The organism is Allobosea sp. Root381 (assembly GCF_001429395.1).
GTDB lineage: Bacteria > Pseudomonadota > Alphaproteobacteria > Rhizobiales > Beijerinckiaceae > Allobosea.
Genome location: NZ_LMJT01000017.1, coordinates 1 through 57,671, shown reverse-complemented (window position 1 = coordinate 57,671; position 57,671 = coordinate 1). Strand labels below are relative to the sequence as shown.

General features: G+C 65.6%; 35 protein-coding genes and 2 pseudogenes (1 of these 37 running past the window's edge). 24 read left to right on the top strand and 13 right to left on the bottom strand.

What is annotated here, in order from left to right:
- The 6 genes in view from ASE63_RS15580 to larB are tightly spaced (at most 47 nt apart) and all read left to right on the top strand, a layout consistent with a single transcriptional unit that may run on beyond the window.
- A protein-coding gene (locus ASE63_RS15580) for a tripartite tricarboxylate transporter TctB family protein (RefSeq protein WP_056802874.1) crosses the window boundary here: on the top strand, window positions 1–141 show its 3' portion. 330 nt of this gene lie to the left of the window's left edge; 141 of the gene's 471 nt are visible here — the last part of the coding sequence; its start codon lies off the left edge, out of view; its stop codon occupies window positions 139–141.
- A 13-nt stretch (window positions 142–154) separates the two neighbouring features.
- Window positions 155–1,654, top strand: coding sequence for a tripartite tricarboxylate transporter permease (locus tag ASE63_RS15575; RefSeq protein WP_056802872.1), 1,500 nt, complete (start codon window positions 155–157; stop codon window positions 1,652–1,654).
- Window positions 1,655–1,701: 47 nt separating this feature from the next.
- Window positions 1,702–3,024 carry a lactate racemase domain-containing protein gene (locus ASE63_RS15570; RefSeq protein WP_056802868.1) on the top strand — a complete coding sequence of 441 codons (1,323 nt, stop codon included), beginning with the start codon at window positions 1,702–1,704 and terminating at the stop codon, window positions 3,022–3,024.
- Window positions 3,025–3,035: 11 nt separating this feature from the next.
- Window positions 3,036–4,364 carry a LarC family nickel insertion protein gene (locus ASE63_RS15565; protein ID WP_082609987.1) on the top strand — a complete coding sequence of 443 codons (1,329 nt, stop codon included), beginning with the start codon at window positions 3,036–3,038 and terminating at the stop codon, window positions 4,362–4,364.
- The gene (locus ASE63_RS15560) at window positions 4,364–5,167 is read left to right on the top strand and encodes a hypothetical protein (RefSeq protein ID WP_056802865.1); all 804 of its coding nucleotides are present in this window, start codon (window positions 4,364–4,366) and stop codon (window positions 5,165–5,167) included. Before ASE63_RS15565 ends, ASE63_RS15560 begins: the two co-directional genes overlap by 1 nt.
- Window positions 5,164–5,877, top strand: a complete 714-nt coding sequence (larB, locus tag ASE63_RS15555; protein WP_056802862.1) for a nickel pincer cofactor biosynthesis protein LarB — start codon at window positions 5,164–5,166, stop codon at window positions 5,875–5,877. The genes ASE63_RS15560 and larB overlap by 4 nt, the downstream gene beginning before the upstream one ends.
- Window positions 5,878–5,947: 70 nt before the next feature.
- Here larB and ASE63_RS15550 read toward each other — a convergent pair whose 3' ends face one another.
- The 4 genes from ASE63_RS15550 to ASE63_RS27760 all read right to left on the bottom strand — a co-directional run bounded on the left by ASE63_RS15550 (window position 5,948) and on the right by ASE63_RS27760 (window position 9,820).
- Window positions 5,948–6,340 carry a hypothetical protein gene (locus ASE63_RS15550; protein WP_056802858.1) on the bottom strand — a complete coding sequence of 131 codons (393 nt, stop codon included), beginning with the start codon at window positions 6,338–6,340 and terminating at the stop codon, window positions 5,948–5,950.
- Window positions 6,341–6,474: 134 nt separating this feature from the next.
- Window positions 6,475–7,554 (bottom strand): response regulator, encoded by a 1,080-nt coding sequence (locus ASE63_RS26630; protein ID WP_156410395.1) that lies wholly within the window; start codon window positions 7,552–7,554, stop codon window positions 6,475–6,477.
- Window positions 7,551–9,236, bottom strand: a complete 1,686-nt coding sequence (locus tag ASE63_RS15540; RefSeq protein ID WP_162261784.1) for a PAS domain-containing sensor histidine kinase — start codon at window positions 9,234–9,236, stop codon at window positions 7,551–7,553. The genes ASE63_RS26630 and ASE63_RS15540 overlap by 4 nt, the downstream gene beginning before the upstream one ends.
- A 92-nt stretch (window positions 9,237–9,328) precedes the next feature.
- Window positions 9,329–9,820: a molybdopterin-dependent oxidoreductase gene (locus ASE63_RS27760; protein WP_056802851.1), complete on the bottom strand. Its 492-nt coding sequence runs from the start codon at window positions 9,818–9,820 to the stop codon at window positions 9,329–9,331.
- A gap of 240 nt (window positions 9,821–10,060) precedes the next feature.
- Here ASE63_RS27760 and ASE63_RS27755 point away from each other — a divergent pair, with 240 nt between their 5' ends.
- The 3 genes from ASE63_RS27755 to ASE63_RS15520 all read left to right on the top strand — a co-directional run bounded on the left by ASE63_RS27755 (window position 10,061) and on the right by ASE63_RS15520 (window position 15,766).
- Window positions 10,061–10,564, top strand: a complete 504-nt coding sequence (locus ASE63_RS27755; RefSeq protein WP_162261783.1) for a hypothetical protein — start codon at window positions 10,061–10,063, stop codon at window positions 10,562–10,564.
- 335 nt (window positions 10,565–10,899) lie between these two features.
- Complete coding sequence (locus ASE63_RS15525) at window positions 10,900–15,285, top strand: autotransporter domain-containing protein (protein WP_082609984.1); 4,386 nt, start codon at window positions 10,900–10,902, stop codon at window positions 15,283–15,285.
- A 10-nt stretch (window positions 15,286–15,295) separates the two neighbouring features.
- Window positions 15,296–15,766 carry a hypothetical protein gene (locus ASE63_RS15520; RefSeq protein ID WP_056802842.1) on the top strand — a complete coding sequence of 157 codons (471 nt, stop codon included), beginning with the start codon at window positions 15,296–15,298 and terminating at the stop codon, window positions 15,764–15,766.
- Window positions 15,767–15,875: 109 nt separating this feature from the next.
- Here the strand turns inward: ASE63_RS15520 and ASE63_RS15515 are convergent, their stop codons facing one another.
- Window positions 15,876–16,121: a hypothetical protein gene (locus ASE63_RS15515; protein WP_056802839.1), complete on the bottom strand. Its 246-nt coding sequence runs from the start codon at window positions 16,119–16,121 to the stop codon at window positions 15,876–15,878.
- A 305-nt stretch (window positions 16,122–16,426) separates the two neighbouring features.
- Here ASE63_RS15515 and ASE63_RS15510 point away from each other — a divergent pair, with 305 nt between their 5' ends.
- Window positions 16,427–17,092 (top strand): class I SAM-dependent methyltransferase, encoded by a 666-nt coding sequence (locus tag ASE63_RS15510; protein WP_056802835.1) that lies wholly within the window; start codon window positions 16,427–16,429, stop codon window positions 17,090–17,092.
- 148 nt (window positions 17,093–17,240) lie between these two features.
- On the opposite strand, the gene ASE63_RS15505 is transcribed toward ASE63_RS15510, so the two are convergent.
- On the bottom strand, window positions 17,241–18,131 hold the full coding sequence (locus ASE63_RS15505; protein WP_056802832.1) for a LysR family transcriptional regulator: 891 nt from the start codon (window positions 18,129–18,131) through the stop codon (window positions 17,241–17,243).
- Between the two features lie 128 nt (window positions 18,132–18,259).
- On the opposite strand from ASE63_RS15505, the gene ASE63_RS15500 reads away from it, so the two are divergent.
- The 6 genes from ASE63_RS15500 to ASE63_RS15475 all read left to right on the top strand — a co-directional run bounded on the left by ASE63_RS15500 (window position 18,260) and on the right by ASE63_RS15475 (window position 30,082).
- Window positions 18,260–19,261 carry a hydroxyacid dehydrogenase gene (locus ASE63_RS15500; protein WP_056802829.1) on the top strand — a complete coding sequence of 334 codons (1,002 nt, stop codon included), beginning with the start codon at window positions 18,260–18,262 and terminating at the stop codon, window positions 19,259–19,261.
- Window positions 19,262–19,307: 46 nt separating this feature from the next.
- Window positions 19,308–20,276, top strand: a complete 969-nt coding sequence (locus ASE63_RS15495) for a tripartite tricarboxylate transporter substrate binding protein (RefSeq protein WP_056802826.1) — start codon at window positions 19,308–19,310, stop codon at window positions 20,274–20,276.
- A gap of 165 nt (window positions 20,277–20,441) precedes the next feature.
- The gene (locus tag ASE63_RS15490) at window positions 20,442–20,897 is read left to right on the top strand and encodes a tripartite tricarboxylate transporter TctB family protein (protein WP_056802824.1); all 456 of its coding nucleotides are present in this window, start codon (window positions 20,442–20,444) and stop codon (window positions 20,895–20,897) included.
- A gap of 3 nt (window positions 20,898–20,900) precedes the next feature.
- Entirely contained in the window at window positions 20,901–22,415 is a 1,515-nt protein-coding gene (locus ASE63_RS15485) for a tripartite tricarboxylate transporter permease (protein WP_056802821.1), read from the top strand.
- A gap of 79 nt (window positions 22,416–22,494) precedes the next feature.
- Window positions 22,495–23,169 carry an RraA family protein gene (locus ASE63_RS15480; protein WP_056802816.1) on the top strand — a complete coding sequence of 225 codons (675 nt, stop codon included), beginning with the start codon at window positions 22,495–22,497 and terminating at the stop codon, window positions 23,167–23,169.
- 421 nt (window positions 23,170–23,590) lie between these two features.
- Window positions 23,591–30,082 carry an autotransporter outer membrane beta-barrel domain-containing protein gene (locus ASE63_RS15475; protein ID WP_156410393.1) on the top strand — a complete coding sequence of 2,164 codons (6,492 nt, stop codon included), beginning with the start codon at window positions 23,591–23,593 and terminating at the stop codon, window positions 30,080–30,082.
- A 183-nt stretch (window positions 30,083–30,265) separates the two neighbouring features.
- Here the strand turns inward: ASE63_RS15475 and ASE63_RS15470 are convergent, their stop codons facing one another.
- Together ASE63_RS15470 and ASE63_RS27320 are read right to left on the bottom strand one after the other, a co-directional pair.
- On the bottom strand, window positions 30,266–30,904 hold the full coding sequence (locus ASE63_RS15470; RefSeq protein ID WP_056802810.1) for a response regulator transcription factor: 639 nt from the start codon (window positions 30,902–30,904) through the stop codon (window positions 30,266–30,268).
- Window positions 30,870–32,318: an ATP-binding protein gene (locus tag ASE63_RS27320; RefSeq protein WP_156410392.1), complete on the bottom strand. Its 1,449-nt coding sequence runs from the start codon at window positions 32,316–32,318 to the stop codon at window positions 30,870–30,872. Before ASE63_RS27320 ends, ASE63_RS15470 begins: the two co-directional genes overlap by 35 nt.
- A gap of 267 nt (window positions 32,319–32,585) precedes the next feature.
- On the opposite strand from ASE63_RS27320, the gene ASE63_RS15455 reads away from it, so the two are divergent.
- The 4 genes from ASE63_RS15455 (at window position 32,586) to ASE63_RS15440 (ending at window position 45,359) form a co-directional block, all read left to right on the top strand.
- Window positions 32,586–39,827 carry a peroxidase family protein gene (locus tag ASE63_RS15455; RefSeq protein WP_056802801.1) on the top strand — a complete coding sequence of 2,414 codons (7,242 nt, stop codon included), beginning with the start codon at window positions 32,586–32,588 and terminating at the stop codon, window positions 39,825–39,827.
- A 78-nt stretch (window positions 39,828–39,905) separates the two neighbouring features.
- A complete protein-coding gene (locus ASE63_RS15450) occupies window positions 39,906–41,687 on the top strand; it encodes a type I secretion system permease/ATPase (protein WP_056802799.1) in 1,782 nt (593 codons plus the stop codon).
- Window positions 41,684–43,990 (top strand): cadherin-like domain-containing protein, encoded by a 2,307-nt coding sequence (locus tag ASE63_RS15445; protein WP_056802796.1) that lies wholly within the window; start codon window positions 41,684–41,686, stop codon window positions 43,988–43,990. The genes ASE63_RS15450 and ASE63_RS15445 overlap by 4 nt, the downstream gene beginning before the upstream one ends.
- Before the next feature lie 19 nt (window positions 43,991–44,009).
- Window positions 44,010–45,359, top strand: coding sequence for an HlyD family type I secretion periplasmic adaptor subunit (locus ASE63_RS15440; protein ID WP_056802794.1), 1,350 nt, complete (start codon window positions 44,010–44,012; stop codon window positions 45,357–45,359).
- A gap of 386 nt (window positions 45,360–45,745) precedes the next feature.
- Here ASE63_RS15440 and ASE63_RS15435 read toward each other — a convergent pair whose 3' ends face one another.
- The 3 genes from ASE63_RS15435 to ASE63_RS15425 all read right to left on the bottom strand — a co-directional run bounded on the left by ASE63_RS15435 (window position 45,746) and on the right by ASE63_RS15425 (window position 48,484).
- The gene (locus ASE63_RS15435; RefSeq protein ID WP_156410397.1) at window positions 45,746–46,753 is read right to left on the bottom strand and encodes a DUF1254 domain-containing protein; all 1,008 of its coding nucleotides are present in this window, start codon (window positions 46,751–46,753) and stop codon (window positions 45,746–45,748) included.
- A 74-nt stretch (window positions 46,754–46,827) separates the two neighbouring features.
- Window positions 46,828–47,661: a phosphatase PAP2 family protein gene (locus tag ASE63_RS15430; RefSeq protein WP_056802791.1), complete on the bottom strand. Its 834-nt coding sequence runs from the start codon at window positions 47,659–47,661 to the stop codon at window positions 46,828–46,830.
- Between the two features lie 40 nt (window positions 47,662–47,701).
- Window positions 47,702–48,484 (bottom strand): hypothetical protein, encoded by a 783-nt coding sequence (locus tag ASE63_RS15425; protein WP_156410391.1) that lies wholly within the window; start codon window positions 48,482–48,484, stop codon window positions 47,702–47,704.
- 74 nt (window positions 48,485–48,558) lie between these two features.
- Here ASE63_RS15425 and ASE63_RS27315 point away from each other — a divergent pair, with 74 nt between their 5' ends.
- Window positions 48,559–48,858, top strand: a complete 300-nt coding sequence (locus tag ASE63_RS27315; RefSeq protein ID WP_156410390.1) for a hypothetical protein — start codon at window positions 48,559–48,561, stop codon at window positions 48,856–48,858.
- Between the two features lie 76 nt (window positions 48,859–48,934).
- Here ASE63_RS27315 and ASE63_RS15420 read toward each other — a convergent pair whose 3' ends face one another.
- On the bottom strand, window positions 48,935–49,753 hold the full coding sequence (locus ASE63_RS15420; RefSeq protein WP_056802785.1) for a hypothetical protein: 819 nt from the start codon (window positions 49,751–49,753) through the stop codon (window positions 48,935–48,937).
- Window positions 49,754–50,367: 614 nt separating this feature from the next.
- Here ASE63_RS15420 and ASE63_RS15415 point away from each other — a divergent pair.
- Window positions 50,368–51,369: an AraC family transcriptional regulator gene (locus ASE63_RS15415; protein ID WP_082609979.1), complete on the top strand. Its 1,002-nt coding sequence runs from the start codon at window positions 50,368–50,370 to the stop codon at window positions 51,367–51,369.
- 238 nt (window positions 51,370–51,607) lie between these two features.
- On the opposite strand, the gene ASE63_RS15410 is transcribed toward ASE63_RS15415, so the two are convergent.
- Window positions 51,608–52,513: a LysR substrate-binding domain-containing protein gene (locus ASE63_RS15410; RefSeq protein ID WP_056802783.1), complete on the bottom strand. Its 906-nt coding sequence runs from the start codon at window positions 52,511–52,513 to the stop codon at window positions 51,608–51,610.
- Between the two features lie 123 nt (window positions 52,514–52,636).
- On the opposite strand from ASE63_RS15410, the pseudogene ASE63_RS28820 reads away from it, so the two are divergent.
- Together ASE63_RS28820 and ASE63_RS28440 are read left to right on the top strand one after the other, a co-directional pair.
- A pseudogene (locus ASE63_RS28820) lies at window positions 52,637–57,283 on the top strand (metallophosphoesterase); the annotation flags it as partial.
- A gap of 3 nt (window positions 57,284–57,286) precedes the next feature.
- Window positions 57,287–57,671 (top strand): annotated as a pseudogene (locus ASE63_RS28440) (calcium-binding protein); the annotation flags it as partial.

Genomic DNA, 57,671 nt, shown 5'->3' with positions numbered 1-57,671 from the left:
ATTCTCTCGGCGATGGCGAGTGGACAGGTCGGCTGGCGCGCGGCTATCGCGCTTGCGGCCGGACTCGTGCTGTTCACCTGGGCCGTCTTCATCCTCGGGCTAGGCCTGCCTATCCCCATGCTCGGCTCCTGGCTGTCCTGACGAGGATCGAATTGTGGATCTTTTCAGCAATCTCGCGCTCGGCCTGTCCACGAGCCTGAGCGTCACCAACCTGTTCTACTGCTTCATCGGTGCGCTCTTCGGCACGCTGATCGGCGTCCTGCCCGGCCTCGGCCCCGTCGCCACCATCGCGATGCTGCTGCCGATCACCTTCGGGCTGGAGCCGGTGTCCGCGCTGATCATGCTCGCCGGCATCTATTACGGCGCGCAGTATGGCGGTTCGACCACGGCGATCCTGATCAACCTGCCAGGCGAAAGCACCTCGGTCGTGACTGCGATCGACGGCTACCAGATGGCAAGGAAGGGCCGCGCTGGAACAGCGCTGGCGACAGCAGCGCTCGGCTCGTTCTTCGCGGGCACGGTCACGACGCTCTTCATCGCGCTGTTCGCACCGCCTTTGGCCAATCTCGCGCTGCAGTTCGGCCCGCCCGAATATTTCGCCCTGATGGTGCTCGGGCTGATCGCGTCGATCACGCTGGCCTCCGGCTCGCTGCTGAAGGCGCTGGCGATGATCATTCTGGGTCTGCTGCTCGGCCTCGTCGGCCGCGACGTCTACACCACCGAGGCCCGCTTCACCTTCGGACTCGAGAACCTGAGCGATGGCCTGCAGTTCGTCGCGCTGGCGATGGGCATCTACGGCATCGGTGAGATCGTGCGGAACCTGGAGAACCCGGAACAGCGCTCGGTCGGGGTCGCGAAGGTCGGCTCCCTGATGCTGAGCCGCGAGGATTTCCGCCGGATCGCCGCGCCGGTGCTGCGCGGCACGGGGCTGGGCTCCCTGCTCGGCATCCTTCCCGGCGGCGGCGCCTTGCTCTCCTCCTTCGCCTCCTATGCGGTGGAAAAGAAGTTCGCCAAGAACCCCAAGGAGTTCGGACAGGGCGCCATCGAAGGTGTGGCCGGGCCGGAAAGCGCCAACAATGCCGGCGCCCAGTCCTCCTTCATTCCCATGCTGACGCTCGGCATCCCGTCCAATCCGGTGATGGCGCTGATGGTCGGTGCGCTGATCGTCCACGGCATCACCCCCGGGCCGGCCTTCATCAACGAGAAGCCGGACCTGTTCTGGGGCCTGATCGCCTCGATGTGGGTCGGCAACCTGATGCTGGTGATCCTCAACCTGCCGCTCATCGGCATCTGGGTCCGCCTGCTGACAGTCCCCTACAACTACCTGTTCCCGGCGATCGTCGTGTTCTCCGCGATCGGTGTGTTCAGCGTGAACAATGCCGGTGCGGATGTGTTGGTGATGGCAGGGATGGGGGTGTTCGGCTATCTCCTCTACAAGCTGAACTGCGAGCCCGCCCCGCTGCTGCTCGGCTTCATTCTCGGCCCGATGCTGGAGGAAAACCTGCGTCGCTCCATGTTGCTGTTCCGCGGCGACGCGACCCAGTTCCTGACCCGGCCCCTGACCGCATCGCTGCTGGCGATTGCGGTCGTGAGCCTCCTGGTCGTGCTGCTGCCCGGGATGTCCCGAAAGCGCGAAGTCGTGTTCAAGGAATAGGAGCGCAGTAGGGCGGCGAACCGCCACTTCGCTCCGGAGAGAAAGATATGCGCCCGAGCTACGTAAAGCTTGTCGAGAACGTGAAGCCGCCGCGCATGGCGCTGGTGCGGCAGCATTTCGAGGCGCAGGACGTTGCCGATCCCGCGGTCGGGGTCCGCGAGGCGATGGCGGGCGCAGGCTTCGTGCGCGAGAGCATTCGTCCGGGCATGTCGGTGGCGCTTACCGTCGGCAGCCGCGGCCTCGCCAGCCTGCCGGAACTGGTGCGCGCCATCGTCGCGGAGTTGCGCGCGCTCGGCGCCGAGCCCTTTATTGTACCCTCCATGGGCAGCCACGGCGGTGCCACCGCAGAGGGCCAGACCAAGGTGCTCGCCCAGCTCGGCGTCACCGAGGCGAGCGCCGGTTGCCCGATCCGCTCCAGCATGGAGACGGTCGAGGTCGGCGTGCTCGACAACGGCATGTCGGTGCGCATCGACAAACTCGCTTATGAGGCGGACGGCATCGTGCTGTTCAACCGCATCAAGCCGCACAGCGCCTTCCGCTGGGAGAACGAGAGCGGGCTCGCCAAGATGCTCTCGATCGGGCTCGGCAAGCAGTCGGGCGCGGACAACTGCCACGCCTGGGGCTTCAACTATGTCGGCCGCTTCGTCGTCGAGATGGCGCGGGTCAAGCTCGCGACCTGCAAGGTGCTGTTCGGCATCGGCACGGTCGAGAATGCCTATGACCGGCTGTCGAAGGTGGTCGTTCTGCCGACCGAGGGCATGATCGAGAAGGAGCGCATCTATCTCGCGGAGGCAATGCGCAACATGCCGCGCCTTCCGCTCGGCCCGCTCGACCAGCCGCTCGCCTCGGGCCCGCTGGACGTGCTCCTGGTCGACTATGTCGGCAAGGAATTCTCCGGCAGCGGCATGGACCCCAACATCACGGGGCGGCCTTCGACCACTGCGATCAAGGGTGGTCCTTCCGTCTCGCGGATCGTGGTGCTCGACGTCACCGACAAGAGCCAGGGCAATGCCAATGGCGTCGCTCGTGCGGACGTGATCACTGACCGCCTCTTCAACAGATTCGACCGCGAATCCGTCTATACGAACTCGCTGACCTCCGGCGTGCTGATCGCGGCCTCGTTGCCGATGGCGATGCCCGACGACCAGACCGCGATCCAGGCAGCGGTGAAGACCTGCGAGTCGCATACGCCCGATGCCATCACCATGATCCGCATCCCCAACACGCTGCACCTGGAATATCTCTACGCTTCCGAGGCTTTGCTGCCGCAGATCGCCTCGCGCCCGGGCGTCGAGATCATGGGCGAGCCCGAGCCGATGCGGTTCGGCGCCGATGGCCGCCTGCTTGATCCCTGGCCAGCCGGCCACTGAAGCGGGTGGCCATGAACACGCCTCTCCATGTCCATCTCGACCCGGTGGGAGGCATCGCCGGCGACATGTTCGTCGCTGCGATGCTGGCGGCACGGCCCGATCTGGAGAGCCGCGTCCTGTCCGATGTCGCGGCTGTTCTGCCCGGAGGCGCCGGGGTGGTACGGCTCGCCGACATACTCTCGGGCGGCATCGCTGCCCGCCACTTCTCGCTTGCAGCGGCGGAGCCGACCTCCGGCGATACCGCCGGTCACGACGAGGGGCAGGGCCGGCATCACCGCCATGGACACGGGCACGGTCATGGGCACGATGACGGGCATCACCATGGGGCCGAGCCACGCGCCGCGGACCATGCTCACGGCGGTCACCACATCCATCGCCACGACCACTCTCATGGCCATGGCTCCGGCACCTTCGCTGGCATGCGCCAGACGATCCGCGCGGCACGGCTGAGCCCGGGGACCGCGGACGCTGCCATTGCGATCCTGACCATCCTCGCCGAGGCCGAGGCGCGCATGCACCGCATGCCTGTCGAGGAGGTGCATTTCCACGAGATCGGCGATTGGGATTCGCTGATGGACGTCGTCGCCGCCGGCAGCATCGCGGCCGCGCTCGACGGTGCGAGCTGGACCGTCGATCCATTGCCGCTGGGCGGCGGGCTCGTCAGGACCGCGCATGGGCTGTTGCCGGTGCCGGCACCCGCGACGGCGGATATCCTCACCGGCTTCGCCTGGCGCGATGACGGCGTGAGCGGCGAGCGCGTCACGCCGACCGGCGCGGCCATCCTCCGTTTCCTCGCCGGCAGCGGCAGCGCCCGGCCCGCGCAGATGCGCCTGCTCGGGGTCGGCTACGGCGCCGGCACGCGGACCCTGCCTGGCATGCCCAACGTGCTGCGCGCCAGCCTGTTCGAGCCGGCGGCCGCCGAGCAGGAGGTCGAGCCCCTGCTAGAACTCAGCTTCGACATCGACGACATGACGGGCGAGGAGATCGCGGAAGCTGCGGACAGGCTGCGTGCCCTTGCCGGTGTGCGCGACCTGCGGCTGGTACCGGCCATCGGCAAGAAGGGACGCCCGCTCATCACCTTCTCGCTGCTCGTCGAGCCGGAGAGACGCGAGGCGGTCGGCCGCGAGGCCTTTCTGCAGAGTTCCACGCTTGGCCTGCGCTGGCACGAGATCCGCCGCACGATCCTGCCGCGCGAGAATGGACTGACCGCGCAGGGATTGCGATTCAAGCAGGCGCAGCGGCCCGACGGCGCGACGACCGTCAAGGTCGAGAGCGATGCGCTCAGCGCGGCCGCGACATTGGCCGAGCGCCGCCTTACGGCGCAGCGGGAGCGGGGCTGATGGAGGAGGCCGATCGGGCGCTGTCACGGCTGCTCGCCAATCTGCGCGAGGCGCCTCCGCTCGCGATCGCGGTCAGCGGCGGCGTCGACAGCATGACGCTGGCCTCGGTCGCGCACCGGCATTCCGAGGTGCGGCCGATCATGATTCACGCCGTCTCGCCGGCCGTGCCGTCCTCGGCGCGGGCGGTGATCGATAGCCATGCCGCGACTGAGGGGTGGGATCTGACGATCCTCGACGCCGGAGAGCAGAACGATCCGCGGTATCGTGCCAACCCCTATAATCGCTGCTATTTCTGCAAGTCGAACCTCTATGGCACCATCCGCGCGACGACCGAGCGGACCATTGCCTCGGGCACGAATCTGGACGACATGGCGGAACATCGCCCCGGCCTGATCGCCGCCGGCGAGCATGACGTGCTGCATCCCTTCGTTGCGGCGCGTATCGACAAGGCGACGATCCGGGCGATTGCGCGCAGCCTCGGCCTGACGCAGTTCGCGGAACTGCCGGCCCAGCCCTGCCTCGCCAGCCGCATCGAGACGGGCATAGCGATCGTGCAGCGCGATCTCGCCTTCATAGACCGGACGGAGCGCGAGGCGCGCGCCTGCATCGGGCAGGACGAGACGGTGCGCGTCCGGCTGCGCCGCGACGGGGTTCATCTCGAGGTCGGCCGCGTTCTGGCTGCCGGCGAGCAGGCGGCGCTGGAGGCCGTAATGATGCGCGCGAGCGCCGCCGAAGACAGGACGTTCATAGGCATCTCGCCCTATCGTACCGGCAGCGCCTTCGTGAGGAACGCCGGTCCATGAGCGCAATTGTGCCGGAACGAGCTGTGATCGACTGGGATCGGACGGCGCGAACAGGGTTGCCCGAGGCCGTCTATGCCGAGGGCAAGTCGCGCGAGCAGATCGTCGATATACTCCTGCAGGCCAGGCAGGTGGGCAAGCCCCTGCTGATCACGCTGTTCGCGGCCGAGTGCGTCGCGGAGCTTCCGGCCGAGCTACAGGCAGAGCTCGATTACGATGAGCGCTCGCGGACTGCCTTCTTCGGCGCGGTGCCGGCCACGAGACCTTCCGGCATCATGATCGTCGCCGCCGGCCTCTCGGACATGCCGGTCGTCGGCGAGGCAGCCCGGACACTGGCCTTCTGCGGCGTCGGTTGCGAGATTGTGGCGGATGTCGGCGTGGCCGGGCTCTGGCGCCTGCTTGAGCGCGTCGAGGAAATCCGTGCGGCGCGGCTCATCATCGCTGTCGCGGGCATGGAAGGCGCCCTGTTCAGCGTCCTCGCAGGCCTGGTTCCGGCGCCGATCATCGCGGTGCCGACATCTGTCGGCCGCGGCGTCGCACAGGGTGGGCAAGTCGCGCTACACTCCGCGCTTGCCAGCTGCGCCCCTGGACTGGTCTGCGTCAACGTCGATAACGGATTTGGAGCCGCGCAGGCGGCTCTCCGCATGAGCGTGGCGTGGCGCCAGCGCGACACGAATGCGTTGGTGCAGACGCACCCAATCCAGGCTCAATGATTCCTGAGCATAGATCTTTGATATTGCACCGATTTTATCGGAAGCCGCAGGGTACTTTCGGGCCGATGCCTTAGTCTACGGACAAGGGCCCCTTGCGCCCGCTGGGGCTCCCGTCGGGGTTCAGGCCGTATCTGCGATAGAACTCCGCCTGGTCCTTTGCCAACTGAGCCTCCATTCTTGCGTCCGCCTGCCGCCGGAACGCTTCTCGGGCAGCCAGGCCGGCAGGGATCGTCACCAGGCTTGCGGCTCCGGTCGGGTCCCATGCGGCAGGCATGCTCATGAGCGCTTGCGCCGTTCCCAACGCGGCAGCCTCCGCATCGAGCTGTTTTTCCAGCGCGCGCGTCTCGTCTGAAAAGACCGGGCTGTCGAAACTCGATTGCGGTGAACTCTGGCAATTTGTGAGCACAGCCAGGCTCAGGAATGTCCCGACCGCGCGCGCTGATTGCAAGGCACGTATGGCCATTCGCGCCGATGCCGATGCCTGCCGCGCGAAAACGGAATGTCTTGATCGCATCGTTGCACCACCTCATTCGTCGGGTGGCGCTAGCATGGACAATCGGAGGCTTCCCCCTGCGAACGCAGGGGAACTCGCCCGCTTCAATGGCTCAACGATAATGGCAGCGTGGCCCGTATCAGGAGGGCGACGAGATCGGCTTGCCGGTTGGTATGGGTCTTCTGGAAGAGGTTCTGCAGATGGAAGGTGATCGTCGTCTGCTTGACACCGAACTCCTCTCCGATCTCCTCGAGCCTCTTGCCCGCGACCAGAGCCGCAGCCAGCCGGGCTTCGGCCGAGGTGCAGCCGAACAGGGAAGCCAGAAGCTCCGTTGAGATGTCGGCCTGCCTGTCGGGATCGACCGCCAGCGCGATGGCATGGCGGGCGTTGCTGCCCGGCACGCTGAGCGACGAGATCTGGAGGATGAGGGGATGCCCTTCGTCACGCGCGACCGCGAGGGTCTGGCTGGTTCCGGCATCCCGCAACACCGTGGCGAGTGCAGCCCTCAACGATTGCGAGGACGCGCTGGAACGGGCGAGCAGCCCCGTGGGCGTCAGCGACAAGCCGTCGCCCTTTCCGGCCAGCTGCCGGCCCGCCTCGTTGGCCATGCGGACTTCGCCCGTCTCCTCGAGCAGGAAGATGCCGATCGACAGCCGGTCCAGAGCCGCCGCCAAGGCGGCCAGCGCCACCTCGCCGTCGCGCACCGCCTCCTCGATCATTCTCTGCTGCTGGCGCTGGAGATCGGCAAGGAACGCGTCACGAATCCGGTCGACGAGTCGAAGCCGCGCCTTGAGCGTCGCCAGCAGGTCATCATAGTCGACTGGCTTGACCAGATAGTCGTCGGCGCCGGCATTCTTGCCGTTCAGCACCTCCGCCTTGTCGGCGAGCGCGGTGAGAAAAATGAAGGGCACTTCGGCGAGTTCGGGACGTTCGGCCCGAAGCTTCGCCATCAGCTCGTAGCCGCCGAGCTCAGGCATGGTGATGTCGCACAGGATCGCATCCGGGCGGATGTCTTCGAGCTTGATGAGCGCTTCCCGGCCATTGCCGGCCTCGATGACGCGGTAGCCCGCCGAAACCAGCTCCTCGACGATATCGGAGCGGAGATCCGGTTCGTCCTCGACGCAGAGAATGGTTCTCTGCCGGCTGGAGGCCGCATCCGTCATGCTCGAACGATGAACACTCATGCTGCCAGTGCCTCCTCTCTCGGGATCCTGAGAACGAAGGTCGAGCCGCCCGCCACCCGCGGAAGAGAGACGACATCGCCTTGGTGCAGCCGGGCGATGGTGCGCGCCACATGCAGGCCGATGCCGGTGCCTTCCACGCCGGCCGAGGTCCTCGCCCGAAAGAACCGTTCGAAGAGCTTGTCGCGCTCATCGTCGGGGATGCCGACGCCGCGGTCGCTGATGCTGATGTGGATCCAGCAATCGTCCAGCTCGGCCGTGATCTCGATCGGATCGGGCGGAGCCGAATACTTGACGGCATTGGACAGGAGATTGGCCACGACCTGATCGATCAGGAGCGGATCGCAGGATACCCAGTCGGGCAGCTGCTCCAGCGCCATCGTGAAGCGCCGGTTGGGGGTCGCCTCCTTCTGGCGTTCGCAGGCTTCCACGATGAGCTTCCCGAGATCGCAGCGGCGCGGTGCGAAGTCGATCTCCCCTGCATCCAGCTTCGCCGCGTTGAGGGTGCTCGAAACCAGCCTTGTCAAGCGCAGGATCGCCGTTCTGATCTTGCCCGCCCGCTCGCGGATTTCCTCCTCGCTCATCTCCTTCCCGCGGCGGATCATGCGCTGGGCGCTGGAATCGACGATCGAGAGCGGCGTCCGGAACTGGTGCGACACCATCGAGACGAAGCCCTTGTAGAGCTCGCGCAGGCGCGTCTCGCGTTCGAGCGCGTCCTCCAGATCGCCGGTGCGCTGCTTGACGGTCGCCTCGAGCTGGTCGCGATGCTCGAGCAACTGCATCCGGGCGAGATGTGCATCCGTGACATCCCGGATCAACAGGACGCCGCCGACGATCGCGTTTCCCGACCGGACCGGATGGGTGAACTTCTCGACATAGCGGTTGCCGTTCGGGACCGGGTGAGCAGGCATGTGAAGGCTTTGCCCCGCCACCGTGTCCCGTATCATGTTCAGGATGATGTGGCCGTCCGGCAGCCGGTAGGCATCCTTGATCAGGTGTCCCACGACATCGGCCCCGCCGGGAACGGGAAAAATCGTGCTCATCACGGCATTCAGATGCGTGCACCGGCCGTCCATGTCGAAGGCGGCGACCCCGTCACCGCTCGACTCCAGGAGCAGGTTCGAGAAATCGCGGTCGCGCCTGAGCGCAGCCTCGGCCAGAGCCACCGAGCGGAGGCTCTTCACCAGGCGCACCACGATGAAGATCCCGAAACCGAAGATCAGCAGTATGGCGGTGATCGCCTCGAGCAGGTTCCGCCTGTATGTGTCGCGCTGCGCGGCGAGGTCGTCGCGGTCCGCCGTCATGACGTCGTTCGACGCCGCGCTGAACACGACGGCATCGTTGAGGAGACTGTCGATGTGGGACTGCGGGAGCGGTGCCCGTGACACCATCGCGCGGCCCAAGGCTTCCTCGAACGTCTTGAGGTGAGAGAGCGCCGTCGCCAAAGGCTCGCTGCCGAGATTCCGCGCGATCACGTTCCGATAGACACCTTCCGAGAGCACGGCGAGGCGGCTGAACGCCATGTCGAGCCGGAGCTGGAGTTCCCGCACGTCGGCGTCCGTCCGATGGCCGCGGTTCCAGGCTTCGGCGGCCAAGGCAAGACGATGGTTCTCGAAATGAACCTGGGAGATGAACCACAGCACATTCTCGCCGAAGGAGCTGGACAGGTCCTCTTCTGTTTTCACCAATCGGTGCAGGGCCAGGCTTAGAAGCACGGCGCAGGCGGCGATGACAGCAATGGTAATAGCTGTTGCCGTCCGCTTTCCTGCCCCGCTGCTCATCTGATCTCTATCTTGTCGAGCTGCCACACCCATCGTGAATCATAGCGGTCAATCTGCAGGGCTGCCACAGCGTCACGTGGGTAGACGATCCAGAGCGGCCCCTTGTCGCGCCGCAGCAGCGGCTTTCCGTCCATCCGCGACGCGATCAGCACGCCGAATTCTTCCGCGTCGGAGATGGGAATATCGATCCGGTAGCCGTTGATGCCTTCCGCGCGAAGGATGCTGCCTGCGGGAGAGACCTTGTCCAGCAGGTCCTTCAGCCGGAAGCCTTCGAAACGCTTGATGCCCTCGGTCCAGGGAGAGCTCGTCACGATCTGGTGCCGCGGCAGCGACGACAGCATGCCTTCATCGAAGAGCGCCGCCTTGTCGGAATTCATTGCCCCGATCTTGCCCGTCAGGCTCAGGAGTATAGGCCCCGCCGGGCGCGCGAACTCTGCGGCACTTGCGGGAACGGCAAGCATCGCTGTTGCGATCAGCAGGGCAAGCATGGACCGCGAAGGCCAGGAGGGCCGCGCGCATCGAATCCGGCGCATCGAAGGTCTTTCAAGGTTCGGGAGCAGCTGAGCCAGGATAGGAGCGCGCGATGTCGCGTCCCCCCTGTGAACGGAGGGGGCGCCCGTCAATCGTTCCCAATATTGCCGTTTCGGCACTGGTTGCGGCGAAAGACTGGGGTGGCGATGAGGAACAGCGAGATCTGGCCCGGGGGCCGGCGAGCAAGCGAGCATTCCGTGCCGAGGGTCGGCAATCTGCTTGCCGGAATTGCCCTTGTAGCCGCGCTGGCTTTTGCCTTCGTACCGACCGGAGCCGCCGCCCTGGACATGCGCAAGGCCGGGACCGTCGTTACCATTCTCGAGCGGCTCTCCGTGGAAAGCGGAAAGACGGTCTATTTCGACGAAGAGGCGGCCGCGGAGTGGTTCGAGATCGATGAAGAGGCCTCGCGGCTCATCCCCGCCTCCGGCTTCACCCGAACCTCCTGGAAGGACGCGTTCGACCAGACCATGGCGGGCTTCATCGCCGCCATCCCGCCTGTCGAGCTCGAGACCATGATTGACGAGTTCGCGACCAGGCTCGGCGAGGCCGCAAAGATGACGACGGCGCAGAAGCAGGCCGCTCGGGAGATGCTCCGCGCCCATGCACAAGCCTTAGACAACGTCCGCAAGCGCGGCGAACAATATCGGGATGCTATGTTACCCTATGTTGCACGAATGAAAAAATTGTCAAACGCAAAATAGACAGGAAAATCGCAGGCCGATAATCTTCAAGGAGAGCGTTAATAGCCTTTCTTGATCGGGAATTTGAGTTTTTTACTGCATCCCCTTGGAACATGCAGGGTAGGCCATGGGCGAACTTGCTAGGCCGTTCGACATTCGAGCGGAGGTCTAGACGCCATGTCGGTTCCACAGATTGGTCCAGGGAAGAGCCCGACATCAGGGCGATCACCAGATAGCGCCGTCGCCTTCTGATCTGCGCGGCCGTTTCCGGCTCTTCGTTCAGGCGAGCGGATGCGTGCCTCCGCGGCTCCGCCCCGCTCGAAATCCAGCTTCCACAACAGGCCGAGTGTATCATCATGCTTGCCACCAGCCGCGTGACGGATTCCGTCTCTTCCCGAAAAAGCCGCCTTCTCTGCGCCACTGCACTGATGGGTGTTCTGCTGCCGCTCGTCACGGCGCAGGCCCAGTATCGCTATACGGCTACCGGAACCTATGATGACGATATCGACATCTCCAATGCTGTGGCGTCCATCTCGGCCGCGGGCGGCGTTGCCGCGACCTATGCCGGCAATCTAAGGTTCCTGCAGTCGAATTCGACTCTCAACATCGGCAGCGTAGGCCCCAGCTACGGCACCCTGATCTTTTCGCCCGATTCCATTTCGGGCATCCAGACATCGCCGGGAAATCACGCCGGCTTGCTGCGGCTGTGGGAGGGGCGGTTCCAGTTCGGCCCGAGCCTTGCGGGGCGCGAGTATTTTACCCGCCACGGAACCAGGGTCGCGCTGGTCGGCGCCGGCACTCTGGACCTTGCGGGACAGGATCTGGAATTCAACAATTTCACCAATACCAGAGGCACCGTTCAGAACGACAGCGCCGGCACCGCCGCGACCTTCACCCTGACGATCGGCTCGATCGAGGGTCTTCACGACGGCGCCGGAACGTCGCGGCTTCGCAAGGTCGGAAGCGGCGCGGTCATTCTGAATGGCAACAGCACTTATTCCGGCGGCACCGAGATCGCCTACGGCGATATCAGGCTGAACTCGGCCACCGGCATCGGCACGGGCGCGATCGCGTTCTCCTCCAACGGCTCGTCGGCCTCGCAGCTGACCTTCAATGTCGACGGGCTGAACCTAGCGAACAACATGCTGATCTCGGGCACCGCCGGAGCGATGCTCAATGTCGGCCCCGGCCATTCCGCAACCGTGGCGGGCACGATCTCGGGCTCGGGCCCGCTCGTCAAATATGGCAACGGCACGCTCACCCTGACCGGGCGGAACAGCTTCACCGGCGACACCAACGTCCAGTACGGCACGCTGGTGCTCGACAGCGGCGATGCGATCGCCGACACCGGCCAACTGCGGGTCGGCAGCAGCGGCACATTGCGCCTGGCTCGAAGCGAGACGATCGATCGCATTCAGGGCAATGCCGGCGGAACGATCATCCTCGATGAGAACGCCATCCTTATGATCGGTGTCCGGGATGGCGATTCGACCATTTCGAGCGCAATCGGCGGACTCGGCGGGCTGCGCAAGGATGGCGACGGCACGCTCTGGCTGCTTGCCGAAAACAGCTACATCGGCGGAACATCGATCGAAGGCGGCAGGGTCGTGGCGGGCCGGGACAATGCCTTCGGCCTCGGCGGCAACGTGACCTTCCGAAGGGCGGCAGGCACCCGCAGCGCCCTGGAATTGTCGAACGGCGTCACGATCGCCCAGAGCATGCTGCTCGAAGACAGCATCACGCTCGACAACAACGACTACGGCACCTTGTCCGGCGTCATCACCGGCCATAACCATGTGATCAACAAGGTCGGCCGGGGCATGGTGAGCCTGACCGGCCATAGCCTCGACTCGCCCGGCGCAATCATCCGGGATGGCGGGCTCTCCTTCGATGGCCGCTATGGCGGGAATGTCGAAGTGGCCTTTGGCGGCACGGTGACGGGCTCGGGCCGCATCGAGCGGAATGTCGCCATCGCCGATGGCGGGCGGCTCGTCGGGCAATATGACCGCACCCTGACCATGGGGAGCCTGACGCTCCAGAACAATTCCGACATCTACATCCTGGTCGATGCACCGAGCAGCTCTGCCTTCTTCGAGGTCGAGGGCCATCTCACGCTCGATGGCAGGCTGACCATCGACGACGGTGCCGGGGTCAATTTCGGCCAGGGCGTCTACCGCCTGTTCAACTATGGCGGAACCTTGACCGACAACGGGCTCGAGGTCGTCGGCGTGCCGGACGATAGCCGCTACGGCATCGGTGACATCGCGATCCAGACCGCCATCGCCAATCAGGTGAACATCGTCGTCGGCGCCGACCCGGACCCGGGCCCGGGCCCAGGTCCCGATCCCCGCCCGGCGATACAGTTCTGGGACGGTGCCGGCACGATCTCCGACGGCGCGATTGCCGGTGGGAGCGGCATCTGGCGGAACGGTCCCACCAATTGGACGACCGCGAACGGCGAGGCCAACCATGGTTGGGGCGGCCGCTTCGCGGTCTTCCAGGCGGCTCCGGGCGTCGTGACCGTGAGCGGCGCCGACGGCGCGGTTTCCGTGGGCGGCATGCAGTTCGCCGTCGATGGCTATCGCATCGAGGGCGACGCCATCACGCTGGCCGATGAGCAGACGGTCATCCGCGTCGGCGACGGTTCGCGGGCGGGCTCCGCCTACGTCGCCACGATCGCGTCGGAGCTGCGCGGCGACGGCGCCCTCGTCAAGGACGACCACGGCACGCTGATCATAACCGGCAACAACGGCTACCGCGGCGACACCCTCGTCCGGGCCGGCACGCTCGTCGGCAATAGCCGGAGCATCAGGAACAATATCGGCAACAACGGCCATGTCGTGTTCGATCAGGCCGGAGACGGCGTGTTCCAAGGGGAGATCCATGGCCGGGGCACCATGGAGAAGACCGGCGCCGGAACGCTAACTCTTGCCGGGGCCGGCGCGCTAGACTGGACGATCAGCCAAGGCGGCCTGATTTCCCGAACCGATCTGTTCGGCGGCAATGTCTCGATCGCGCAGGATGCCTTCTTGCGGTTCGGCCAGGCCGGCAGCGGCACCTATCGCGGCTCAATTTCCGGATCGGGAGATTTCCAGGTCGCTGTCGGCGGCGGCAACCTGCTGCGCCTGACGGGCGACAGCTCGGCCTTCACCGGCTCCACCGCGGTCATCAGCGGCGGGCTGGCGGTCGAGGGCAATCTCGGCGGTTCGCTGGACATGCAGAACGGTACCGTATTGTCGGGCGTCGGCACGATAGGTTCGACGGTCATCAGTGCCGGCGCGACCATCTCGCCCGGCAACTCGATCGGCACGCTGGCCGTCAACGGTTCGATCCATTTCCGCATGGGCTCGACCTATGAGGTCGAGGTCGACGGGGCGGGGCAGTCCGACAGTCTTGCCGTCACCGAGTCGGCCGTGATCGACGGCGGCGCCGTGCGGGTCGTGAGCGGAACCGGAGCTTATGCGGCATCGACGCGATACACGATCCTGACGGCGGGGCGAGGCGTCACAGGCACCTTCTCCGAGGGCGTGACCTCGAGCCTCGTCTTCCTCGATCCGTCGCTCAGCTATGACGAGAACAACGTCTATCTGACGATGACACGCAACAATGTCGGCTTCGCCGAGATCGGCAGCACGGCCAACCAGAGGGCGACAGGCGGCGGCGTCGACAGTCTCGGCAGCGGAAACGCCGTCCATGACGCAGTGTTGAACCTCTCGGCCGAGCAGGCGCGCAGCGCTTTCGACCAGCTTTCGGGTGAACTCCACGCTTCCGCGAAGACCGTGCTGATCGAGGACAGCCGCTTCGTCCGCAACGCCGTCAATGATCGCCTCCGCGGGGCCTTCGACGGCGTGGGAGCTTCAGGCCCCGTCGTTACCTATCAGGACGGCGTGCCGAAGCCGGTTGCCGGAAACAGGGACGGCCTCGCCTTCTGGGGGCAGGGCTTCGGCTCCTGGGGCCATGCCGGCAGCAATCACAATGCCGCCCGTGTCATCCGCTCGACCGGCGGCTTCTTCATCGGCGCGGACGTCCCGGCTTTCGACAACTGGCGTTTCGGTGCCGTCGCAGGCTACAGCCACAGCAGTTTCGATACGAAAATGCGCTACGCGTCCGGCACGAGCGACAACTACCATTTCGGCGTCTATGGCGGCGCGCAATGGGGCAATCTCGCCTTGCGTACGGGGGCGGCCTATAGTTGGCACGACGTCTCGACCAGCCGCCGCCTGGCCTTCCCCGGCATCGGCAACAGCCTCGGGGGCGACTACGGCGCGGCGACGGCGCAGGTTTTCGGCGAGCTGGCCTATGGCTTCTCCATGGGGGCGACCCGCTTCGAGCCTTTCGCCAACCTCGCCTATGCCAATCTGCATACGGACAGCTTCCGCGAGACCGGCGGCGCGGCGGCGCTGACGGCTGGGTCCAGCAATGCGCAGACCGGCTTCACCACGCTCGGCCTGCGCGGTTCCGCAACGTTCGACGTCAATGGCGCGTCGGTCACGGCCAGGGGCATGGTCGGCTGGCGCCACGCCTTCGGTGACGTGACCTCGACCACGACGATGCGCTTCGCCAGCGGCGGCAATCCGTTCACGATCGCCGGAGGGCCGATTGCGCGCGATGCGGCGCTGGTGGAGGCCGGTGTCGACTTCGCGCTGACACCCACGGCCGTGCTCGGTGTTTCCTATGGCGGCCAGTTCGGCTCAGGCGGCGCGGACCAATCCTTCAAGGCCAATTTCAGTGCGAAATTCTGAGGTGGGATCGATGGGCGACCGCGCCATTTCGCTCGCCTTGGCGAGCCTCGAGACTATGGGCTCCGAAGCCGAGCAGGCGGACATCATGTTCAACATCCGGCTGCTCGAGACATATCCGGACGTCTATCGGGTGTTCTGCATGGACTTCGCCCCTGAGGAACGCAGCTTCTTACGGGCGCTCGCGTTCATATTGGCCCATGCCGGGCCATTCGGTGCGATCGGACCCACGGTGAGGGCGTTGGCGCCGTCCGACAAGGTCTGCCGGCTGATAAGCTCCCGATACCACGAACTCGAAGAAACCTTGATGTGGACGCTGCGCCGAAGACTTGGCGTTGCCTTCACGGCCGAGGTGGAGAACGCCTGGCGGAGCGTGCTCCGGGAGGCGCCCGGTGTCAGCCGGGTGGTTGCAGGAGCCAGCAGAGAGAAAGTGGTACGTTTCCGTCATAGGCCTGTTCGCGTGCCTGCCGTTCAGGAAGTCTGACGCTACAGGCCGATTAGCAGGCCAAGACCGAGGCGAGGCCCGGACAGGGCTGTCGGGGCGAGAGGAAGAGCCAAGGAGTGCCCCGGCCGGGTGGGCCGGGGCAGCCTTTTCAGATCCAGCGGCAAACGCGAACGCGGCGCCCGAAGCGGTTGCGGCGAACCTCGCAAACCTGACGCCGCGGACGGCGATGCCGGGGTCCGCGGTACTGGGTGAATTCCGCCTCGAGTTCGTCGAGCGCAGTCCGTTCGAGAAGGGGCGCCGATGCGGCGGCTGCGATCTGACTGGTGGCGACCCCGCCGATGGCAGTGGCCGCGGCACCGCCGAACAGGGCGGTCAGGAACGAGCGACGATCCATGTGCTTCTCCTTTTGTTGAGGAGAGCGAACAGACCCGATCATGGTAAACAACAGCTTACCGACGCGACATTCAATTGCCCAGCGCCTCGGCATCAGACATCCCTTCAACGGCTCTCAATCCCTGTGGACGCTAAAGCATCGGCCCGAAAAACGGCATGCGGTTTCCGGAGAAAAGTCGATGCAAAATCAATATTTTATCTCAATTTTCCGGCCATTGAGATAAGTGAGAGGTAGCATTGAGTGCGGAAGCCACGGCCGCGCCGCGGACCTTCGCAGCATCCACTGCGCTGTGGTAGCGGTGGGGCATGGATGCATTCTCCGACCGTCAGGCCGCCGCACGCTACGCAGAGAACCCACCACGCATGGTGCCCGGTTACGCCGACATGCAGCGCATGGCCATGCTCCTCATTGCGGAACGAGCTCCGATTGATGCGCAGATCCTGGTGCTTGGTGCCGGGGGCGGCCTCGAACTCAAGGTGTTCGCCGAAGCACAGCCTGAGTGGTCGTTCGTCGGGGTTGATCCTTCCGCTCCTATGCTGGAGCTTGCGCAAACCACCCTCGGCGACCTCGCGTGCCGTACACGGCTGCACCTGGGGCTTATCGACGTCGCGCCCGCGGGGCCGTTCGATGCCGCCGCGTGCATCCTGACCCTGCATTTTATCGAGCGCCGGGAACGCTTACGCACCCTCGAGGAGGTCCGGAGACGCCTGAAGCCGGGCGCCCCGTTCGTATGCGCCCATTACAGCATTCCGGAGGGCGAGATTGATCTATGGATGAGCCGGTACGCCTCGTTCGCGACGTCGTCGGGCATCGAGCGATCGCAAGCTGAGAGGGCACGAACCGCTATCGCAGAGCAATTGCCGATCCTTTCGCCTGAAGAAGACGAACAGGTTCTGCGCGAAGCCGGGTTTACCCAGATTGGCCTTTTCTACGTCGGCTTCACATTCCGTGGATGGGTCGCATACGCTTGACAGCATATGGCGTTTGATCGTGCCGTTGCCGGCAACTCATCTGGGCCTCACCAACACGCGTCCTGCGTTGAAGACGGGGCGTTCCCGAGTTGGACTGACCGCCAAGATCCACATGCCCGCCGAAACGCTGGGTCGACCTTTGTGGCTGCTATAGCGGACCGAGATCGCGAACGATCATCGTGTAGAGCGCTTGTGCTGCCGGGGTCAGTGTTTCACCGCGCCGGCGGATCAGCGAGACCGGCCGGTTGACGATCGGCTCGACCAGCGGGATCTGGGCAAGGTCGGCACGCAGGTTCTCGATGAGGGAAGCGACGAGAATTGCAATACCCAGCCCTTCGGAAGCCAGCCCGATGGCGCTCGAGAAATACTCGACCACGAATTTGGTTTTGACCTCGATGCCGGAGCGTGACAGCTGCGCCTCCATAAGCAGCCGGTTGCCGCTGCTGCCGCCCAGCGTGATCAGGTCGTGGCCGGCGAGGTCCGCCCAGGCGATGGTCGCGCGCCCCGCCAGCGGATGGTCGTTCCGGCAGTAGACGACGAAGGGGTCGCGGACCAGGATCTCGTTGTGAAGGTCCTGCTGGTTCGGAGGCTGGACGTGCAGGCCGAACTCGGCCTGGCGCCGGCGCACCGCCTCGATCACCAACGTGCTGGTCCGGTCGAGAATCTCGACGCGGTTGCTCGGATGCAGCGTCGCATAGCTCCGCAGGATGCGGGGCAGGCGCCCATACATCAGCGATGGGACCGAGGCGATCGTGATGTCGCCGGTCGAGAAGCGCGACATGGTCTTCAGCCGCTCGAACGACCGATCGACGGCATCGATCATCCGCCTGGCTTCCGGCAGGAACTCGCGCCCGATGCTCGTCAATGCGACGGTGCGGGTCGTGCGGTCGATCAGCTTGAGGCCGACATGCGCTTCCAGCCGCTGGATGCGTCGCGTCAGCCCGGTCTGGGTGACGTGGAGCTTCTCCGCCGCTTTGTTGAAGCTTCCGAGCTCCGCGATCTGGATGAAGGCTTCAATGGCGTCGATCGGATGTTTCATGACAAAAAATCATTGATATATGCGATTATTTCAGCATACGCGCAACGGTTCGTCGGTCAATACTACGCGTCAAGGGCACCGAACCTGCTGCGAAGCAGGCTACGAAGCTGCCGTGAGGAAACGCATCGATGACCGATTCCAGTGCCGCAACCCGTGGCAGGCGTGTGCTCGTGACGCATGACCGGCTGGCCGAAAGCGCCATCCATCTTCTCAACGCCCATGACGTGGACGTCTTCTTCTCGCCTGCCTATGCGCCCAGCGAGCAGGTGGCGCAGCGCGCTGCCGAATTGCAGGTCGATGCGCTGATCGTCCGCCAGGGCAGGGTGGACGAGGCGATCATCTCGGCCTCTCCCCGGCTACGGGTCATCGCCAAGCACGGCGTCGGCGTCGACAACATCGACCTGCATGCCGCCGCCGCGCGAGACATTCCCGTCATTCGCGCCATGGGCTCGAATTCGCGTGCCGTCGCCGAGCACACCATCGCGCTCGCCCTGACGCTGCTCAAGGATATCCCGCGCCTCGACCACGCCGTCAAAGCCGGCACATGGCCGAAGCCGAGCTTCATCGGGCGTGATATCGCCGGCACTGTGATCGGACTCGTCGGCTTCGGCTCCATCGGTCAGCATGTCGCCCGGATGGCGCAGGGCCTCGGCATGTCCGTTATCCTGCATGACCCCCACGCCCGGGAAGCAATCGCTCAGTTCGACAGGGGGGCGGAACGCGATCTCGACCGCCTGATCGGGGAGGCCGACATCGTCAGCCTGCATTGCCCGCTGACCAACGCCACGCGCGATCTCCTCGATGTGCGCCGGTTCGGCCTGATGAAGCCGACGTCCTTCGTCGTCAACACGGCGCGCGGCGCCCTCATCAACGAGGCGGCTCTGTCGGCCGCATTGCTGGAAGGCCAGATCGCCGGAGCAGCCCTCGACAGTTTCGCGGTCGAGCCGCCGGCGAAGGACAGTCCGCTCTGGACGCTGCCCAACCTTATCGGGACCCCGCATATCGCAGGGGTGACCGCGGGATCGGCCAAGACGATGGCCGAGATCGCCGCCCGACACGTCATCGCGGTGCTCGATGGCGAAGAGCCGGATGCGGCCAGCCTTGCGAGGTTGACCGAACTCGCCGCCTAAGATCCGGACCAGATACCGGACGACCATAACAACGGGAGGAAACATCATGAGGATGATCTACAAGGCACTTGCCGCACTGACGATTTCGGCGCTCGCAACGGCGGCACAGGCCCAGCAATATCCGGACAAGCCGATCCGGCTTGTCGTGCCGTTTCCGCCGGGCGGCGGCACCGACGTCGTGGCGCGCGTCATCGCCCAGAAACTGGGCGAGGCTACGGGCTGGACGCTGGTGGTCGACAACAAGCCGGGCAGCGGCGGCAGCGTCGGCCTGAGCCTTGCCGGCAAGGCGCCGGCGGACGGCTACACGATCGTCCTGGCGCAGAACGCGAATCTCGTCATCAACCCGATCCTCGGCAAGGCCAACTACGACCCGATCAAGGATTTCGCGCCGATCGGCCTCGCGGCCTCCGCGCCTCAGGTGCTCGTCGTCGCCAAGGACTCGCCCCTGAAGACTGTCGAGGATCTCATCGCCGCGGCGAAGGCCAAGGACGGCAAGTTGACATTCGCCTCCCCTGGCGTCGGGACGAGCTCGCATCTGGCGGGCGAACTCCTGCAGCAGCTTGCCGGGGTCAAGTTCCGGCACATTCCCTACAAGGGCGCAGCCCAGGCACTGCCTGATCTCCTGGGCGGGCGCGTCGAGATCTATATTTCGTCGGTGCCCTCGGCGATGGCGCAGATCAAGGAGGGCGTGCTGCGCCCGATCGCCCTGTTCGCGACCAAGCGCGACGCCGACCTGCCGGATGTTCCAACCTTCGACGAGAGAGGCATCAAGAACTCCGACGCCGTGACCTGGTGGGGCTTGGCTGCACCTGCAGGTACGCCTGCGCCTATCGTCGCGCGCCTCAACAAGGAACTGAACACCATCCTGAAGCTGCCCGACACCCAGGCCAAGCTGCGCTCGGCTGGTGCCGAAGCGCTGGGCGGCAGCAGCGAGGAGTTCGGCGCACTGATCAAATCCGACGTGCCGAAATGGACGCAGGTCATCAAGGCGGCGGATGTGAAGGTCGCCGACTGAGCCGAAGGCGGGCGCCGGGATGCCCAGGCTGCAGTTCGGCGGCCTCCCGGCCGGCCAAGCGCTGGCGGATTTTGCCAGCGCCGGCACGGCGCGCCCACCGATCCTGAGACGTCGTTACGGAGCGCAGCCACGCTGCGCTTTCCCGACATCACTTCGGAATCAGCCATGAGAACCAGTATCTTCAAGAACCAGGACGCACTGGCCGGCCTGCTGTTCATGGGGCTCGGCGCGCTCGGCTTCGCGATCGCGCTCGGCTACAAATTCGGCGCCACGATCGACATGGGGCCAGGTTATTTCCCGCGCATCCTCAGCCTCGTTCTGATCGGCTTCGGCATCGTCACCTTCATCAGGGGGCTGCGCAGCTGTCTGCCTGTCGATGGAGGCTGGGCCTGGCTGCCGCTTGCGCTGCTGACCGGATCGCTCCTGCTCTTCGGCTTCCTGATGGAGCGGTTGGGCCTCGTGCCGGCGCTTGCTGCGCTGTTCTTCGTGTCGGCCCGCGCCGGCCACGAATTCAAGGCGCTGGAAGTGCTCGTCCTGACGGTCGTGATGTCGGCCTTCGCTGCTGCGGTCTTCGTCTGGGGGTTGAAGCTGCCCTACAGCCTCTTCGCGTGGAATTTCTGAGCCATGGAGATCATCGATCATTTCGTGCTCGGCTTCGGCGTCGCGCTGTCGCTGCAGAACCTCGCCTATTGCTTCCTCGGCGTGCTGCTGGGCACGCTGATCGGCGTACTGCCGGGCGTGGGCCCGCTGGTGACGATCTCGATGCTGCTCCCGATGACCTTCGGGCTCCCGCCGGTTTCGGCCGTCATCATGCTGTCCGGCATCTACTACGGCGCCCAATATGGGGGCTCCACCACGGCAATTCTCGTCAACCTGCCCGGCGAGACCTCCTCCGCCGTCACCTGCCTGGACGGCTACCAGATGGCGCGCCGCGGCCGGGCCGGTGCCGCGCTCGCGATCGCCGCGATCTCGTCCTTCGTCGCCGGCTGCATCGGCACGCTGCTGATCGTCGCGCTCGGCGTGCCGCTCGCGGGCTGGGCGCTGCGCTTCGGCGCGGAGGACTACTTCGCCCTGATGGTGCTCGGCCTCGTCGCCGCCTCGGTGCTGAGTCATGGCGACATGGTCAAGGCGCTCGCCATGGTCGTGGTCGGCCTGCTGATCGGCCTGGTCGGCACCGACGTGAACTCGGGCGTCGAACGCTACACCTTCGGCCTGCCCGAACTTGCGGACGGCATCGGCTTCACGGTGCTCGCAGTCGGAATCTTCGCGATCGCGGAGGTCGTCGTAAACCTGGAGCAGAAGGAGACACGCGAGGTCTTCACCAAGAACGTCGGCGGCCTGATGCCGCGCTGGAGCGACCTGAAGGCCTCGTTCCTGCCGACGCTGCGCGGCACGGCCATCGGCTCCTTCTTCGGCATCCTGCCCGGCACGGGGCCGTCGATCTCGTCCTTCTCCTCCTACATGCTCGAGAAGAAGCTCGCCAAGGACCCGTCCCGTTTCGGTCAGGGCGCGATCGAAGGCGTCGCCGCGCCTGAGGCCGCCAACAATGCGGCCGCGCAGACGGCCTTCATCCCGACCCTGACCCTCGGAATTCCCGGCAGCGCGACCATGGCCCTGATCCTCGGTGCGCTGATCATGAACGGCGTACAGCCGGGCCCGTCCGTCATGACGCGTAACCCCGAACTCTTCTGGGGCGTCATCGCCAGCATGTTCATCGGCAACGCTCTGCTTGTCGCGTTGAATCTGCCGCTCGTCGGCCTTTGGGTGCGGCTACTCAGCATTCCCTATCGCTGGCTCTTTCCTGCGATCGTCATGTTCTGCGCGCTCGGGAACTACAGCCTCAACAACAGTGCGATCGACGTCTATCTCTGCGCGGTGATCGGCGTGCTGGGCTATGTACTGGCGAAGCTGAAATGCCCGCCCGCGCCGCTGGTGCTGGGCTTCGTGCTCGGCCCGATGATGGAGGAGAACATCCGTCGGGCGCTCCTCCTGTCGGAAGGCGATCTCTCGATCTTCGTGCGCAGCCCGATCAGCCTGACCTTCCTGACCATCTCGCTGCTGCTCCTGATCAGCATGGCCCTGCCGGCTATCCGCCGCGGCAAGGCCCGCGTCGATCAGGAGGAAGCCGGCGCAACCTGACCGCGCCGGCGCAATCCCGGCTCCTGCGCAAACGCTCTCTCAGCCTGGTACCGGCCAGCTTCTAAACCAAGGACACTCCATGATCGGATTTCGAATTCTCAAGCGCCGCCGTCAGGTCGAGGCCGATCTCGTCAAGCGTTTCCGCACGCTTCCGGTCGCCAACATCAGCGATTCGATGTCGCGCATGGTCGCCGGCGGGGCATCGCTCCGGCCTCTTCACCGCGGTGGCGTGATGGCCGGACCGGCACTCACCGTGAAGACACGTCCAGGCGACAATCTGATGATCCACAAGGCGCTCGATCTCGCCGCTCCCGGTGACGTCATCGTCGTGGATGCCGGCGGCGATCTCACAAATTCACTGATCGGCGAACTCATGATCGCCCATGCGCAAACCCGCGGCATCGCCGGGATCGTGCTCCACGGAGCGGTGCGCGACTCCGCCTGGATCCGCGAGAACGACCTGCCGATCTACGCGGCCGGGATCAGCCATCGCGGCCCCTACAAGGACGGGCCCGGCGAGATCAACGTTCCGATCTCGCTGCAGGGCATGGTCATCGAGCCGGGCGATCTCATGATCGGTGATGCCGACGGCCTCCTCTGCGTGCCCTTCGATCATGCCGAGGCGATCTATGAAGCCGCCCACAAGAAGCATGTCGCGGAAGAGAAAAAGATGCAGGCGATCCTGGAGGGCAAGGACGACCGTAGCTGGGTCGATTCCACGCTCTCACGCCTGGGATGCGCCATCGAGCCCTGACGGTTTCGGTCGTTACGGCTGGTCGCCGGCGTTTCCGTCGGAGCCTGGCCTCGTTTGGCGTGGTTGCGGGTGCGTTCGCCGAAGGCGGCGGAGTAGCCGATTCCGAGGGGTATGTGGCGGAGCGCATCTCCGCTTCATACCCGAGCGGACGCCAACAGCGATTAGCGAAGATCATTCATCGCGGAATGCGAATGGCAATGCGCGGCGGTGGCGGTCGACGAATCATCAATGAGCGGCCAGAAGGCCATCGAGAATCGGGGGCGATCAACCGGTTTCGGTGTAAATTAGTTCCAATTCGTTCCAATTCGTTCCATATAACTGCAATTTGTTACTTTTAAATTCTCAACGTTACGTTGTTTCTTGTTTCAAGACTGCCAATCTCAAGCTAAGCTACCCGGCGGATTGGCGGGGATACTTTATCGTGAGATTGCAAGGAGAGCAGGGCGGAAAGCGCCTGCGCAAGCGCGTGCAGCTGGCCACCAACGGGCTGTCGAGCATCCTTCTCGGTGGCGCCAGCCTGGCTGCGCTTCTCGTCGCGTCCGGCGCGAAGGCTGAAGGGGGGCGGGTCTCTCAGGTCATGCGGGGTGCGGATGGCCGAGACGGCGAAACCGCGTTTCTCTGGACGTCCGCAACCGAGGGCAAGGATGGCGGCTCCTCGTTCTGGGTCCAGCATGCGCCCATCCTCAACATTCCCTCGCCCGCCCTCGAAATCGGCTCCGTCGGCGGGGCGGGAGGCTCCGTCTATTCAAAGGGCGTGTTCCACAATCTGCCAGGCCAGCGCGGGGGCAATGGTGGTGTCGTTTCGCTGATCTTGGCGCAATCCGCCGAGGTTTCGGGGCGGCTCGGCTATGCGACGTCTGCGCATGAGCGCTCCAGCCCGTTGATCCATGTCTATTCCCGCGGCGGGACCGGAGGGCTGGGATACACGTCCTGGACGGAAAGCGAGACCGGCATCGCCCGCGGCGGCGATGGCGGGCGCGTGACATTGTCGATTGCGTCCCGCGTCACTGCCTATGGCGGCGGCAATAATCCGCTGAATCTGTCGCTTCCCGCCATCTATGTGATGTCCGAGGGCGGCGCGGCCGGCATCGGCAAGGTGGATGGCAGGCGATCCGCCGACGGCACCTATGATTACAGGGTAGACGTGGACCGGGGCGGCAGCGGCGGCGACGTCGGCGTCACCCTGGAGGGCTCGGCGGCGGTCACCGTGCAGGGTGCTCTGGCGCCGGCCGTCTCCGTAAACTCGTTCGGCGGCAACGGTGGGCACGCCAGCAACAGCGGCGGCTATCCATCGAACGCCGGCGGCGGTGGACAGGTCTCCTTCAACAACTACGGCTCGGTGACGACGAACGGGGCCAATTCTCCGGCGGTGATCCTGCAGAGCGTGGGAGGCATCGGCGGCGGCGGCGCGAACGGCGCCTTCACCTCGGGCACGCCCGGCGGCCGCGGCGGCCGGGGCGGCAACATCGATGCGAAGAATTACGGTTCGATCGCCACCCGAGGCGACTACAGCCTCGGCCTGATGGCGCAGTCAGTGGGCGGCGTCGGCGGAAACGGCGGCGGTGCGGCTTTCACCTCCGGTGGTGACGGCGGCGGCGCCGGGCTCGGCGGCACGGTCGAGATCACGAATACGGGGCGGATCGAAACGCGCGGCACCGGCTCGGCCGGCATCGTGGCGCAGAGCGTCGGCGGGGGCAGCGCGCTGGACGCCTTCCATCTCAGCAAGCCGGTGGTGAGCGGTTCCGGCGGCGGATCCGGCGGCAGCAGCGGCATCCTGCCCTTCACCAGCGGCGGCACGGGTGGCACGGGCGGCATCGGTGGCGCGGTCACGCTCAAGCATAGCGGATCCATCATCACATCCGGCGATTCGGCCTATGGCGCTCTGCTGCAGAGCGTCGGCGGCGGCGGCGGAACCGGTGGCGTGGCGTCGAGCTCGATGGCGTTTCTGGCGGTGGCTCTCGGGGGAGCGGGCGGCGGCGGCGGCGCTGGCGGCGAGGTCACGTTCAGGAGCAGCCAGGGCAACATCGAAACGGCCGGCAAGGGCGCAACCGCGCTGCTGGCGCAGTCGGTCGGCGGCGGCGGCGGCACGGGCGGCTATGCATCGGCGAAATCAACCGGTCCCGGCCTGTCCGCCTCGTCTGCGACGGGCGGCTCGGGCGGCATGGGCGGCAATGGCGGGCATGTCCTGGTCGACAACGGCTCCGCGATCATCACCCGCGGGGAGGCCGCGCTCGGGCTTCAGGCCATCAGCATCGGTGGCGGCGGTGGCACGGGCGGTGGCGCGGGCGCCTTTGCCCTTGCCTTGCCGGCTGTCACGCCCTCCGGCCAGCCGCTGCCCTCGATCGCCCTCACCAATGCCATCGGCGGTTCCGGTGGCGCTGGCGGCCACGGCCGGACCGTCAAGGTCTACAACAAGAATGCCGGCGTCGAGACCTTCGGTGTCGGCTCCATCGGCATTCAGGCGCAGAGCGTCGGCGGCGGCGGCGGCAATGCCGGCAATGCGCTGGCCTATGGCCTGGCCATCGCCGCTCCGGGCGCCACGGCCCTGAACGTCACCAATACCATCGGCGGCACGGGCGGCGGCGGCGGCTCCGGGGATTTCGTTCATGTCTACAATGACGGCAGTGTCGCGACCCACGGTGATGGGGCGTTCGGCATTCAGGCGCAGAGCATAGGCGGCGGCGGCGGCAATGGCGGCTCGGCCTCTTCCTCGGCCGATGCGCTCAGCCTCTATCGCACGGTGGCGCTCGGCCAGACCATCGGTGGCACCGGCAGCAAGGGTGGTGGCGACGGCGGGCCCATTCTGGTTGAGAATCGCGGCCGGGTGGAGACACGCGGCGCCGGCGCCACGGGCATCCTGCTTCAGAGCATCGGCGGCGGCGGGGGCAATGGCGGTGCCGTGAACGCATCGGCTGCCTCGGGCCTGTCATTCGACAAGACGCTTAACAGCCTGGTGCAGAAGTTGCCGCTGGCCGATTCCGTCACCATGGTGAACGCGATCGGCGGCAATGGCGGCAGCGGCGGCAATGGCGGCAAGGTGCAGGCCATCCTGTCCTCCCAGAGCCTGATCCGAACCCAGAGCTCGCAGGCGGACGGCCTGTTCGCACAGAGTGTCGGCGGCGGCGGCGGCATGGGCGGCGGTGGCAGCGCGGCGGCGGAAGGCACGTTGTCGGTCAGCCTCTCATTTGGTGGAAGGGGTGGCACCGGTGGCACCGGCGGCGTCGTGGATGTCTCCAACGCCGGCACGATCGAGACCCGCGGGGATGCCTCGCACGGCATCTTCCTGCAGTCGGTCGGCGGCGGCGGCGGCAATGGCGGCAACCTGACGGCAGCGCCCGATGATACGCCCGATACCGTCGGCGAACTCTGGGCGACCTTGAAGAAGGCCGTCGGCGTGGACGCCTATCAGGAATGGGCGGGCGACAAGAAGAACGCCGAGACGAAGGAAAATCTCGACGCCCTCATCAAGGACATCCAGAACTCGGATACCTACAAGTCCCTCGCTGACTCCTTCAAGAAATCCGATTTCTACAAGCAGGCGCAATCCTTCGGCAAAAACATCACCGACTACCTCGACAAGCAGTCGAAGGGGTCGGTGAAGCGGCCGGACGTGTCGCTGACCCTCTCCATGGGTGGCGACGGCGGCAGCGGCAATGTCGGTGGCACCGTGCTCCTCAATCACAGCGGCCTGGTCGTGACCGGCGGCGACGTCTCGCATGGCGTCTTCGCGCAATCGGTCGGCGGCGGCGGTGGACAGGGCGGGCTCGCCTATTCATCCGGCAGCAACAAGACCAATCTCGGCGGAACGCTCGGCGGCAAAGGCGGCCACGGCAATCTCGGCGGGCAGGTCACCCTGACCAATGAGGGCACGATCAGGACCGCGGGCGAGGCCTCATACGGGATCTATGCCCAGTCGGTCGGCGGCGGCGGCGGCGTCGGCGTGGGTGCGCTCAGCAGCGACAACAAGAATCTCGTCCTTAACCTGACGGTCGGCGGCAATGGCGGAACCGGCGGCAATGGCGGCGAGGTCACCGTGAACAACTATGGCACGGTCGAGACGCGCGGCAACGAGGCGCATGCGGTCGTGGCCCAGAGCATCGGCGGCGGCGGCGGCGCCTTCCTGATGAACCCCGCATCGGCCTCCGACGCGGGCTCGGCCGGCAGCGGCGACGAGAAGGCGGCCTCGGCCAGCACGATCGCGGCCCTGCTGAAGGCGGTCGGCATCGAGAAGGTGCCGGCGGCTGCGCAGGGTTCGAGCGACAAGAAGCCATCTTCCAAATCCGGCAGCTTCACGCTCGGCGGCTCGGGCGGTGCCTCGGGCGCGGGCGGGACCGTGAAGGTGAATCATGGTGGCCCGATCCGGACAACCGGCGAGGCCGCCTTCGGCATCCTCGCCCAGTCCATCGGCGGCGGCGGCGGCATCTCCAATGCCGCCGGCAGCCCCGGCGGCGTCAAGTACGCGGCCTCCTACGGCGGCAAGGGCGGCGCAGCCGGCAACGGAGGCAACATCCATGTCATGTTCAGCAACAATGCCGCGATCCAAACGACCGGCGACAATTCGATAGCGGTCTTCGCCCAGACGATCGGCGGCGGCGGCGGCTATGGCGGCGCCTCGGTGTTGCAAGGCTGGACGCTGCCGGTGTTCGGCGGCGAAGGCCGGTCCAGCGGCGATGGCGGTTTCATCGAGATCGGCAGTCGGGACGGAACCGTCAGGATCGACACGAAGGGCGCCGAGGCTCACGGGATCTTCGCCCAGACGCTTGGCGGCGGCGGCGGTATGGTCAGCGACCTGCTGAAGACCGACAAGACGGTCCGCAGCACCCTTGAAGCGACGGCGTCCGTTCTGGCCGGCATCATCAGCAAGACTGGCGGCAGCGGCACGGTTCTCGACAATATCGACAAGGTTCCGGAGGAGTTCCAGGGCGTCGTCAGGCTGCTGGGTAACGATACCGATACGGTCAACAGCGTCCTGACCAAGATCACGGAGAATCTCGACAAGCGAAGCGCATCGCGCGGAACAGGGGGCGAGATCTCGGTTCATCTGAAGGGCAACATTCAGACGACCGGCGCCGGCTCCTACGGCATCTTCGCTCAGAGCGGCTTCCAGAAGATCGACGGGCTGCTCGACGAAAGCCGCTATGGCGGCAACATCACCGTCGACTACTCCGGCGTCCTTCGCGGCGGGGCGGGCGATGGCGCCGCCATCGTCGTGGATGGCGGCCAGTTCAACACCATCGTGATCGGTGCCGGCTCCCATGTCAGCGCGGTCTCCAACCAGGCGGTGATCTCGACCTTCGGCCAGGAGAAAGTGCTCAACTACGGAACGCTGGTGGGCGATATCAACCTGACCTATCGCGGCACGAACGAATGGAACGAGTTCCGCAACGAGGTCGGCGGCACCTATATCAGCGCCGGAAGCGGAACGATCAACATCAGTAATCGCAGCGGCTGGTTCTACAATGGCGGTACGTTCGACGTCGGCGGGGTCGGCCAGATCGCGACCGCCACGGTCAAGAACGTCGACACCCATCTCGCCGGCCGGCTGCGCGTCGACGTGAACAGCGTCGCGCCGGCAGGCGCCCAGAACGCGGACCTCCTGAAGACGGCCAAGCTCACCATCGACGGCGTCGCGATCCGGCCCTACTCCGTCGATGGGCTGCTGCCTGGCAGCAGCTTCACGGTGGTTTCGGCCTCCTCGATCTCGACCAACAACCCCGAGACCGCAGGCGTCAGCCCGGAAAGCCCGGTCTCCTGGTCGGCCTCGCGGAACGGCAACAGCATTGCCATCTCGCCATCGGCGGATTTCGTCGGAAAGGCCAGGGGAAGCCTGACGAACACCGAGCGTTCGCTGCTCGGCAGCCTTCAGCAGGCCTGGAACTCGGGCAATGTCACCATGGCGGGCACCTTCGCGGACCTCGCCAATATCGACACGGCCGAGCAATATGGCCGGGCGATCAACAGCCTGACAGCCACGGAGGATCACGGCCAGTCCGCGGTGAACCAGACACTGGATGCGCGCAAGTCCCTCACGGCGGCCCTGAGCTGTCCGCTGTTCGAAGGCAGCAGCACCAGCTTGCGCGAGACGCAATGCGTATGGGGCCGCATCGTCGGTTCCCGCATGATCTACGCCAACGGCGTCGGGAACGACGGCTCCACCCAGAATGGCCTGAGCTATCGGGTCGGCGGGCAGTGGGAATTGAGCCCGGACTGGTTCCTGGGCGCGACCGCCTCCTACAACCTGAGCAGGATGCGCACGAGCGACAGGCTCACCTCCATCGACGGCAAGGGGGCCGATGTCGCGATCTCCCTGAAGCATCAGGCCGGCCCATGGCTGCTCGCAGGCGCGCTTCATGGCGGTTACGGCAGCTTCGATTCCGACACGAACTTCTTCGTCGGCGATAATAGCTGGAACGCGCGCAATAACACGGAGGTCTGGACGGCCGGGCTTCGCCTGCGGGCTGCCTATGAACTGGCCTTCGACGGCTGGTACCTGCGGCCCTCAGCAGATCTCGACCTGCTCCACACCCACATGCCCGGCTATACGCTTTCGGGAAGTGGAGCGACCTTCCGGGCCGATGCCATCCGGGAGTGGAGCATGGCATTCGAGCCGACGCTGGAAGCGGGTGCCCGGATCGACCTGGGCAAAGACCAATGGCTTCGGCCGTATGTTTCGATCGGCGGCACGTTCCTGAGCGGCGACGGGCTCAGCCAGCGGGTATCGTTCTCGGAAGATGGCGGGCCAGGCATCACCTTCGCCTCAACCTCGTCGATGCCGGACAAGCTCTTCAACCTGGGGACGGGACTGCATCTCTTCGCAAAGGCGGGCTATGAGCTGCGGGCCGAATACAAGGCCCAGCTGGCAAAGGACTTCGCCAATCAGGAGTTCAGCGTGCGCATGGCCGTTCCGTTCTGAAACCGCCGGGCTGTGCAGGGACGCCACGCGTCTATCCGGCGGGAGGCCGGTGTCCACTGCCGATCGGTCGAGACCGCATGCCGCGTTACCTCGACCAGTCCAGCCGAGCCGCCGGCTGGCGCCCGAGGCCGGCCGCAACGCAGGTGTGAACAGGCTGACGGGGCAACAAGAAGGACCCGCTCGTCATTGACCATTCTTCTGGAAGAAGATTGCTGCCTCGGTTCTGTTCCTTAACGACAGCTTCTCCAGGATGTTGGAGACGTGGAACTTGACCGTCTTGATGGTGCCGCCGGTGGCTTCGGCCACCTCCTGGTTGGTGAAACCCTGGGCTATCAGGCGCAGCACCAGGCGTTCCCGCGCCGAGAGACTGTTCAGCCTCTCGAGCTCCGGGCTGATGGTACGCAGGCTCTTGACCAGCCGGGCTGCCATGCTCGGCGGCAGATAGGTTTCGCCCCGCATCACCGTCCGGATCACCTCGGCGAGCTCGGAGGCCGAGATACCCTTGAGGGCATATCCGGCAACGCCGGCGTCGAGCGCATCGACCAAGGTCTCCTCGTCTTCGGACACCGTCAGGATCACCACCCTCGTGTCCGGGGAGTGCTTGCGCAAGGCCGCAGCCGCCTCCAGGCCGTTGCCCGGCATGGAGAGGTCGAGCAGGGCAACTTGCGGGGCATGGCGCTCGCAGAGGACAAGCGCCTCGTCCGCGCTCGCTCCCTCGGCATCGATGACGATGTCGCCCGCGCCGCTCAGCGCCTGCACCACCCCGCTGCGGAAGATCGAGTGATCATCAATGATCACGACCCTGGTCTTGTTCGTCTGCAAGCAACCCTCCCTGGAGCTCGATCGACATGGTCACGCGCGTCCTGCCCCGGTCGTCGGTTTCGAGCGTGAGCGTGCCGCCGAGGCTTTCGATCCGCTCGCGCATGCCGATAAGGCCGAGGCGCGGACCCGCTGCCTCGTCCCGCGCCGCCGGCGGCGTCCGGCCGCGGCTGCTGACGGTGATGCCGAGCCAGTTGCCATCGAGGCTGCAGCTGACCGTGCACCCGCCGCCGGCAGCATGCCGGTAGGCGTTGTTCAGCCCTTCCTGGACGAAGCGATAGACGCAGGCGCGTGCGGCATCGGCGACATCCACGACAATGGGTACGGCCTCCAGCGCGACCTGCGCGCCGGTGCGCATGACATGGGCCTGTACCGCCCGCGAGATGACCTCGGACAAGGTGAGCGCGTGCAGTTCCGGAAGAAGCGCCCCGCTGGCGATCGCGCGGATCTCGTGGATCGCCTCGGCCAGCGCGGTCCGGATCATTTCCCGCAGCCGCGTCCGCGCGCCCGGGCTCGACGCCGCGGCGAACTCGTCGAGCTTGAGCTGTGCGAAGCCGACGAGTTGGGCGGGCCCGTCATGCAGGTCGGCGCCGAGACGGCGGATCGTGTTCTCGTGGATCTCGACCGTCCGGGCGGAGGCGTTGCGTAGCCTGACGCCGAGCGCGCGATTGGCCGCCGCGAATTGCTCTGCCTCCGCGGCGCGGACGAGAAGTGCGGCCTGCTGGCGCTCGATGGTGCGCGTGCCGCGCCTGACGACGCCGTAGAGCCCGGCCATGATGACCAATGTGCTGGCAGCGACCGCGAGCCAGCTGATCAGCCTGATGCGGGCGAGCCCGTCTTGGAGAGGTTGCTTGATCTCGTGGATCTCGGCCACAGCGACGATCTCGCCGGAGGCGGCGAGTACGGGCGTATAGACCTCCAGGAAGGTCGCCTCGAAGCCACGGCTGCGATGCTCGGCGGTCTGCAGGTCGGTGAAGTCGGAGACGACCTCGCCGGCGAAGGCTTCGCTCAGTGCCGTCGGCGGCGTGAACTTCCGGCCGATGATCTCGGGCGAGTTGGAATAGGCTACCGTGCCGTCGCGCAGCCAGATCTCGAGATAGGGAAAACGCTCGCTGATCGCCGGCCCGGCCATCAATTCGTCGAGCCGGCTCAGGGATGATGGCGACAGGGTGCCCTGCCGGCCGAGCTCTTCGGCGAAGGGGGCGACGATGCTCTGGACGAAGACGGCGGAGTACGCGGCCGTGTGGTTGATGGTCGCTTCGGCGACGAGGCGCGTCACGGCGATTCCGGCACCCACCATCGCGAGGAGCAGCAAGAGCCCACCGGTCAGCAGGAACTGCGTCGAGAGGCGCAGCTCCGGCAGCGTCGCGATGTCACGCGGCGGTACCGGCAGGGAAGGTGGGCTCGCCTCCTTCACGAGCATTCCGCGGACGCTGCGATCATCAGCCGGACACCCTGGTCCAAGGTCTAGGTTGAAGCCTGCCGATCGACTAGTTGATCGGCGGGCCTAGAGGCTAGTTTGTAATACGGCAATACGTCGCAGAAAATCGTGCGACCTTTCTCGATAATCATTCTAATAAAATATCGGCATATTCGCTTAACGAACAATTAATCTGGGATGTTCCGGCAATTTCGATTGCCGCGCACTGCATCTCTTCTGCGACTTTCGTTAGGTGAGGCTGCCATGAAGCTCAACGCGCACGATCTCCAGTTCATTCTCAAGCAGATCGAAATTGCCGAGCAGCACAGCGCGATGATCGCTGGCGTCTCCGGCACCGACAGCATCGACCAGATCGGCGATGCTCTCAGGGAACTCGTGGACAATCCGCTGCTGCCAAACGGGTTGCGCACCGTCGATGGCAGCTACAACAACCTCGTGCCCGGCCGTGAGCGCTGGGGCGCCTCGGGCGAGCCCTTCCCGCAGCTGACGCAGCCGAACTGGGTCAACGAGGAGGACGACGCCCTGATGTTCGGGACGCCGACCAATCCGGTCTGGCTCAACAACAACAACTACGCCTCGACCGGCGGCACGGCGCTGGCGCCCGGCCAGTTGGCTCCCGGCACCGTCGTCGATGCGGATCCGCGCATCATCTCGAACCTGATCGTCGACCAGACGCTCGACAATCCCGCCGCCATCGCTGCGGCGCTGCGCCATGCGGGCGTATCGGAAGCGCAGATTCCCGGGCTCGTGACCCAGATCCGGGCCGCCCATCAGGCTCAGCCGGGTGCTCTCGCGGCGCTCGACGCGGCCGAGGCGGCACTGCTCACGGCTCAGGAGGCCCATAATCAAGTTTTGGAGGACATTGCCGCAGCCGAAACGATCGCCGAGCTGCAGCCTCTGCTCGCGGCGCTTGAGATCGCAAGCAACGCCGTGACGGCCGCCACGCAGGGGCGCGACGATGCCCTGGCTGATGCCGGAGCGCTGGCGGCGCTGCTCGACCAGCATGGGGTCGAGCTTGACGGCAACACCGTTCTGCTGCCGAACGTCGCGCCGGATGAGGGCCTCTCCGCGCCCTATAATTCCTGGTTCACGCTCTTCGGCCAGTTCTTCGATCACGGCCTCGACCTCGTGAAGAAGGGCGGGAACGGCACCGTCTACATCCCGCTCCAGCCGGACGACCCGCTCTACAACCCGGCCACGCCGCACACGAACTTCATGGTGCTGACGCGCGTCTCCGTTGATGACGAGGCGGCCAACGTCACCACGCCATGGGTCGACCAGAACCAGACCTACACCTCGCATGCTTCGCACCAGGTCTTCCTGCGGGAATACGAGCTCGGCCCGGACGGTAAGCCCGTCGCCACCGGCCTGCTGCTCGAAGGCGCCAATGGCGGCCTGGCGACCTGGAAGGACATCAAGGACCAGGCGCGAACGATGCTCGGCATCGAACTCACCGACGCCGATGTCGGCAAAGTTCCGCTGCTGCGAACCGACCCCTATGGCAGGTTCATCCCGGATCCGGACACGGGCTACGCGCAGGTGATCGTCGGTGTCGGCCCCGACGGGGTGCCGAACACCGCCGACGACCTCGTCATCTCCGGCACACCCACGGCGCCGGCGAGTCTCGCCAGCGCCGTCCGCCTGCCCAACGCCTTCCTAGACGACATCGCTCATGCGGCGGTGCCAGTGCTGATCGGCGGCGTGCTGCAGGCCGACAGCGACAGCGCGACTGGATATTCCGGCGCCTTCAATGAGCGCGGTCAGCAGACCTCCTACGACAACGAAATGCTCGATGCGCATTTCATCACGGGTGACGGCCGCGGCAACGAGAACATCGGCCTGACCGCCGTCCACTACATTTTCCATGCCGAGCACAACCGACAGGTCGAGGAGATCAAGGCGACGATCACGGCATCGGGCGATGCGGAGTTCATCGCCTCGTGGAAGCACGCCGATGGCAGCTGGGACGGCGAGCGTCTGTTCCAGGCGGCGCGCGTCGCCACCGAGATGCAGTACCAGCACCTCGTCTTCGAGGAGTTCGCCCGCAAGATCCAGCCGGACGTCGACCTCTTCATCGTCGAGCCGGATGTCGACCTCAACCCGGCGATCTTCGCCGAGTTCGCGAATGTGGTCTATCGGTTCGGTCATTCCATGCTGAACCAGAGCGTCGACCGCATCTTCGCGGACGGCTCTCCCGACAAGATGCGGCTGTTCGACGCTTTCCTGAACCCGCTTGCCTTCGAGACCACGGATGTGACGCAGGCGCAGATGGCGGGCGCGATCGCGCTGGGCATGTCAGCCCAGCGCGGCAACGAGATCGACGAATTCGTCACCGACGTCCTGCGCAACCAGCTCGTCGGCATCCCGCTCGATCTCGCCGCGATCAACATCGCCCGCGGCCGTGACACCGGCATGCCGACGCTGAACCAGGCTCGCGCCCAGTTCCAGGAGCTGGCCAACGGCGACACGCTGCTGCGGCCCTATACGAGCTGGTCGGATTTCGCGACGAACCTCAAGAATCCGGAATCGATCATCAACTTCATCGCCGCCTATGGCACGCATTCGACCGTCACTTCGGCGACGACCGCCGAGGCGAAGCGCGACGCGGCAATCAATCTGGTCTTCGGCGGCGTGAACGCCCCCAGTGATCGCCTGGAATTCCTCAACGGCACCGGCGCCTATGCCGAGAAACGCGGCGGCCTGGACAATGTCGACCTCTGGGTCGGCGGCCTGGCCGAGAAGAAGATGGCCTTCGGCGGCATGCTGGGCTCGACCTTCTCCTTCGTCTTCCAGCTGCAGATGGAGAACCTGCAGGACTCCGACCGGTTCTACTACCTGTCGCGGGCCCAGGGGCTGAACTTCCTCACCGAGCTCGAGAACAACTCGCTGGCGAAGATCGTCATGCGCAACACCAATCTCGGCGAGCAGGGACTGGCCCTGCCGGCCGACATCTTCTCGGTGCCCGACCACGTCTTCTACGTCGACTACCTCAAGCAGATGCAGATGACCGGGCAGGTCGATCCGCAGCACGACAACCCCGTGCTGCAGGCGATCTCCAGCCTGGTCGAACGCGGGACCAACTACTTCCGCTTCAACGGCAACGACCACATCGTCATCCAGGGCACCAGCGGCGACGACCACATCGTCGCGGGCGGCGGCGACGACACCGTCTGGGGCGGCGCGGGCAATGACCGCATCGAGGCCGGCTATGGCGTCGACTCGATCAATGGCGGCGAGGGCAACGACATCATCACCTCGGCCGGGACCGATATCGGCGCAGTCAGCGTGCTCAAGGGCGAGGCCGGGCATGACGTGATCGTCGACGGTACCGGCATGTCGCTGATCTTCGGCGGCGACGGCCAGGACTACCTGGTCTCCGGTGCCGATGACGGCGAGATCCGCGGCGGCGAGGACAACGACTTCATCGTCGGCGGCGACGGCATCAACATGCTGTTCGGCAACGAGGGCGACGACTGGGTCGAGGCCGGAGGCGGCTTCGACTACATCGCCGGCGACAATGGCGAGCTGTTCTTCAACTCGACCATCCTCGGCCATGACGTGCTCAACGGCGGATCCGGCGACACCGACTACGACGCGGATTCGGGCGACGACATCATGTTCGGCGGCGCGGGCATCCAGAAGTTCATCGGCATGTGGGGCCATGACTGGGTGACCCACAAGGGCGAGCAGACCGGCGCCAACTCCGACATGAAGGTCGACATCTTCACGACCCTGCCGAACGAGGTGCTGCGCGACCGCTTCAGCCAGGTGGAAGGCCTTTCCGGCTGGCAGCATAACGACGTGCTGCGCGGCGACGACCGCGCCGGAAACGGTGCGGAGGGCGGCACCACCACCGATCCGACGCCGGAGACGGGCTTCCGCTACAACGAGCTGAACCGCGCCGCGATCGACCGCATCGCCGGGCTCGACCAGATCGTCACCGGCGACTTGATGGTCAATGGCCAATACTGGGCCGACGGCTCCTGGGAAGACGGAAAGACCGGCACGATCGAGGACATCTTCGTCGGCGGCAACATCCTGCTCGGCGGCGGCGGCAGCGACGTGATCGAGGGCCGCGGCGGCGACGACATCATCGATGGTGACCGCTATCTCAACGTCCGCGTCAAGATCAGCGACGAAGATGGCAACCAGCTTGCTTCCGTCGACTCGCTGACGCAGGTGATCCAGAACGCCACGGTCGATGCCTGGAACGGCAAGACGCTGCCCGAGCTCATGGTCAGCGGCGTGATCTCGCCGGAGCGGCTGTCGATCGTCCGCGAGATTCTCGACGGCGGGTCCGCGGATGATGTCGATACCGCGGTCTACTGGGATGTGCGCGAGAATTACGAGATCACCTCGAACGCGGATGGCAGCATCACGGTCGCGCATATCAGCCAGACGGGCGGCGCGATCGATCCCGTAACCGGGCGCAACCGCGTCTCGGACGGTGTCGACCGGCTCTACAACATCGAGAAGCTGCAATTCGCCGATGAGACGATCACCTTCTCGCCGCCGGAGCTGAAGCTCCATGCCTTCAGCGCCGCTGGCAACTACGCCACCAGCTTCGGCCAGGGAGGCTATGGCAATTCCTCCGGCTCGATCGCCTGGGGACCGGACTGGACGGAGAGCGACGACGGGGCGAATGTGAGCAACAACGGCCAGATCACGCTGGCCGGATCGGCGCTGCGCTTCGGGACCGGCAACGGCGCGATCATCACGAGGGAGCTCGACCTGTCCACCGCCGCATCGGCTCAGCTGAGCTTCAGCGCCGTGGCGAACAATCTCGATGCCGGGGAGCAGGTCACGGTCTTCTTCTCGGCCGACGGCACGACCTTCGAGCCGCTCGGTACGATCGGGGGCAGTGTTAGCAGCACTCCGACCTTCGATCTCGTCGGGCCGTTCACCGCTGCTGCCAAGATTCGGTTCGAGGTGTCGGGCATCGACAACGGCAATGAGAGCGTCGTGATCGACAACCTGCGGGTCGATCTCTTCGTGCCCTCGGCCGCGCCGACGACCGATCTCCAGACGAGCTACACGGAGAACGGGGCGGGGGCTGCGATCGCCAACCGTCCGGGCATCACCGACGACGGCAGCGAGATCGCCTCGGCGCGGATCGTGCTGACCAACGCTTCCGCAGGGGATCGGCTCTTCGTCCAGGGGGCGCTGCCGCAGGGAATCACTGCGGCGATCAACACCAGCGTGGCGGGCATCATCACCTTGACGCTGTCCGGCGAGGCGTCGCTCGCCGCCTACCAGTCCGCGATCCAGGCCGTCCGATTCGAGAACACCAGCGACGCGCCCGCGGCAGGCCAGCGCCTGATCGAGATCACGGTCAATGACGGTATCGTCGACAGCAATGTCGCCGTCGCCAGCATCAATGTCGTGCCGGTGGACGACGATGTGGTGGCCAACAACGATACGGTCATCACCAATATCAGCGGCACGACGAGCATTGTGGTGCCGAAATGGGCCCTTCTCGCCAACGATGTCGATCCCGACAGCCCGATCAGCATCACGGGCGTCGGCAACGCCAACAGCCTGACCAACCTTTCGCACAATGCGAGCTCGGTGAGCTTCACCGATCCCACGACCGGAAACGCCGGAGGCAGCTTCACCTACACCGCCACCGGCGCCCCCGGCGATACCGCCAATGCCACCGTGAACGTGACCCGCGACGTCAACGGCACGGTCGATGGCACGGCGGGCAACAACATCCTGATCGGTAATGATGCCGCCAGCACCTTCGACGGTGGCCTGGGCAACGACATCATCCTCGCCGGCGGTGGCAACGATACCATCGTCTGGAACGCCAACAACGCCCAGGCGAACAGCCTCAACGGCAGCGACGGGCGCGACATCGTCGATGGCGGGGCCGGGACGGACGACACCTTCGTCATCAACGGCAACACGGCCAACAACGTCGCCGAGTTCTACCGGATCTATTCCCGGGAGGCCGCGGAGGCGGCGGGCATTACCGGGCTGAACGCCGGCACGGAGATCGTGATCACAAGGGGCGGCACCACGAATGCGGCGGTCATCGCCGAGCTGTGGAACATCGAGGAAATCGTCGTCAACACGGACAATGGCAACGATACGGTCCAGGTGATCGGCGACTTTGCCAATACCAGCCTCGACGTGAACACGATCACGATCAACGGCGGCGCGGGCGACGACACCGTCGACATCTCGGCCCTGACCTCGGCGCATCGCATCGTCTTCCGCTCCAATGGCGGCAACGACACGATCATCGGCAGCCTCCGCCCGCAGGATGTGGTCGAGCTGCCGGCCGGCAGCGACCCTGCCGACTACGAGCGTAGCTTCGATCCGGAGACCGGCATCTCGACGCTCTCCAACGGCCAGCACCAGATCTGCTTCTCGGGTGACTTCGATCCGGTGCTGTCGGTCGGCGATGACGATGACGATGACCATCATCACGACGATGACGATGACGATGATGAGGACGAGGACGAGGACGACGACGGCGAAACCTGCGTCAATGACGACGACGATCAGGACGACGACCATGACGATGATGAAGACGATTGTGGCTGCGACGACGACAACGCTGCGCCGCCGGCCTCCGGCGGGGTGCGGACGGGAACGGCGCAGACCGATGTCCTGATCGGCTCGGCTGCCGCGGACAGCATCGTCGGCTTCGCCGGTGACGACGTCCTGATCGGGAATGGCGGCGACGATGCCATCTCCGCCGGGGAGGGCGCGGACCTGGCCGAAGGCGGTGCCGGCAACGACGTCCTGGCGATGGGCGGGGGCGACGACATCGCCTTCGGCGGCGAAGGCAACGACCTGCTCTTCGGCGATGCCGGCGACGACCGCCTCTTCGGCGGGGCAGGCGACGACCGGCTCGAAGGCGGCACCGGCAACGACTTCGTGGTCGGCGGTGCGGGCAACGACCTCTTCGTCGCCAGCGCGGGTGACGGCAACGACACCTATTACGGGGATGACCTCGAGGGCGGCACCGGCATCGACACGCTCGACATGTCGGCGATCACCGCCAACATCACGGTCAATCTCGGAACGGGGCTGCTGGGCCGCGGCAATGCCTACAGCTCGCAGACAGGCTCGGACACGCTCTGGTCGATCGAGAACGTCGCGACGGGCTCGGGCAACGACACGATCACCGCAAGTGACGCCGTGAACGTGATGGAGGGCGGTGCCGGCAACGACACCTTCCGCTTCACCAGCGGGCAGGCGGCCGATGGCGACACCATCCTGGACTTCGAACCGGGCGACCGGCTCGACCTCTCGGGGATCGACGCCGACCGCGGAACGGCGGGCGACCAGGCCTTCACCATCGTCAGCGGCAGCGAGTTCACCGCCTCTGCGCAGCTGCTGGTCACCTACGAGACCCGTGAGGACGGCGAGTACACGGTGCTGCGGGGCAATGTCGATGGCGGCCCGGATGCCGACTTCGAGCTCAGCCTCAAGGGCACCCACGTCCTGAACTCCGGCAACGTGACGCTCTGACGCGTCGCCAACCACCGCCCCGGCCACGCGCCGGGGCGGCATCCGGGTCGAGTACCTCCCATTCGAGAGTGCAGTTCCATGTCGGGTCAAAGCCTGAATCTCGCGCGTCGGCGCGATGCCGCAAAACTGACCGAAGGGATGCGCGGGGTCGTCGCCTACCTTCTCGGGATTTCCTGCGTCATCAACGTTCTGGCCCTGACCGGCTCGCTCTACATGATGCAGGTCTATGACCGCGCCCTGACCAGCGGCAGCGTGCAGACCCTGGTCGCCCTCTCGGTCATCGCGCTCGGTCTCTATGTCTTCCAGGGCGGCTTCGATGCCGTCCGCACGCGGATGCTGGTCCGGGTCGGCGCGCGCTTCGACCATAATGTCGCGCCGATCGCGCATCGCGTGACGATGGACATGCCACGCTTCGGCTTTTCCGGCACCGAGGCGCTGGAGCGCGGCCGCGATGTCGACACGGTGCGTGGTTTCCTCTCCAGCCAGGGGCCCGGCGCGCTGTTCGACCTGCCCTGGATCCCGATCTATCTCGTCTTCATCTACCTGCTGCATCCCTGGCTCGGCGCCTTGACGCTCGCCGGCGCGGTGGTGCTGACGCTGATGACGCTGGGCGCCGAGGTGATGGCGCGGCGCAGCACGACGCAGGCCCGGCAGGCCGCGATGGCTCGCAACGCGATCGCCGATTCCAACGCGCGCAACGCCGACGTGATCAAGGCGATGGGCATGGCGGAGCGCGCCGCGCGCCGTTTCGCCGCCGCCAATGCCGAGCATCTCGACCTGCAGACCCGCGCCAGCGACGTGTCCGGTTCCTTCGGCGCGGTCTCCAAGGTTTTGAGGATGGTGCTGCAATCGGCGGTGCTGGGCCTCGGCGCCTTCCTGACGATCGGCGGGGAGCTTTCGGCCGGCGCGATCATCGCGGCGTCGGTCGCCTCCTCCCGCGCCCTGGCGCCGGTCGACCAGGCGATCGCCAACTGGAAGCCCTTCGTTGCGGCGCGGCAGAGCTTCGCCAGGCTGCGCGAGACCATCGTCGCGCTCAGCAAGGCCGGCGAGCCGATGCCGCTGCCGGCGCCGCATCGCGGCCTCAGGGTCGAGCGCATCACGGTCGCGGCGCCGGGCAGCGGCCAGGTGCTGCTCAGCGATATCAGCTTCGAGGTCGAGGCCGGCAAGGCGCTCGGCATCATCGGCCCCAGCGGCGGCGGCAAGACCACGCTGGTCCGCGCGCTTACCGGCATCTGGCCGACCCTGCGCGGCGCCGTGCGGCTCGACGGCGCCGAGCTCGACCAGTGGCCGGAGGAGGATCTCGGCCGGGCAATGGGTTATCTTCCGCAGGAGGTCGGGCTGCTCGACGCCACGGTGGAGGAGAACATCTCTCGCCTGGCCGAAGCCGGGGATTCGCGGGCCGTGGTCACGGCTGCGACCGCGGCCGGCATCCACGACATGGTGGTGCGGCTCCCCGGCGGCTATCGCACGCCGCTCGGTTCGCAAGGGGCGGCTCTCTCCGCGGGCCAGCGCCAGCGTATCGGACTGGCGCGCGCGCTCTACGGCAACCCCTTCCTCGTCGTCATGGACGAGCCCAACTCCAATCTCGACGGCGAAGGCGAGGCGGCGCTGACGCGGGCGGTGGAGCAACTCAAGGCCCGCGGCGCCATCGTGGTGATCGTGGCGCATCGCCCCAGCGCGCTGATCGCGGTCGATTATGTCGGCGTGATCCAGGGCGGCAAGCTCAGCGCCTTCGGCCCGCGCGACCAGATCATCAAGCCCGGAACGGCTGCGCCCAAGGAGGCAGCGAGGCCTGCACCCGGCCTGCCGAATGTCGGTGCGTTCTCTCCTGAAGCCCTCAACCAGCGGGTGTCGGCATGATCGACGTCAAGGCCGCGCGCCGCACGCAAGAGGCTCCATCAGCCGCGCAGATCTATGCGCAGGGCGGCGAGGCGCCGCCGGCACGGTCGCGCATCGCGGTCGTCCTGGTCGGGGCGGTGATCGCGCTCGCCTCCTTCGTGCAGAGCCTGTTCGCGCGGGATGCGGCCGAGGCTCCCCCGCCGCCCAAGCCGGCGACCGGCGAAGATGAGGCCGGCGCCGCCCCGCCCGACGAGCGCCACGCCGCGCAGGCGGAGGAGAAGGAGCGACGGCCGGACGAGCCGGCGCCGGAGGACGAAACCGGCTCGATCGGCCGCGAGTTCGATCAGGCGATCGGCTCCGGTGGTCCGGGGCAGCCCCTGCCCGGACTGCCGGACTACCTCAACATCGATTCGCCGGCGTTCGATTTCGCGAGCTATCCCTTCGTGCCGATCGGGATGCAGCCGCCGGAAGGCTTCGGCGCGAGCAACGACAACGGCTTCCGGGTTTCCTTCTGGGCGTCGGGCTCAGGCGGCTTCGGTGCGCTGCCGGGGGTATCGATCGACCCCGCGGTGCGCGTGCCGGATTTCGGCGGCTGGCCGCCGTTCGGCCCGGGGCCTGGGCCGGGCTACGACGATGACGGCCATGATCCCGGCCCGGGGCCAGGTCCGGGACCGGGGCCGGGCCCCGAGCCCGGCGTCCGCAACCGGCCGCCCCGGGTCGGCCCCGCCTTGCGCCTGGCCGATCTCGGTGGTTGCCAGACGGTGACGCTGACCATGGCCATGCTGCTTCTCGGCTCGAGCGACGCCGATGGCGACGCGCTGCGGGTGATCAACCTGCTCGCCTCGCGCGGCCAGATCTCGCAGACGGCCGATGGCTGGATCTACACGCCGGAGCCCGGCTATTTCGGCCCGGTCACGCTGAGCTACCAGATCACCGATGGGCGTTACTCCGTGCAGCAGACCGCAGGCTTCGACGTCGTCGAGGTGCTGGTGCAGGTCGGCACGCAGGGCAGCGACGAGCTGATCGGCACCGAATGCCGCGACCATATCGAGGGGCGCGGCGGCAACGACCTGATCGACGGCCGCGGCGGCGACGACGTACTCCTTGGCGGCGCCGGCAACGACGTCATCTATGGCGGCGACGGCAATGACGTGATCGAGGGCGGCGACGGCGACGACATCGTCTTCGGCGGGGCCGGAAACGACATCATCCGGGGTGGAGCGGGCAACGACCAGCTCCATGGCGAGGATGGCGACGACGTCATCTATGGCGATGCCGGTAACGACGTGATCTTTGGCGGCGCCGGCAATGATCGCCTGTTCGGCGGTTCGGGCGACGACCACATCTCCGGCGGTGTTGGCGATGACGTGATCTTCGGCGATGAGGGGCGCGATTTCCTGTTCGGCGGCGACGGAAATGACGAGCTCCATGGCGGCGACGGCGACGACGTCATCGAAGGCAATGACGGCGACGACAATCTAGCAGGCGATTCCGGCAATGACGTGCTGTTCGGCGGCGCCGGCAATGACCGCCTCGAAGGCGGCGCGGGCAACGACGCGCTCTTCGGCGAAGCCGGGAACGACTGCCTGATCGGCGGCGAGGGCGACGACTATCTCTCCGGCGGCGACGGCGATGACGAATTGCATGGCTCGGCCGGCAACGATGTGCTGTCCGGCGGCGCCGGGCGCGACCACGTCGATGGCGGCGAGGGCGACGACACCGTCATCGTCGATGCCGATTGCGTTTCGGATGTCTACAAAGGCGGCGCGGGGCAGGACACGCTCGATCTCAGCCTGCTGCGGACCGACACGCTCGTCGATCTCGTCAGGGGCGATCTGCGTGGCGAGGAGGCCGGCAGGGACCGCATCGACAGCTTCGAGATCGTGGTCGGCGGCGCCGGTAACGACACCTTCGTGGTCGGAAGCCAGGCTGCTGTCACTCTTTCGGGCGGGGAAGGCTGCGACACCTTCAAGTTCGAGGTCGAGGGGCGCGACGCCGATGAGGAAGCGGGCGAGCTGATCCACCGCATCCTCGATCTCGAGGTCGGCGACAAGATCGTGGTGAAGCAATACACGCTGCGGCGCCGTGACGATGACGATGACGAGGACGATGATGATGATGATGACGACCGTCCGGACGATCCGGAGAATTTCGGCCGCATCTATCACGACGACGACGATGACGACGACCGGCCCTTCCGCTTCCGCATCGAGAAGGCCGGCGACAAGGAATCGACCTTCATCGACGTGACCGTGGAGCAGGATGGCGCAAGAGAGTTCTCGATCGAGATCTCCGGCTCGCACCGCTTCTACTATTACGATTGAACTCTCGGGTGGTGTCCTCATGAATGCGCTGAACTTCGATCGTCATGTGATCGAGAAGGCCCGCTCGCTGCCGGCGGGGCAAGGCCGGACCTCCTTTTCACTGCGCGGCCATGTCGTGGCGGGCCTGGTTCTAGGCGCCGGGCTGGTGCTCGGCTTCGGCGGCTGGGCCGCGACCGCGCGGCTCGCCGGCGCCGTGCTCGGCCAGGGAACCGTCAAGGTCGACCAGAACCTCAAGGAGATCCAGCATCGCGACGGCGGCATCGTGAAGGCGATCGAGATCCGCCAGGGCGATGCGGTCGAGGAGGGCCAGATCCTGCTCAGCCTGGACGATGTGCAGATCCGCACCGAGCTCTCGATCATCCGCTCCCAGCTTGCCGAGAACCTCGGCAAGCGCGCCCGCCTGACCGCCGAGCGCGACGGCCTCGATGCGATGGACGAGCCCGCGGGACTCGCCGAACTCTCGGACGGCGCCGGCCAGATCCTGGCGGGCGAGCACCGTCTCTTCGCCGGCAACAAGCAGAACCGCGACAGCCGCAAGGAGCTGCTTGAAATCACCATCGTCCAGTCGGGCGAGGAGGTGAAGGGGCTGGAGGCCCGCAGGGCCGCCAAGAACGAGGAGCTGCGCCTCGTCGAACTGGAGCGCAACAAATATCTCGGCCTCTTCGCGAAGGGCTTCATCGACGGGGTGAAGGTCTTCAACATCAACCGCGAATGGGCCCGCCTGCTCGGCGAACGCGGCGAGATCGACACCATGATCGCCAGGTCCAAGCTTCGCATCAACGAGACACGGCTTCAGATCATGGCGGTCGACGAGACCGCCCGGACCGAGGCGCAGCGCGAGCTGACCGCGGTGGCTGCGAAGATCTCCGAACTCTCCGATCGCCGCGTCGCGTCGGAGGACCGTCTTTCGCGGACGGAAATCCGCTCGCCGGTTTCAGGCATCATCAACGAGCTGAACGTCTTCACCGTGGGGGGCGTCATCACGCCGGCCGCCAAGGTCGCGACCATCGTGCCGCGCTCGGCCAGGTTGATCGTCGAGGTCCGGATCGCGCCGTCGGACATCGACCAGGTCCGCACCGGCCAGCCCGCACGCCTTCGCTTCGCTGCCTTCAACCGCAACACGACGCCGGAGCTGCCCGGCCTTGTCCGCCACGTCTCTCCCGCCACCAGCCGTGACCCGCAGAGCGGTGCGACCTATTACACCGCCGAGGTCGAGCTCACGGCGGAGGGGCAGACGGGTCTCGTCGGCAAGACGCTCGTCCCGGGCATGCCCGTCGAGGTGCTGATCACGACCGAGGACCGCACGGCGCTGTCCTATCTGGTCAAGCCGGTAGCCGACCACGCCAGCCGCGTCTTCCGGGAACGATGACAGCACGCCATCCCATTGAGGCGTCTTCAGCAAGCGGGCGTATCATCGACCGCCTGAACCGGGACTTTTCACATCCGGGGCGTCACCGTGAACACTCGCAGGTGCAAGTGGCATTGCCTTTCGCCCGGCTTCGATCCCGCTGCTGACCGGGCGATGGCGTGAGCGCCGCGGTTGTCGCCAGCAGGAACACTTTAGCCAAAGCCACCGCCATGGCCATGCACGGTAACGATCCCGACATGGGCCGGGAAGCAGATCCGAGCCGACTGACCTGCAGCGGCCCCGGAACGGCGGGCGTCCGCCGTTCCGGTTACACCATTCGACCAACGGAAAGCCTGGGCGGGACGTTACCGCTGCTTGCCGGACCGAACGGACGAGGCTGATGCCTTCTACAATACAGGCTGCGCCTCCGGCATCTTCCACGTGCCGTTCAGGATCGTTGCTTGAGGGCGGTAGAGCCGAAATGTATAATTCCATCCCTGCGTAATCGGCAGGCAATTGGCGATCTTGCCGTCGCAGCCGCCGAACTGAATGTCGATCGCGCCGTCGGTGCTCGTCTTGCCGGTGATGCTGTTGACCGAATAGGCGTCGTAATCGTTCTTCTGGAAGAAGCCCTTGTCGTTATAGACGCTGATCGACCAGAACGCGTCGACAGGGACATCCTTGACCTTGAGCTTGTAGACCGTCTTGCCATCATTCCCGGTCGGGGTGGACGAGAGGTAGGATGCGTCCTTGTCGGGGTTGCCGCCCCAGCCGGCTGCCGTGCCGAGCAGGTGCTTGACCGGATCGACCTTGCCCTTCGGGCCGAAAGCATCGGTGAAACTGCCGGTCGCCGCAGCAAGGGCTTCGAGCGCGTCGCGGATCTTCTTCTGTTGCGCCAGATCCCATTTCGGGGCCTCGAACTTGCCCGCCGACTTCTGCTCCACCTTCAGCGCATCCTGCAGGGCGTGAACCTGCGCGAGGTCCTTGGCGTCGTTGGGATCGACGAGGATCCGGACCGCGACGAACACATAACGGGTGCCGACCTTGTCCTTGGTGAGCGTCGTGCGGCCCGGCTTGTAGACCACCATCGGGGTGTAATGGTCCTGGCTGATGACCTGCATCGAGATGAAGCGCTTGCCGGCATCGGGAAGCGTGATGGTCACCGGGCCTGCGTCGAGATCGAAGAGCGCCTGGGAATAGAGCGTATCCCGGTTCATCCGAACCACAGGCTGGTTGTCGATCGGCGTCGGCGTCCGGTTATGGGCGAACTTGCCGAAGCCACCGGCATCCGCCGTTTTGCCCATGTAGAAGTCGGTCTCGGCGCGCTTGAAGTTGTCGACATTGACCGGAACGGACTGTGAGGACGCCACGCAGGGCGCGAGAACCAGGAAACCCAGGCTGTAGACCAGCGTCATTCGCATTGAACGGTACCTCATTGGCGTCTTTGATCGATTTGTCTGGAAGTGGTGCGCAGCGCGCCCCGGCTCGGTCACTGCCCCGATAGGGCTGCGGCCTCCGCGGCGCATGCGGGGGCCGGGAGCACCTGCTTCGCCTTGGCGGCCTTCACCTCCGATTTCGCGGCCTCGAGGTCGGCGAGGAAGGTCGCATCGGTCTGCAGCCGTGCGACCGTCGCCGCACCCATGATCCGCCCCGCATCGACGTCGCTCTGCCAATGCGCGTTGCAGACCACGCGGCTCTGGCCGAATTCGAGGCCGCGCCTGAGCAGCGCGTCCGAGCGCTCGGGGTTGATCTGCGCGAAGATGAGAGCCCAGCCCCAGCCGGCCGCCGTGTGGCCGGACGGGTAGGAGCCGTCGCTCCGCAGAATGGCCTCCTGATCGGTGCGGCAGGTCGCTTCCTCATGCGTCACGAAGGGGCGGACCCGGTTGTACTTGTTCTTCACGCCATAGGTGGAGAGGCCGACATCCGACAGCATCTTCTGCATCATCGCGTAGAGGCGCGGGGTCTGCTCGCCGTCGATCTTCACGCCCATCGCACAGGAAAAGTTGTCGGCTGCCTGCGGAAAGGCGAGGTCTGCGTCCGTGCGGGCGAGCTTCCAGCGCTCGCCGTTTCGCAAGGGGATCGTCGCCCGGCGCGCTTCCTCGTCCCGGGCCAGCGCGGCGGAGCCCTTCTCCGGCGGCGGGCCGAGCAGAACCAGGCTGTTCGGCAGGTCGGATCGCTGGAGATAACCCGGCGCGATCTTGAAATGCGGGTCGGTGACCTTGGGCTGCGCTTCGCCCGATTGCCCCAAGGCCTGCCCGCAGATCGCAAGCAGCGCAAGCGCGGAAACGCCTGCGGTCCGAAGCGCATTCGCAGTCATGGACATTCCCATTCCTTTCGATATCGCCGAGTTCGCGGATTGGCGGTCAGAACCGGTATGTTGCCGCAATCGCGGGGCCGTGCTGCGTCACATCATACGAGAAACCGCTGTTGCGATAATCGACATGGAGCGCCCGGTAACCTGCCTTCAGTGTCAGCTTCTCGCTCCAGGCGTAGTTGACGCTGCCCAGCGCCTGCCAGGTCAGGTGCGAGCCGACACCGAAGCCGCCGACATCGCCTGCCACCGTCAAGCTCCATGGTCCGCCGAGCTTTACTCCGAGGCGAGCGCCGATGATGGGATCGGCCCATATCTCGGATTCGCGGTGATCGATACGAAGATTGGCGAGGCCGGGCAGGACCTCCAGCTTGTTGTTGAGGTTCCAGAACCGGATGCCGCCCCCCAGATCCACCGATACGGTCGTGTCTTCATAAGCCCGGTAGAAGACGGAGCCCTGAACGGTCGTGGTCTGCGAGCGCAGCTTCAGCGCCGAAAAGAACGGGCCGGGCAGTTTGCCGCCGGTCGTTACTTGCGAGAACTGCCCGTCGATCAGGAAGCTCCAGCGGTCGATGCGCATCTCGGCAGATGCCATCAGCGCGCCGTTCAGTTCCTTGAGCACGTCGCGGAACCGCAAGCTGATGTCGGCGGCGGGCAGCGGCGGGAATGTCGCGCTCCGTCCATCGATCGCGGTCGCCCAGATATAGCTCGTGACGGAGAAGCTCGGCGCCGCCGCAACCACGGGGGCCGTCGGCCCGACGGGCTGCTGTAGATCGGAAGCCCAGGCCGGCATATGCAACGATGCCGAAATCAACCCTATCGCGAGACGGCGCACTATTTCTCCTTGGCATTTCTCTGGTGTCGGCATGGTCCCGATGGCGCGGGCGCACGCACATGCGAAGCGCCTACATGACCGAGCTTTCGCGAGGCTGGTCACCAGCGGGCGCAGACGCTTCCAACCGCCGATTGTTTTCCGATCGGCGGTTGGACTCTGTTCAGATCATTTCGGCCATCGGCAGGTCGCCAGTCTTGCCATTTCGCGCCAATCGAGAGCGGTCATTCTCCCACCGTTTCGGTGGTGATTCCGGCGAAAGCCTGTACGGCGTGATCCAATTGGTGAAAGCCCCTTGGTCCCTGCCAGTTCCTGCGGTCTTCGAGCTGACGCCGAAACGGCGGTCCGGGCCGGATGCCGATGGATCGGCCAGCTGAGGGAGCCCGCGGCGCCGCAGCGCGCATATCAGGGCCACCGCGACGCGCCCGAATGCGCTGGATCGCCGAATTTTCCCTATGTGGGAAACAGGAAGGTCAACCCCAGGCGGGGACCCCAGCCGTTCGGTCCATTCTTGGGTGCGGCCGCCCAATAGCGTATGCCCGCGGTCAGACTCACCGGCTGCCTGCCGAAGGTCACGAGTTTCGAAACCTGGAGATTGATCGGCACCGACCATTGTTCGGCCTCCCAGTCGTAAGTGCTCTCGGTATTGAGCGTGAACGTCCAGGCGTCGGATGTCCTGTAGGAGATGAAGGGCTGCAAGTAGGTTGCGCTGATGTCGGACCTGTCTCCTTTCCCCGCAACCGACCAGATGTGGTTTGCAAGCGCCCCGACCGTCCATGGCCCTTCCTGCTTCAGGACGACGGCAGTCAGACCCATCCCGAACTTGCCGCCGCCGAGCAATTCGTCGCTTGCGGTCGGAAGAAGGAAGACGGGGCCGGCTCCCCAGATGATGCCGGCGGCGGTCGGCTGCGTCGGGGAAACAAAAAAGCTTTGCGTGACGTCGCCAAGACCGGACTGGTTGCCGGAGCGGCCTGCGATGTCATGCTGCCAGACGACAGGGACGATGGTGCGGGAGATGACGTTCCAGTCCTCGTTCAATGAGAACGGGATGACAGGTTGGATGTCGAGTATTTTCCGGTCGCCCCGGTTCGGTCCGAAGCCCCGGTCATAGTTGAATTGAAAGGGCACGCTGATCAGCGATGACACCGGATTGCTGAGCTTTTTCGCCAGATCGGCATTCGCTTCCTGTGCCTGCGCACCGCCCAGGCCAATGCCTTGAGCAACCAAGGCCAAGGCCGAGAGCGCAGCCCGTTGGTCGAATCGCGATAGCATTCAAAAACTCCTTGGTAGGCAATCTCAGAGAGCCATCTGCGGATGGCCCGGCAATTCAATCGAAGGACGGTCGCCCGCAGACTGGGGCTTTGCGCAGTTTGCGATGACGCTCACTGGCCATGTGATGGCTGGAAGACAGGCAAGCGCCCACTCTGCGAACAGGAAGGGGAACGCCGAGCCGGTAGAGCTGGGAGAGCAGCGAGGATTCGGCGTGTGTCTCGACGCCCCCGGCGATCACGGTGCAGCCGCAGGCCGGACGCCCGGGCTGGTCTACGCGATGTTACCGACATCAAATCGATAACGAGCCGGCGCACGGTTTCTCCTTGAATTTCCCCGCCGTCGAGACCGGCTCGACGCCATGAGAGCCACCGCACGGGCGGCGCCCTCATGGCTGAATTTCCGTCAATGGATCGTTTTGAATAGTGGATACTCCACAGGGCTGGTCACTTTCGGCTTAGCCGGCAGGCTCTATCTGGAGTATTTGCTGTATAAACGGGTTGCCAGTCTTGCCATTTTGCGCCACCCGCAAGCGGGTTATTCTCTGTTTCTCCGGCGCGTTCCACGCGAAATCGCGGCCAAAGGACGTATCGACCCTGTGACAACGGCGTGATTTGATGGCTGACATCCCTTTGACGCGTGGCCAGTTCCTGTTGCCTTTCGTCAGCATCCTCGACGATATCGGCGCTCCGACGGATATGCTCCTGGAGAAGTCCCGGCTGCCCTCGTCGCTGGCCGAGAAGAGCGAGCTCTATCTGCCGCTCCTGCCGGCGCTGCGCTTCGTCGAGACCGCTCAGAAGAGCCAGGGCATCGAGGATTTCGGCTTTCTCGCCGCCCAGCGCCTGCATTTCTCCCATATGAGGGAAAGGACACGGGCCCTGATCGCGCATTCGCCGACGCTGCTCGTCGCGCTCCGGCATGCCTGCCAAGAGGCGTCGCGGGAGGACACCATTCTGAGCATGTGGATCGAACATGACGCGGATCATGTGCGGGTCTGCAGCAGGCTTGCCGTGACGAGCGGGCGCCTGCACCTGAAATACGCGCAATGGATCCAGAATATCTTCTCGGTCTACATCGTCCGCCAGTTCGCGGGGCCCGACTGGATGCCCACGGCAATCGCCTTCGAATCGTCTTATGCGCCGAGCCCGGCGACGCGGTCCTCCTGGCCGAATGTGCGGTTTCTGTCGGATCAGCATGCCGCCTGGGTCAGCGTGCCGATCTCGCTCCTCAGCCTACCCAACCGTTCGACCGCGTCGTTTGCGCCGCCGCGGGACCATGAGGCCGGCCCTTCCGCCTACGACATCGTCGAACTGCTCAAGCTCATGCTGCCGGCCTATCTCGACGAGCGAACAACGGCACTTGCCGACGTCGCCGAGATCGCGGGCGTCAGCACGCGCACGCTCCAACGCAAGCTCGCCCATGTCGGCCTGTCCTATTCGGACATCCTCGATACGGTCCGCTACGAGCATGCGAGCCGGCTGCTGCAAGACACCGATTGCAGGATCATCGATGTTGCCTTCTCCTCCGGCTACACCGATCCGGCACATTTCAGCCGCGCTTTCCGACGGATCTCAGGCGTGACGCCGCGTCAGTTTCGTGAGCAATCACGCCTTGGCTAAGCGTGCTTCGCTTCGCGCCGCCAATAGCGAAGTCATATCCGAGGCCTATCTTGCCAATCGCCTCGACGAGTCCATGGGTCCAGCGACCCGCAAACTCGCCGATGGGCTCATCCGACCGGGCGCGAACTGCTCATGATGACGAAGCGGCGCGCTGGGACCGACGACCATGTCCGCATGCAACGGATCCGCCGCCGCCGCGAGATCTGGCTTGATTGTCCCTCGTCACATCACGATCGATTCAACAGCGAAGACGGTGCTCATTGGCGCTGGTTCGTCTATCGCAGACCTTGCTGGCCGCTTCGAGGAACGCCTTGATCAACGGAGTTCGGACGAGCTCCCGTGAACAGGCGACATACTCGTCAAAGAACGGCGCGGGCGGTTCGATCGGAACGAGGACGCAACGTCGGTCCTCGCCGGCTTCGGATCGAAGCACCGGCGCGATGCCGAAGCCGCAGGCCACGGCCTCCTTGGTCGCCTCGCGGGATTCGATGTCCAGGAAGCGCGGCATCGCAAGATCGGCCGCGACCAGGGCGTTGAGGAAGGCGCTGCGTGTCACCGAGCCGGGCTCGCGAATGATGATGGTCTCGCCGACCAGCTCTGCGCGCGAGACGCATTCGCGTTCGGCAAAGGGGTGGTCGCGGTGGACGAGGACGGCGATTTCGTCGCGTCGCAGCAGCTGGATGTGAAGCTTGCTGTCCCCCGGCTTGAGGTCGGCCATGATGCCGATGTCAATGTCATAGCGCGACATCGCCTCGAAGATCGCGGCCGAGTTGCCGACGCGTAGCGAGAATGTCACCTCCGGATAGCGCAGGCGCAGCTCCTGCAGCACCGGCAGGACGTGATAGGGGCCGACCGCGCCGATCCGCAGATGGCCCTTGCTGAGGTTCTGGTGGCCGACGAGGAGCTCGCGTGCCTCCTCCTGCGCGGCGTAGAGCCGCTCCGTCACCGCCTTGAGATGGATGCCGAAATCGGTGAGCTCGATCGTGCGGCCGACGCGCCGGAACAGCTGAACGCCGTAGCCCTCCTCCAGGATCTTGATCTGCGAGGACACCGTCGGCTGGCTGATGCCGAGACGCGCCGCCGCACGCGTGATGCTGCCTTCCGTCGCGGCGACGTGGAAGCAACGCAGCTGCGCGTCGTTCACGAGCCGGTTCCCGGCATGGTTACCGACCTATGAAACCCATTGGCCGTTTCTATTGGATTGCGCGGCCCGCCCTCTCCAAAGCTCCGGGCATCACCCGACTGTGTTGTGCGGAGAGGATCGACCATGGCCCACTTGAACCCCATCAACGACATGCTGCTGCGCATCGGTGCCGACGCAACCAAGCAGGTCGATCTCAAAGCGGCCTTTGGCGACAGCTATACGACGTTCTCGGTCGCGAGCAGCGACGGCACCGCCGTGTCGGCCGCAATCGTGGACGGCGTCCTCACGGTGAGCGCGCTCGGCCTCGGCTATGCCGATCTCGTCGTCACGGCGACAGCGGGCGACGGCAGCACGGTCAGCGACAATGTCCGCGTCAATGCGGCGGGTACAAACGCCTTCACCATCGCGGCGCTGCCGGACACGCAGAACTACACCTCGAACGCCGCCAAGAGCCACATCTTCGGCGAGATGACGCAGTGGCTCGCGAACAATGCCGATAGCCTGAACCTCGACTTCGTGGTCGGTCTCGGCGACGTCACCGATCACAACAACGCCGCGCAATGGGCGATCGCCGAAGCGGCGATCCGCAAGCTCGACGGCAAGATCGCCTATTCGATCCTGCCCGGGAACCACGACCAGGCCGCAGGCGGCTCGGCCGCGGATCATTCGACCACTTTCCTCGACAACCTGTTCTCGCCCGAGAAGCAGGCCGCGACCAATCCCGGCACCTTTCGCGGCGTCTACGATGCCGAACCCGAGCGCTCGGCCAACAGCTATCACAGCTTCACCGCGCCGGACGGCACGAAGTGGCTGGTGCTGAGCCTGGAATTCGCGCCGCGCGACGACGTGATGCGCTGGGCGGGCGACGTCATCGAAGCCAATCTCGACCATCGCGTCATCATCGCCTCCCACACGCTGACGACCTATGCCGGCCGTAGCGACGCCATGGCCTCGACCATCGGCGCCGCGCCGGTCACCGGCTATGGCGTCGCCAATTCGGCTGAAGGCGCCAATGACGGCGAGGCGGTCTATCGCGAACTGACCAGCAAATATCCGAACGTCGTCATGACGCTGTCGGGTCATGTGCTCGGTGATTCCGCCGAGACCAACATCAGCTACTCCCAATTCGGCAACAGCGTCGTCGAGATGCTGGCGGACTACCAGAGCGGGTCCGCCAACGAGATCGTCACCGGCGGCGGCGAGGGCGCGATCCGGCTCATCACCATCGATCCGGACAATGGCCGCATCTTCACCTCGACCTATTTTGCCGAGCGCGACGAGTACCTCACCGGCTATCGCGGCAAGGAGGAACTCGATCGCGATGGCCTGACCGGGCCGTATCGCGATCATCAGCAGGAGATCACCGGGCTCGATCTCGGCACCCCTGAGCTCTACGCCCAGGCCAAGGCGGGCGGCGACGTCTTCGCGGCGGCCCCGGCCGGTGCCGATCGCATGCAGGTGTCGCTTGACGGCAGCAGCACCCTCAATCCCGCTCTCGCGCAGTCCTATGAGTGGCGCGATGCCGATGGCCGGGTGGTCGCGACCGGCCCGACCGCGACGCTCGATCTCGCGGCCGGCAAGCATGATTTCACCCTCGTCGTCACCGACCGCAGCGGCAAGGTCTCGATCGACGAGGTGCGGGTGGTGGTGTCCGACGCCGATACCCTGCTTGTCGACAATTTCAACGACGGCAATGCCGATGGCTGGAGCAAGCCGCCGGTTCCCCGCGGGCCCGACCTCTCGGAGCAGATCGCCTTCGACACGCCTGAGCAGTTCGGCCTGCCGGCCCTGCCGGGCGGCACCGGCAGCGTGATGTCCTTCCCGGCCACCGCGCCGACGACCGAAGGCTTCCTGATCCGGCCGGATTTCGGCTCCTCCGCGCCGATCAAGAGCTATACGCTGGCCATGGACGTGCTGGTCCCGGTCGAGAACCGCGGCAAGTGGTTCGCTTTCCTCCAGACCGACCCGGCGCAATCCTCCAGCAACGACGCCGATTTCCTGATCAACATGTCCGGCGGCATCGGCATCAACGGCGACTACAAGGGCACGTTTCATTACGGCGCCTGGCAGCGTGTCGTGTTGACGGTCACCGATCTCGGCAACGGCAATGCCACGCTTGCCAAATATCTCGATGGCGTGCTGCTCGGCACGCAGTCGATGCCGACCGCGCGCTTCCAGATCGATCCCGAGAAGGGCTTCCTGATCTTCTCCGACAATGCCCCCAACGGCTCGAACCTGCAGACCCAGTCCGGCTACGTCAGCAGCGTCATGTTCGCCGACAAGCCGCTGACCGCGGCCGAGGTCAGCGCTCTCGGGAAGGCAGACGCCGACGGCATCCTGCCGGTGGCTCCGGCCGGCGGCCATGCCGTCCAGTTCGATTTCGACCCGGCCGATCCCTTGGCGCCCAGCCATGGCGACGGCAGCTTCTCCGTGGTCGAGCCCGAGAGCATCTTCGAGGAGACGCATTTCGGCACGCCCGAGGACCTCGGCGCGATCCCGCTGCCCGGCGGCGACGACGAGATCATGGCCTTCCCGGCGACGCGTCCGGATGAGGGCTATCTGGTCAAGCCCGGCTTCGCACCGGCTGATGGCGGCCCGATCCGCAGCTACACCATCATCTGGGACGTGTTCGCGCCGAAGGCGACCAATCACTGGATGGCCCTGCTCCAGACCGACCCGACCAATCTCAGCGATGCCGACTTCCTGGTGAACATGGCCGGCGGCATCGGCATCAATGGCAGCTACACCGGCAAGTTCGCGGTCGATCAGTGGCAGCGCATCGCGCTGACGGTTTCCGACAACGGCGACGGCACGGTGACGCTGAGCAAGTACCTGCAGGGCGTGCTCGTCGGCACGCAGTCGATGCCGACCGCGCGCTACCAGATCGATCCGGAGAAGGGCTTCCTGATCTTCTCGGACGAGGGCCACTTCCAGTGGAACATGGAGACGCTGCCCGGCTTCGTGAACAGCGTCTTCTTCACCGACAAGGTGATGAGCACGGCCGAGATCACCGCGCTCGGCGGCGCCAAGGCCGGCGGCATCATGCAGGAAGCCCAGGTCGATCCCGCCCATGCCGTGCAGTTCGATTTCGACGACGGCAGCCTCGCGCCGAGCTTCGGCGGTGGTTCGCTGACGCTCTGGGACCAGAACCTGGCCGAGAGCCTGGACGGCTGGAGCGTGAAGGGCTCGATCCATGCGCCCGACGCACCCGCCTCCGGCGAGGGCGCGCTGCATGACCGTAGCGACGCCGCGGGCAAGCTCCTGGTCTGGAACGCCGAGGACGCGAAGGGCTGGAGCGACTACAGCTACGAGGTCACGCTGAAATCGACCGACAACGACGATATCGGCGTGGTCTTCTACTATCAGGATGCGCAGAACCACTATCGCTTCGTCATGGACAACGAGGGCCTCTCGCGCAGCCTCGTGCGGGTCAAGGACGGCGTCGAGACCGTGCTGGCGCAGACGGCGGCCGGCTATCGCTTCAACGATGCGCTCGATCTGCGCGTGATCGTCTCTGGTGGCCGGATCGACATCCTGCTCGAGGGCAAAAGCGTCTTCGGCGGGCCGGTGACGGATACCGATCCGCTCTCGGGCGGAACCGTCGGCGTCTATTCGAGCGGCCAGAAGAGCTCGATCTTCGACGATGTCGTGGTCAACCGCCTCGATCTGACGGCCCATGGCGAGGGTGATATGCGTGCCGTCGCCTCGCAAGGCGAGGATTTCGCCCTGGTCAATCTCTCGGCGAAGTCCTCCTTCGGGCCCGATTCGATCGTTACCTATCGCTGGCTCGTCGATGGCACCGTGGTGGCCGAGACCGCGGAAGCCACTGTGGCGCTGCCCATCGGCACCAGGCAGGTTCTGCTTGAGGTCGTCGACGCAGCCGGCAAGGTCGCGACCGATCTCGTCGCGGTCGATGTCGTCGGCCATGATGCCGTGCTGATGCAGGATCGCTTCCAGGACGGTGCGCTCGACAGCGTCTGGTCGATCCTCGACGAGGGCACCATCGGCGGGCCTTCGAACTGGGTGGTCGAGAACGGCAGGCTTGTCCAGAAGTCAAACATCTACAGCGAGCAGCTCACCGCTGGCGGTCCCAACAACGCCGACATCTGGCAGAAGGGTTGGAGCCCGCTCGGGGATGGCAATTACATCCTGCGCAAAGGTACCATCGCCGTGTACGATACGGAAGGCGCCTATGACTGGAAGGATTACTCGATCGAGCTTTCCTTCCGCACCCCGGACGACGATGGGCTCGGACTCGTCTTTCATTATCAGGACCCGAACAACTATTATAAGCTCGAACTCAACCACCAGCATCAGGTCTGGACCCTGCTGCGCCTGCAGGACGGCATCGAGGAGGTGCTCGGCCAAGCCTGGCACAAATATGCGGTCGGCAAGGATACCGCGCTGCGCCTCGACATCGTCGACAACCGCATCTCGGCCTATGTCGATGGCGAGGCGCTTTTCCCTTATGCGATCGAGGATCGCGGGCTGACCAAGGGCACCTTCGGCCTCTATTCCTGGGGCAGCGAGGGCGTCTCCTTCGACGATGTCACGGTGGTGTCGCTGGCCGACGCCCCTGTGCCGGGCGGCCCTACCCTGGGCACGCCCGGTGATGACGAAATCGCCGGCACGGCCGGCGACGACGTGATCCTCGCCGGCGATGGCGACGATTTCGTGCTGGCGGGGGCCGGCAACGACATTGTCGAGGGCGGCGACGGCGACGACGAGCTCCACGGCGAGGCCGGCGACGACCTGCTCGAGGGCGGTGCCNTCGTGCTGGCGGGGGCCGGCAACGACATTGTCGAGGGCGGCGACGGCGACGACGAGCTCCACGGCGAGGCCGGCGACGACCTGCTCGAGGGCGGTGCCGGTGACGACGCGCTGTTCGGTGGCGCGGGCGACGACGTGCTCAAGGGCGGCGTCGGCGACGACCTGCTCGATGGCGGCGACGGCATCGATACGGCCGATTATTCCGACGACACGGCCGGCGTCACCGTCGACCTGTCGGCCGGCACGGCCTCGGGCGACGAGGCCGGCGGCGACGAGCTCATCTCGATCGAGAACGTCATCGGCGGCGCCGGCAACGACATCCTGATCGGCGATGACGGCGACAACCGCCTGGTCGGCGGCGCCGGCGACGACGTGATCCGGGCCGGCG

Excerpts from the sequence above, each read along its gene's own strand:
- ASE63_RS15570 (WP_056802868.1), top strand. The coding sequence starts at position 1,702 with ATGCGCCCGAGCTACGTAAAGCTTGTCGAGAACGTGAAGCCGCCGCGC.
- ASE63_RS15565 (WP_082609987.1), top strand. The coding sequence starts at position 3,036 with ATGAACACGCCTCTCCATGTCCATCTCGACCCGGTGGGAGGCATCGCC.
- ASE63_RS15560 (WP_056802865.1), top strand. The coding sequence starts at position 4,364 with ATGGAGGAGGCCGATCGGGCGCTGTCACGGCTGCTCGCCAATCTGCGC.
- larB (WP_056802862.1), top strand. The coding sequence starts at position 5,164 with ATGAGCGCAATTGTGCCGGAACGAGCTGTGATCGACTGGGATCGGACG.
- ASE63_RS15550 (WP_056802858.1), bottom strand. The coding sequence starts at position 6,340 with ATGGCCATACGTGCCTTGCAATCAGCGCGCGCGGTCGGGACATTCCTG.
- ASE63_RS26630 (WP_156410395.1), bottom strand. The coding sequence starts at position 7,554 with ATGAGTGTTCATCGTTCGAGCATGACGGATGCGGCCTCCAGCCGGCAG.
- ASE63_RS27760 (WP_056802851.1), bottom strand. The coding sequence starts at position 9,820 with ATGCTTGCCCTGCTGATCGCAACAGCGATGCTTGCCGTTCCCGCAAGT.
- ASE63_RS15525 (WP_082609984.1), top strand. The coding sequence starts at position 10,900 with ATGCTTGCCACCAGCCGCGTGACGGATTCCGTCTCTTCCCGAAAAAGC.
- ASE63_RS15520 (WP_056802842.1), top strand. The coding sequence starts at position 15,296 with ATGGGCGACCGCGCCATTTCGCTCGCCTTGGCGAGCCTCGAGACTATG.
- ASE63_RS15515 (WP_056802839.1), bottom strand. The coding sequence starts at position 16,121 with ATGGATCGTCGCTCGTTCCTGACCGCCCTGTTCGGCGGTGCCGCGGCC.
- ASE63_RS15510 (WP_056802835.1), top strand. The coding sequence starts at position 16,427 with ATGGATGCATTCTCCGACCGTCAGGCCGCCGCACGCTACGCAGAGAAC.
- ASE63_RS15505 (WP_056802832.1), bottom strand. The coding sequence starts at position 18,131 with ATGAAACATCCGATCGACGCCATTGAAGCCTTCATCCAGATCGCGGAG.
- ASE63_RS15500 (WP_056802829.1), top strand. The coding sequence starts at position 18,260 with ATGACCGATTCCAGTGCCGCAACCCGTGGCAGGCGTGTGCTCGTGACG.
- ASE63_RS15495 (WP_056802826.1), top strand. The coding sequence starts at position 19,308 with ATGAGGATGATCTACAAGGCACTTGCCGCACTGACGATTTCGGCGCTC.
- ASE63_RS15490 (WP_056802824.1), top strand. The coding sequence starts at position 20,442 with ATGAGAACCAGTATCTTCAAGAACCAGGACGCACTGGCCGGCCTGCTG.
- ASE63_RS15485 (WP_056802821.1), top strand. The coding sequence starts at position 20,901 with ATGGAGATCATCGATCATTTCGTGCTCGGCTTCGGCGTCGCGCTGTCG.
- ASE63_RS15480 (WP_056802816.1), top strand. The coding sequence starts at position 22,495 with ATGATCGGATTTCGAATTCTCAAGCGCCGCCGTCAGGTCGAGGCCGAT.
- ASE63_RS15455 (WP_056802801.1), top strand. The coding sequence starts at position 32,586 with ATGAAGCTCAACGCGCACGATCTCCAGTTCATTCTCAAGCAGATCGAA.
- ASE63_RS15450 (WP_056802799.1), top strand. The coding sequence starts at position 39,906 with ATGTCGGGTCAAAGCCTGAATCTCGCGCGTCGGCGCGATGCCGCAAAA.
- ASE63_RS15445 (WP_056802796.1), top strand. The coding sequence starts at position 41,684 with ATGATCGACGTCAAGGCCGCGCGCCGCACGCAAGAGGCTCCATCAGCC.
- ASE63_RS15440 (WP_056802794.1), top strand. The coding sequence starts at position 44,010 with ATGAATGCGCTGAACTTCGATCGTCATGTGATCGAGAAGGCCCGCTCG.
- ASE63_RS15435 (WP_156410397.1), bottom strand. The coding sequence starts at position 46,753 with ATGACGCTGGTCTACAGCCTGGGTTTCCTGGTTCTCGCGCCCTGCGTG.
- ASE63_RS15430 (WP_056802791.1), bottom strand. The coding sequence starts at position 47,661 with ATGTCCATGACTGCGAATGCGCTTCGGACCGCAGGCGTTTCCGCGCTT.
- ASE63_RS27315 (WP_156410390.1), top strand. The coding sequence starts at position 48,559 with ATGACCGAGCTTTCGCGAGGCTGGTCACCAGCGGGCGCAGACGCTTCC.
- ASE63_RS15420 (WP_056802785.1), bottom strand. The coding sequence starts at position 49,753 with ATGCTATCGCGATTCGACCAACGGGCTGCGCTCTCGGCCTTGGCCTTG.
- ASE63_RS15415 (WP_082609979.1), top strand. The coding sequence starts at position 50,368 with ATGGCTGACATCCCTTTGACGCGTGGCCAGTTCCTGTTGCCTTTCGTC.